General features: G+C 67.3%; 57 protein-coding genes (2 of these 57 only partly in view). 29 read left to right on the forward strand and 28 right to left on the reverse strand.

All coding sequences use genetic code 11. The features are described from left to right. The 5 genes in view from NA11_RS02300 to NA11_RS02320 are tightly spaced (at most 29 nt apart) and all read left to right on the forward strand, a layout consistent with a single transcriptional unit that may run on beyond the window. Positions 1-115, forward strand: the end of a protein-coding gene (locus NA11_RS02300; RefSeq protein ID WP_069160184.1) for an ABC transporter ATP-binding protein. 692 nt of this gene lie to the left of the window's left edge; 115 of the gene's 807 nt are visible here — the last part of the coding sequence; its start codon lies beyond the left edge, outside the window; the stop codon is at positions 113-115. Beyond that, a complete protein-coding gene (locus tag NA11_RS02305) occupies positions 112-2,013 on the forward strand; it encodes an AMP-dependent synthetase/ligase (protein ID WP_069160022.1) in 1,902 nt (633 codons plus the stop codon). Before NA11_RS02300 ends, NA11_RS02305 begins: the two co-directional genes overlap by 4 nt. Next, entirely contained in the window at positions 2,010-2,957 is a 948-nt protein-coding gene (locus NA11_RS02310) for a branched-chain amino acid ABC transporter permease (protein WP_084653964.1), read from the forward strand. Before NA11_RS02305 ends, NA11_RS02310 begins: the two co-directional genes overlap by 4 nt. Next, positions 2,954-4,156, forward strand: a complete 1,203-nt coding sequence (locus tag NA11_RS02315) for a branched-chain amino acid ABC transporter permease (protein WP_084653965.1) — start codon at positions 2,954-2,956, stop codon at positions 4,154-4,156. Before NA11_RS02310 ends, NA11_RS02315 begins: the two co-directional genes overlap by 4 nt. 29 nt (positions 4,157-4,185) lie before the next feature. Next, positions 4,186-5,505 (forward strand): ABC transporter substrate-binding protein, encoded by a 1,320-nt coding sequence (locus NA11_RS02320; RefSeq protein WP_069160023.1) that lies wholly within the window; start codon positions 4,186-4,188, stop codon positions 5,503-5,505. A gap of 27 nt (positions 5,506-5,532) precedes the next feature. Here NA11_RS02320 and hemQ read toward each other — a convergent pair whose 3' ends face one another. From hemQ to NA11_RS02335, 3 genes are read right to left on the reverse strand one after another with little or no spacing between them, the layout of a single operon-like run. Further along, positions 5,533-6,228 (reverse strand): hydrogen peroxide-dependent heme synthase, encoded by a 696-nt coding sequence (hemQ, locus tag NA11_RS02325; protein WP_069160187.1) that lies wholly within the window; start codon positions 6,226-6,228, stop codon positions 5,533-5,535. Continuing rightward, entirely contained in the window at positions 6,180-6,662 is a 483-nt protein-coding gene (locus NA11_RS47140; RefSeq protein WP_369691107.1) for a P-loop nucleotide/nucleoside kinase family protein, read from the reverse strand. Before NA11_RS47140 ends, hemQ begins: the two co-directional genes overlap by 49 nt. A 12-nt stretch (positions 6,663-6,674) precedes the next feature. Then, a complete protein-coding gene (locus tag NA11_RS02335) occupies positions 6,675-8,021 on the reverse strand; it encodes a protoporphyrinogen oxidase (protein ID WP_069160025.1) in 1,347 nt (448 codons plus the stop codon). 485 nt (positions 8,022-8,506) lie between these two features. Here NA11_RS02335 and gyrB point away from each other — a divergent pair, with 485 nt between their 5' ends. After that, positions 8,507-10,501 (forward strand): DNA topoisomerase (ATP-hydrolyzing) subunit B, encoded by a 1,995-nt coding sequence (gene gyrB / locus NA11_RS02340; RefSeq protein WP_069160026.1) that lies wholly within the window; start codon positions 8,507-8,509, stop codon positions 10,499-10,501. 22 nt (positions 10,502-10,523) lie between these two features. Then, on the forward strand, positions 10,524-11,312 hold the full coding sequence (locus tag NA11_RS43695; protein ID WP_084653969.1) for an SMP-30/gluconolactonase/LRE family protein: 789 nt from the start codon (positions 10,524-10,526) through the stop codon (positions 11,310-11,312). Positions 11,313-11,375: 63 nt separating this feature from the next. On the opposite strand, the gene NA11_RS02350 is transcribed toward NA11_RS43695, so the two are convergent. After that, positions 11,376-11,924: a uridine kinase family protein gene (locus NA11_RS02350; RefSeq protein ID WP_069160027.1), complete on the reverse strand. Its 549-nt coding sequence runs from the start codon at positions 11,922-11,924 to the stop codon at positions 11,376-11,378. After that, a complete protein-coding gene (gene hemE, locus NA11_RS02355; RefSeq protein ID WP_069160028.1) occupies positions 11,925-12,980 on the reverse strand; it encodes a uroporphyrinogen decarboxylase in 1,056 nt (351 codons plus the stop codon). A gap of 666 nt (positions 12,981-13,646) precedes the next feature. Here hemE and NA11_RS02360 point away from each other — a divergent pair. Next, positions 13,647-14,285 (forward strand): DUF3000 domain-containing protein, encoded by a 639-nt coding sequence (locus NA11_RS02360; RefSeq protein WP_084653971.1) that lies wholly within the window; start codon positions 13,647-13,649, stop codon positions 14,283-14,285. A gap of 153 nt (positions 14,286-14,438) precedes the next feature. Beyond that, positions 14,439-15,701: an HRDC domain-containing protein gene (locus NA11_RS02365; protein ID WP_069160029.1), complete on the forward strand. Its 1,263-nt coding sequence runs from the start codon at positions 14,439-14,441 to the stop codon at positions 15,699-15,701. Position 15,702: 1 nt separating this feature from the next. Here the strand turns inward: NA11_RS02365 and NA11_RS02370 are convergent, their stop codons facing one another. Then, complete coding sequence (locus tag NA11_RS02370; protein WP_069160030.1) at positions 15,703-16,116, reverse strand: SRPBCC family protein; 414 nt, start codon at positions 16,114-16,116, stop codon at positions 15,703-15,705. Between the two features lie 83 nt (positions 16,117-16,199). On the opposite strand from NA11_RS02370, the gene NA11_RS02375 reads away from it, so the two are divergent. Further along, positions 16,200-16,766 (forward strand): CGNR zinc finger domain-containing protein, encoded by a 567-nt coding sequence (locus tag NA11_RS02375; RefSeq protein ID WP_069160031.1) that lies wholly within the window; start codon positions 16,200-16,202, stop codon positions 16,764-16,766. Positions 16,767-16,806: 40 nt separating this feature from the next. Here the strand turns inward: NA11_RS02375 and NA11_RS02380 are convergent, their stop codons facing one another. Then, positions 16,807-17,262 carry a MerR family transcriptional regulator gene (locus NA11_RS02380; RefSeq protein WP_069160032.1) on the reverse strand — a complete coding sequence of 152 codons (456 nt, stop codon included), beginning with the start codon at positions 17,260-17,262 and terminating at the stop codon, positions 16,807-16,809. Between the two features lie 28 nt (positions 17,263-17,290). Between NA11_RS02380 and NA11_RS02385 the strand changes: the two genes are divergently transcribed. Continuing rightward, positions 17,291-18,040, forward strand: coding sequence for a methyltransferase domain-containing protein (locus NA11_RS02385; RefSeq protein ID WP_141717352.1), 750 nt, complete (start codon positions 17,291-17,293; stop codon positions 18,038-18,040). A 2-nt stretch (positions 18,041-18,042) separates the two neighbouring features. On the opposite strand, the gene dxs is transcribed toward NA11_RS02385, so the two are convergent. Continuing rightward, positions 18,043-19,971 carry a 1-deoxy-D-xylulose-5-phosphate synthase gene (gene dxs / locus NA11_RS02390; RefSeq protein ID WP_069160034.1) on the reverse strand — a complete coding sequence of 643 codons (1,929 nt, stop codon included), beginning with the start codon at positions 19,969-19,971 and terminating at the stop codon, positions 18,043-18,045. Positions 19,972-20,206: 235 nt separating this feature from the next. Between dxs and glsA the strand changes: the two genes are divergently transcribed. Further along, a complete protein-coding gene (gene glsA / locus NA11_RS02395) occupies positions 20,207-22,051 on the forward strand; it encodes a glutaminase A (RefSeq protein WP_069160190.1) in 1,845 nt (614 codons plus the stop codon). A 186-nt stretch (positions 22,052-22,237) separates the two neighbouring features. Further along, positions 22,238-22,909, forward strand: a complete 672-nt coding sequence (locus tag NA11_RS02400; RefSeq protein WP_069160035.1) for an SIMPL domain-containing protein — start codon at positions 22,238-22,240, stop codon at positions 22,907-22,909. 34 nt (positions 22,910-22,943) lie between these two features. Here NA11_RS02400 and NA11_RS02405 read toward each other — a convergent pair whose 3' ends face one another. Then, positions 22,944-23,243 carry a DUF1330 domain-containing protein gene (locus NA11_RS02405; protein ID WP_069160036.1) on the reverse strand — a complete coding sequence of 100 codons (300 nt, stop codon included), beginning with the start codon at positions 23,241-23,243 and terminating at the stop codon, positions 22,944-22,946. Positions 23,244-23,348: 105 nt separating this feature from the next. Here NA11_RS02405 and NA11_RS02410 point away from each other — a divergent pair, with 105 nt between their 5' ends. Further along, complete coding sequence (locus NA11_RS02410) at positions 23,349-24,233, forward strand: CPBP family intramembrane glutamic endopeptidase (RefSeq protein ID WP_069160037.1); 885 nt, start codon at positions 23,349-23,351, stop codon at positions 24,231-24,233. 10 nt (positions 24,234-24,243) lie between these two features. Here the strand turns inward: NA11_RS02410 and NA11_RS02415 are convergent, their stop codons facing one another. The 3 genes from NA11_RS02415 to NA11_RS44590 form a co-directional block, all read right to left on the reverse strand. Continuing rightward, the gene (locus NA11_RS02415) at positions 24,244-24,747 is read right to left on the reverse strand and encodes a hypothetical protein (protein WP_069160038.1); all 504 of its coding nucleotides are present in this window, start codon (positions 24,745-24,747) and stop codon (positions 24,244-24,246) included. A gap of 160 nt (positions 24,748-24,907) precedes the next feature. Then, positions 24,908-25,054, reverse strand: a complete 147-nt coding sequence (locus NA11_RS45440; protein ID WP_167837538.1) for a hypothetical protein — start codon at positions 25,052-25,054, stop codon at positions 24,908-24,910. A gap of 213 nt (positions 25,055-25,267) precedes the next feature. After that, a complete protein-coding gene (locus NA11_RS44590) occupies positions 25,268-25,708 on the reverse strand; it encodes a hypothetical protein (protein ID WP_141717353.1) in 441 nt (146 codons plus the stop codon). 1,916 nt (positions 25,709-27,624) lie between these two features. Between NA11_RS44590 and NA11_RS02425 the strand changes: the two genes are divergently transcribed. Beyond that, the gene (locus NA11_RS02425) at positions 27,625-28,428 is read left to right on the forward strand and encodes an enoyl-CoA hydratase (protein WP_069160040.1); all 804 of its coding nucleotides are present in this window, start codon (positions 27,625-27,627) and stop codon (positions 28,426-28,428) included. Between the two features lie 214 nt (positions 28,429-28,642). On the opposite strand, the gene NA11_RS02430 is transcribed toward NA11_RS02425, so the two are convergent. Together NA11_RS02430 and NA11_RS02440 are read right to left on the reverse strand one after the other, a co-directional pair. Then, complete coding sequence (locus tag NA11_RS02430; protein WP_245745679.1) at positions 28,643-30,307, reverse strand: class I SAM-dependent RNA methyltransferase; 1,665 nt, start codon at positions 30,305-30,307, stop codon at positions 28,643-28,645. Positions 30,308-30,320: 13 nt separating this feature from the next. Continuing rightward, complete coding sequence (locus NA11_RS02440) at positions 30,321-32,309, reverse strand: APC family permease (RefSeq protein ID WP_069160191.1); 1,989 nt, start codon at positions 32,307-32,309, stop codon at positions 30,321-30,323. A 257-nt stretch (positions 32,310-32,566) separates the two neighbouring features. Between NA11_RS02440 and NA11_RS02445 the strand changes: the two genes are divergently transcribed. Together NA11_RS02445 and NA11_RS02450 are read left to right on the forward strand one after the other, a co-directional pair. Next, entirely contained in the window at positions 32,567-33,235 is a 669-nt protein-coding gene (locus NA11_RS02445) for a potassium channel family protein (protein WP_069160041.1), read from the forward strand. A gap of 2 nt (positions 33,236-33,237) precedes the next feature. After that, on the forward strand, positions 33,238-33,909 hold the full coding sequence (locus NA11_RS02450) for a potassium channel family protein (RefSeq protein WP_069160042.1): 672 nt from the start codon (positions 33,238-33,240) through the stop codon (positions 33,907-33,909). Positions 33,910-34,020: 111 nt separating this feature from the next. Here the strand turns inward: NA11_RS02450 and NA11_RS02455 are convergent, their stop codons facing one another. The 3 genes from NA11_RS02455 to NA11_RS02465 all read right to left on the reverse strand — a co-directional run bounded on the left by NA11_RS02455 (position 34,021) and on the right by NA11_RS02465 (position 35,886). Further along, the gene (locus tag NA11_RS02455; protein WP_084653975.1) at positions 34,021-34,647 is read right to left on the reverse strand and encodes a sigma-70 family RNA polymerase sigma factor; all 627 of its coding nucleotides are present in this window, start codon (positions 34,645-34,647) and stop codon (positions 34,021-34,023) included. Between the two features lie 168 nt (positions 34,648-34,815). Beyond that, the gene (locus tag NA11_RS02460) at positions 34,816-35,505 is read right to left on the reverse strand and encodes a DUF3159 domain-containing protein (protein ID WP_084653977.1); all 690 of its coding nucleotides are present in this window, start codon (positions 35,503-35,505) and stop codon (positions 34,816-34,818) included. A gap of 3 nt (positions 35,506-35,508) precedes the next feature. Further along, complete coding sequence (locus NA11_RS02465; protein ID WP_069160043.1) at positions 35,509-35,886, reverse strand: OB-fold nucleic acid binding domain-containing protein; 378 nt, start codon at positions 35,884-35,886, stop codon at positions 35,509-35,511. Between the two features lie 129 nt (positions 35,887-36,015). On the opposite strand from NA11_RS02465, the gene NA11_RS02470 reads away from it, so the two are divergent. Continuing rightward, on the forward strand, positions 36,016-36,729 hold the full coding sequence (locus NA11_RS02470; RefSeq protein WP_245745680.1) for an alpha/beta fold hydrolase: 714 nt from the start codon (positions 36,016-36,018) through the stop codon (positions 36,727-36,729). Here NA11_RS02470 and NA11_RS02475 read toward each other — a convergent pair. Together NA11_RS02475 and dut are read right to left on the reverse strand one after the other, a co-directional pair. Continuing rightward, positions 36,726-37,556 carry a DUF3710 domain-containing protein gene (locus tag NA11_RS02475; protein ID WP_069160194.1) on the reverse strand — a complete coding sequence of 277 codons (831 nt, stop codon included), beginning with the start codon at positions 37,554-37,556 and terminating at the stop codon, positions 36,726-36,728. The genes NA11_RS02470 and NA11_RS02475 overlap by 4 nt on opposite strands. Before the next feature lie 5 nt (positions 37,557-37,561). Then, the gene (gene dut / locus NA11_RS02480; RefSeq protein WP_069160045.1) at positions 37,562-38,065 is read right to left on the reverse strand and encodes a dUTP diphosphatase; all 504 of its coding nucleotides are present in this window, start codon (positions 38,063-38,065) and stop codon (positions 37,562-37,564) included. Between the two features lie 79 nt (positions 38,066-38,144). Here dut and NA11_RS02485 point away from each other — a divergent pair, with 79 nt between their 5' ends. Beyond that, positions 38,145-38,630: a DUF3093 domain-containing protein gene (locus tag NA11_RS02485; RefSeq protein ID WP_069160195.1), complete on the forward strand. Its 486-nt coding sequence runs from the start codon at positions 38,145-38,147 to the stop codon at positions 38,628-38,630. A gap of 99 nt (positions 38,631-38,729) precedes the next feature. Here NA11_RS02485 and NA11_RS02490 read toward each other — a convergent pair whose 3' ends face one another. Then, positions 38,730-39,032, reverse strand: a complete 303-nt coding sequence (locus NA11_RS02490) for a DUF4193 domain-containing protein (protein WP_069160046.1) — start codon at positions 39,030-39,032, stop codon at positions 38,730-38,732. Between the two features lie 417 nt (positions 39,033-39,449). Here NA11_RS02490 and cei point away from each other — a divergent pair, with 417 nt between their 5' ends. Then, a complete protein-coding gene (cei, locus tag NA11_RS02495) occupies positions 39,450-40,127 on the forward strand; it encodes an envelope integrity protein Cei (protein ID WP_069160196.1) in 678 nt (225 codons plus the stop codon). Between the two features lie 144 nt (positions 40,128-40,271). Here the strand turns inward: cei and NA11_RS02500 are convergent, their stop codons facing one another. Next, positions 40,272-41,195, reverse strand: a complete 924-nt coding sequence (locus NA11_RS02500; protein WP_439957036.1) for an inositol monophosphatase family protein — start codon at positions 41,193-41,195, stop codon at positions 40,272-40,274. 173 nt (positions 41,196-41,368) lie between these two features. Between NA11_RS02500 and ppgK the strand changes: the two genes are divergently transcribed. From ppgK to NA11_RS02515, 3 genes are all read left to right on the forward strand, one after another. Next, positions 41,369-42,127 carry a polyphosphate--glucose phosphotransferase gene (gene ppgK, locus NA11_RS02505; RefSeq protein WP_069160048.1) on the forward strand — a complete coding sequence of 253 codons (759 nt, stop codon included), beginning with the start codon at positions 41,369-41,371 and terminating at the stop codon, positions 42,125-42,127. A gap of 256 nt (positions 42,128-42,383) precedes the next feature. Next, positions 42,384-43,757, forward strand: coding sequence for an RNA polymerase sigma factor (locus NA11_RS02510; protein WP_069160049.1), 1,374 nt, complete (start codon positions 42,384-42,386; stop codon positions 43,755-43,757). Between the two features lie 107 nt (positions 43,758-43,864). Then, positions 43,865-44,314 (forward strand): VOC family protein, encoded by a 450-nt coding sequence (locus NA11_RS02515; protein WP_069160050.1) that lies wholly within the window; start codon positions 43,865-43,867, stop codon positions 44,312-44,314. 147 nt (positions 44,315-44,461) lie between these two features. Here NA11_RS02515 and NA11_RS02520 read toward each other — a convergent pair whose 3' ends face one another. Next, a complete protein-coding gene (locus NA11_RS02520) occupies positions 44,462-45,400 on the reverse strand; it encodes an alpha/beta fold hydrolase (RefSeq protein WP_245745681.1) in 939 nt (312 codons plus the stop codon). 480 nt (positions 45,401-45,880) lie between these two features. Between NA11_RS02520 and NA11_RS02525 the strand changes: the two genes are divergently transcribed. Then, on the forward strand, positions 45,881-46,711 hold the full coding sequence (locus NA11_RS02525) for a hypothetical protein (RefSeq protein ID WP_141717354.1): 831 nt from the start codon (positions 45,881-45,883) through the stop codon (positions 46,709-46,711). 43 nt (positions 46,712-46,754) lie between these two features. Then, on the forward strand, positions 46,755-47,192 hold the full coding sequence (locus NA11_RS02530; protein WP_069160052.1) for a hypothetical protein: 438 nt from the start codon (positions 46,755-46,757) through the stop codon (positions 47,190-47,192). 260 nt (positions 47,193-47,452) lie between these two features. Here NA11_RS02530 and NA11_RS02535 read toward each other — a convergent pair whose 3' ends face one another. Continuing rightward, entirely contained in the window at positions 47,453-48,205 is a 753-nt protein-coding gene (locus NA11_RS02535; RefSeq protein ID WP_084653979.1) for a helix-turn-helix domain-containing protein, read from the reverse strand. Positions 48,206-48,411: 206 nt separating this feature from the next. Here NA11_RS02535 and NA11_RS02540 point away from each other — a divergent pair, with 206 nt between their 5' ends. Then, positions 48,412-48,726, forward strand: a complete 315-nt coding sequence (locus tag NA11_RS02540) for a hypothetical protein (RefSeq protein WP_069160054.1) — start codon at positions 48,412-48,414, stop codon at positions 48,724-48,726. A gap of 32 nt (positions 48,727-48,758) precedes the next feature. Here the strand turns inward: NA11_RS02540 and eutC are convergent, their stop codons facing one another. From eutC to eat, 3 genes are read right to left on the reverse strand one after another with little or no spacing between them, the layout of a single operon-like run. Further along, entirely contained in the window at positions 48,759-49,655 is an 897-nt protein-coding gene (eutC, locus tag NA11_RS02545; protein ID WP_084653981.1) for an ethanolamine ammonia-lyase subunit EutC, read from the reverse strand. Beyond that, the gene (locus NA11_RS02550; RefSeq protein WP_069160055.1) at positions 49,652-51,064 is read right to left on the reverse strand and encodes an ethanolamine ammonia-lyase subunit EutB; all 1,413 of its coding nucleotides are present in this window, start codon (positions 51,062-51,064) and stop codon (positions 49,652-49,654) included. The genes eutC and NA11_RS02550 overlap by 4 nt, the downstream gene beginning before the upstream one ends. Beyond that, entirely contained in the window at positions 51,061-52,482 is a 1,422-nt protein-coding gene (gene eat / locus NA11_RS02555) for an ethanolamine permease (protein WP_069160056.1), read from the reverse strand. The genes NA11_RS02550 and eat overlap by 4 nt, the downstream gene beginning before the upstream one ends. A gap of 164 nt (positions 52,483-52,646) precedes the next feature. Here eat and NA11_RS02560 point away from each other — a divergent pair, with 164 nt between their 5' ends. Then, on the forward strand, positions 52,647-53,411 hold the full coding sequence (locus NA11_RS02560) for a rhomboid-like protein (RefSeq protein ID WP_245745682.1): 765 nt from the start codon (positions 52,647-52,649) through the stop codon (positions 53,409-53,411). Here the strand turns inward: NA11_RS02560 and NA11_RS02565 are convergent. Then, a complete protein-coding gene (locus NA11_RS02565) occupies positions 53,401-54,588 on the reverse strand; it encodes a cation:proton antiporter (protein WP_069160058.1) in 1,188 nt (395 codons plus the stop codon). The genes NA11_RS02560 and NA11_RS02565 overlap by 11 nt on opposite strands. 4 nt (positions 54,589-54,592) lie before the next feature. Next, a complete protein-coding gene (locus NA11_RS02570) occupies positions 54,593-55,075 on the reverse strand; it encodes a cation:proton antiporter regulatory subunit (RefSeq protein WP_069160059.1) in 483 nt (160 codons plus the stop codon). A 94-nt stretch (positions 55,076-55,169) separates the two neighbouring features. On the opposite strand from NA11_RS02570, the gene NA11_RS02575 reads away from it, so the two are divergent. After that, the gene (locus NA11_RS02575) at positions 55,170-56,360 is read left to right on the forward strand and encodes a sensor histidine kinase (protein WP_084653982.1); all 1,191 of its coding nucleotides are present in this window, start codon (positions 55,170-55,172) and stop codon (positions 56,358-56,360) included. Then, positions 56,357-56,990: the 5' portion of a response regulator gene (locus NA11_RS02580; protein WP_069160061.1), read on the forward strand. Its footprint extends 14 nt past the window's final position; 634 of the gene's 648 nt are visible here — the first part of the coding sequence; its start codon is at positions 56,357-56,359; the stop codon falls past the right edge of the window. The genes NA11_RS02575 and NA11_RS02580 overlap by 4 nt, the downstream gene beginning before the upstream one ends.

Below are 56,990 nucleotides of genomic sequence, written 5' to 3' on the forward strand. Positions count from 1 at the left end.
ACTCGGCACGCCCGCCGAGGTGCGGGTCGATCCCGCGGTGATCGCCGCCTACCTCGGTGGCGCGGACTCCGAGACCGCGGCGGCCGATCAGGCGACGTTGGAGGCGGCGACATGACCATCCAGCAGGCGGTCGAGACGACGACCGAGCCCGTCACACGTCCGGTCGATCTCGTGCGTCGTCGGGCCGAGCAGACTCCCGACCTGGTCGCCATGCGGTCCAAGAAGCTCGGCGTCTGGCGCAACATCACCTGGTCCGACTACGACGACGAAGCGCAGCTCGCGGCGCATGCCTTTGCTGCACTTGGCATCTCGGCCCACGACCGGGTCGGCGTACTATCGGAGAACCGACCCGAATGGCTGTATGCCGACATGGGCGCGACGGCGCTGCGCGCAATCACCGTCGGCTTCTACCCGACCAGCCCGGCGGCCGAAATCGAGTACCTGATCACCGATTCCGGCGTTCAGGTGATCGTCGCCGAGGATCAGGAACAGGTCGACAAGATCCTCGCCGTGCTCGACAAGTGCCCCTCCGTCGAGCGCATCGTCTACCTCGAACGCCGCGGCGTCGCGGCCTACGCGCATCCGACCTTGCTGTCGTACAACGAGTTCCGTGAGCTGGGCAGGCAGCACCGCACCGAGCATCCAGGCCTGCTGGCACAGGTCCATGCCGACGCGGCAGCGAGTGACGTTGCGACGCTGGTGTATACGTCGGGCACGACCGGTCCGCCGAAGGGTGCGATGCTCACCTGCGGCAACATCGCCTACGCGCTCGACGCGCTGCTCGCCGGTCGCACCTTGTTCTCACCGCCCCCGACGGCCGCCGACGTGTCGGTGTCGTTCCTGCCGCTCTGCCACGTTGCCGAACGCATGTTCACGGTGTGGAACAACGCGGGATCGGGCATTGTCGTCCATTTCGCGGAGTCGATCGAGACGATCGCCGCCGACCTTGCCGAGATTCAGCCGACGCTGCTGTTCGCCGTCCCGCGGATCTGGGAGAAGCTCCAGTCGACGGTCATGATCAAGTCCGCGTCGGCGTCACCGGCCAAGCGGCTGGCGTTCCGCATCGGCATGAAGCTGTCGGAATCCATTGCGGCCGCACGCATTGCCAACGGCGGCGATCACACCACGGCGTCGCGGCTGACCTACGCGGTCGGCTACCCACTGCTCTTCCGGCCGCTGCGGGACAAGCTGGGGCTGCGTAAAACGCGGGCCGCATTGTCCGGTGCCGCACCGATCTCCCCCGACGTGCTGCGCTTCTTCCTCGGCCTCGGCGTTCCCATCTCGGAGGCCTACGGGATGACGGAGAACACGGCGATCGCGACCTGCACCCGCGCACACCGCCTGAAGCTCGGCACCGTCGGCGAGGTCATCGACGGGATCGAACTGCGACTCGACCCGGAGACCGGCGAAGTGCAGACCAGGCATCCCGGAAACTTCGCGGGCTACTGGAATCGGCCGGAGGCAACAGCATCGACGTTCACCGAGGACGGCTGGCTGCGCACCGGCGACGTCGGCGCCTGGGTCGACGGGACGTATCTCGCGATCGTCGACCGCATGAAGGACATCATCATCACTGCGGGCGGCAAGAACATCTCCCCCTCGGAGATCGAGAACCAGCTGAAGGTCTCGCCGTTCGTCAAGGAAGCCGTCGTCATCGGGGATCGTCGGCCGTACCTCACCGCGCTGATCGGCATCGAGTTCGACGCCGTCGCAGACTGGGCCTCGCGCAAAGGGATTCAGTACACGACCTACCGCGATCTGTCGCGCAGGCAGGAAGTGCTCGAGCTGATTCGCGGCGTGATCGTCGCGACGAACGACAAGTTCGCCCGAGTCGAAAACGTCCGCAAGTTCCGCATGTTCGGCAAAGAGCTCGACCATGACGACGGCGAGCTGACCGCAACGCAGAAGGTGAAGCGAGCAGCCCTGACGCAGGGATACCGCGAGTTGATCGAGGACATGTATTCGAACTCGACGACGCATCCCGGCGGCGACCTCCAGGGGGTGCACACGTGATCGAACTGATCGAAACGCTCATCCGCGGAATCGGATTGGCGGGCATGTACGCGCTGATCGCGGTCGGATTCGTGATCATCTACCGGGCCACCGGCGTCTTGAACTTCGCCCAACCGGTGTTCATGATCTTCGGCACCTGGGTCAGCTTCACCCTCGTCGACAGCGCCGGACTGCCGTTCGCGCCCGCGGCCGCCGGAGCCGTGGTCACAGTCGCCGCGCTGGCGATGACCTGTGAGCGAGTGGCGATGCGCCCCATGGTCGGACGCCCACCGTTCTCGGCGGCGCTCGTCACCATCGGACTCTTCGCCGCAGGGCTCGTTGTCACCAACAAGCTGTTCGGACCCGACGTCATCACCTCCGGCGATCCGTGGGGGCTGAAGAACTTCTGTCTCGGCGGCGTGCGGGAACACGGCAGCGGCGTCGAGGGTGTCGCGCCGTGCGTCGGCGGCGTCACGGTCGGCTACACCGACATCTTCAAGGTCGCCGCCGCCGTGGTCGTGATCGCACTGCTCGGGTGGTGGCTGGAGCGATCCCGCTACGGCCTCGCGATGCGTGCCACCGCGATGGACCAGGAAGCCGCGATGGCGCAGGGCATCAAGGCAGGCACGGTGTTCTCGCTCTCCTGGGCGATCGCGGGCGCGCTCGCGGCGATCGGCGGCATCCTGCTCGGCACGGCCGCGGGCGGCGTCGCGTCGGCCGCGGCGCTCGTCGCGCTGAAAGCGCTGCCCGCCATCATCATCGGCGGCTTGGACTCCATCAAGGGCGCGGTGGTCGGCGGGCTCGTGGTCGGCATCGCCGAGGCGCTGACAAAGACCTACCAACCCGACTTCGCACCGTGGCTCGGCGCCAACTTCGACATCGTCGTGCCCTACGTGCTCATGTTCGTGGTCCTGCTGATTCAGCCCTACGGGCTGTACGGCAGCAAGGAGGTACGGCGGGTATGACCACGACGGCAGGACTCGATCTCAGCGGGCAGGCAGAGCCGGGCGACGGCATCGCAGGCAAGGTGACCGTGCCGAAGTCGGTACGACGCGGCAGGCCGAAGGTCTACACGTCCTATGCCAAGGACCAGGCGATCTGGAACACACCGGCGAAGCGCTACTGGACGCTCGGGCTCGTCGTACTCGCCTTCGCCGCACCGTTTCTCGTCGCCAAGGACATCACCAACCTGCTCGCGCTCGCCGCGGTGTACGCGATCGGCGGCATCGGCCTGAACCTGCTGACGGGTTACGCGGGCCAGGTGTCGCTCGGTCACGCGTTCTTCGTCGGCGCCGGTGCGTACACAGCAGCGGTATTCGGCGGCAAGGAAACCAAGTCCGTCATCGGCCTCGGCTGGGATATGGCGTTGTGGCTGCCGCTTTCGGCGATCATCCCCGGGCTGCTCGGGTTGCTCGTCGCGCCACTTGCCGCGCGGGTACGCGGCTTGTATTTGGCGACACTGACACTCGGCCTGCTCATGCTCGGCGAGCATTTCTTCAACGAGTGGACCAAGGTCACCGGAGGTGGTGGTATCGGCCGCGGTCCCGCAGTGCCTGTGCTGTTCGGTGTCGACCTGACCACGCCGTATTACGTGGCAGGACTGCTGGTGAATCAGCAGATCGCGCTGTACCTCGTCAGCCTGGTGCTGCTGATCGTCCTCGCGATCACCGCGCGAAACCTGGCCCGCTCCAAGGTCGGTCGCGCGTTCGCCGCCGTGCGGGATCGAGACATCGCCGCGGAGATGATGGGAGTTCCGCTGCAACGCACCAAGACTCTCGCGTTCGTCATCTCGTCGGCCTACGCCGGTATCGCAGGCGCGCTGCTGTCGGTGGTCGTCGGCCGGATCAGCCCCGACCGCTGGAATCTGTTGCTGTCCATCGACTTCCTGGCGATTGTGCTGATCGGAGGTGTCGCCACGATCTCGGGCTCGATCATCGGCGCGTGCTTCGTCGTGCTGCTCCCCCGGGTGCTCGAAGAGGTGACGCGGGCCTTTCCCGCCATCACCGACGACAGCGGCGAGATCGCCGGGCTCACCCTCGACGAGCTGAAGACGATCCTGTTCGGGCTGCTCATCGCCGGCGTGATCATCCTCGAACCCAGGGGCATATTCGGGCTCTGGCTCCGGATACGCAACTACTTCAAGGCCTGGCCGTTCTCGTATTGATCGCGGCCTGTGGGAAGAAAGGTAAAACCATGAGACACAACAGAGGTCGGCGGCTCCGCCTCCAGCTCGCCGCAGTACCGGCTGTCGTCGGCCTACTCTTGGTCTCGGCATGTTCGAGTGCGAAAGACAGCGGCGGCAGCACGGGCGCGTCCGGGCCCGGCGTCTCGCAGGAGCCGTGCCCACGGGCGATCGACAAGGAGAAGGGCTGCCTCTATCTCGGCGTGCTGTCCGACCTGGAGGGCGGACCGTTCGCGGTGCTCGGCAGGCAGTTCAACGAAGGCCAGCTCGACTTCTGGAAGAAGGCCAACGCGGCAGGCGGCATCGGTGACTACGAAGTCGATTTGGCGCAGAACACCAGGAACACCGCCTACGACCCACAGAAGCATGCCGCCGCGTACCAGCAGGTCGAGCCGAATGTGCTGGCGCTGGCGATGAGTTTGGGCACGGTCAACACCCAGGCCGTGCTCGACCAGATGGACACCGACAACATGGTGGCCGGCGCGGGGACGTTGTGGTCGGGCTGGCAGTTCCCGGACACCGACAAGGGACTGCTGATCGAGACCGGATACTCCTACTGCACCGAGGCCGTCATGGGCCTGGACTGGTTCGCCGACAACCACAAGAAGCCAGCCAAGATCGCGTCCGTGGTCTACAAGGGCGACTACGGCGGCGACTACGCGGAGGGCGCGAAGAGATGGGCGAAGGCCAATGGCGTCGACATCGCCGCCGAAATCCAGACCGGACCGAACGCGGCCGTCGGTAACCAGGACGGACCGGTGGGCCAGATCGTCGCCGCCGCACCGGATGTCGTGGTTCTCGCCACCGGTCCCGCGGAGACAGCCGAGATCGTCGGCAAGGCCGCACAGGCGGGATACAAGGGTCGCTTCCTCGGTGCCGGACCGACGTGGAACGGTGCCCTGCTGAAGACACCGGCCGCGCCCGCGTTGATCGCGCTGTACAACGCGACGTCACCGATCGAAGGCTGGGACGGCTCCAGCGCAGGCATCAAGGCCGCGCACGACGCGATCGGTGACAAGCAGCCCGAAAACTGGGGCTATGTCTACGGATTCGCCATGTCGTATGCGATGAAGGCCTTGCTCGACAAGGCCAACAGCAACAACAAACTGAATCGCGAAGGCCTGCGTGCGGCGATCGACGGCCTGCAGGTCGACTTCGACGGCATCGCCGCGAAGCAGACCTTCGGCGCGAAGCCGGACGTCAAACGGCTCGCGAGCGTGATCATCGCACCGGACCCAGCCGCCCAGCTCGGCACGAGGACCGTCCTGAAGGACTACAAAGGAAGCACCCTGGAGAAGATCAGCTACGACGCGCCCTGCGTAGCGTCATAGGAGACACCCCGGCGGCGTGGCACCCGCTCAGGGGAGTGCGGCGATGAGGTTCTCGAGTTCCACGCGAGGGCCGGTGAAGAACGGGACCTCTTCGCGGACATGCAGGCGGGCCTCGGTGGCGCGCAGGTCACGCATCAGGTCGACGATGCGGTGCAGTTCCGGGGCCTCGAAGGCGAGGATCCACTCGTAGTCGCCGAGGGCGAACGAGCTGACCGTGTTGGCGCGCACATCCGGGTAGCCGCGAGCCGCCTTGCCGTGGTCGGCGAGCATCTTGCGCCGCTCCTCGTCGGGCAGCAGGTACCACTCGTAGGAGCGGACGAACGGGTACACGCAGATGTAGTTACCCGGGTCCTCGCCCGCCAGGAACGCGGGCACGTGACTCTTGTTGAACTCCGCCGGACGATGCAGCGCCACATTGCTCCACACCGGCGCGCTGGCTCGACCCAGTTCGGTGGTGCGCCGGAAATCCGAGTACACGGCCTGCAGATCCTCGACCCGCTCGGCATGCGTCCAGATCATGAAGTCCGCATCGGCCCGCATGCCTGCCACGTCGTACACGCCACGCACCACGACGTCACGATCCGCGAGCCCGTCGAAGAAGGCCCGCGCCTCCTTGATCGCCGCGGCCCGATCCTCCCCGAGCACACCGGGCTGCACCTGGAACACCGAGAACATCAGGTAACGAATGGTCGAGTTGAGAGCCTGATAATCGAGTCGCGCCATACCGCCCATCGTGCCACTCCCCCCACCCCCGACCGCCTCGCGGCCCACCTCCGCCCGGCCCGCGCCCCTGGTGGCGGGGCGCGGCAGTGCCGAACGCCACACGCCAGGACGACCGCGGACCGTATCGCGAGGGGTTCGTCGCTGCCCGATGCCCCGACCTTTTCGATACCGGCCCTGGCGAATTGGATGTCGCGGGGCTTGAACCACCACGAGTCGATGACTACAGAAGTTGAGGTTGCTTGGGCTAAGGCCCACACCGCGTCCATCGCGATACCGCCGAGCGCGGGCACGGTGCTGTCGCCGCAGGAGGCCAGTGCTTCCTTGACCGAGTCCTTCGACAAGAACTGCGCACCAAACGCTTTGGCCAAGGAACGGCCCGATGTCGATTTGCCCGAGGCGGGCAGGCCGTTGATCAGGACGAGGAGTTTGTCCATCGGGCCGACGGCTCAGGTCGAGGTGGCGGCGATGTGGTGGGCGGCGGCGGTGCCGGAGGCCACGCAGGCGGGGACGCCTACGCCGTGGAGGTAGGCGCCGGCCAAGGCTAGGCCGGGGATGGGGGCGATGGCGGATTCGACGGCGGCGATGCGGTCGGTGTGGCCGGGAGCGTATTGGGCCAGGCCGTTGGGCCAGCGTTGGACTGCGGCGGCGAGCGGCTCGATGGGGACGCCGGTGACGGTGGACAGGTCCTCGGCGGCGGCGGTGACGAGGTCGGCGTCGGACCAGGAGAGCGGGGTGGCGTCGCCGAATTTGCCGAAGGAGACTCGGACGGCAGCGGTTTCGCGGTGGGCCAGATGGGTCCATTTGCGGCTGGACAGGGTGAATGCTTTGGCGCGCAAGGGTTCTCCGGTGGCGACGAGGATGCCGGAGTTTTGCGGGAGCGCAGTGTCGCGAGGAAGGGCAAGGGCGACAAGGACGGACGAGGACAGTTCGATGCCGGCGAGTGCGGCGGCGGCGTCCGGTGCGACGGTGCCGAGCAGGCGTGCGGTCACCGGTGCGGGAGTGGCGAGCACGACCGAGTCGACCGCACCGATGGGGTCGACGACCCAGCCGCGCTGCCCACGAGCGAGCCGGGTGGCCGGTTCCGCGGTGATGAACTTTGCGCCCGAGCGGGCGGCCAGTGCCTCCAACAGCACCTGGTAGCCGTCGCGGATACCGCCGAAGACCGGGGCATCCGAGGGCGGCGGGAGCGCGACAGCGACCGCGTGTGTGAGGCTGGGTGCGCCGTCGTCGAGGGCAGCGGCCAAAGTCGGCAGGGCGGCTCGCACTCCGATCGAGCGAGAGCTTCCGGCGTACACACCACCCAGTAGCGGGTCAACGCTGCGCTCGGCGACCTGAGCACCGAATCGGTCGGCGACCAAACGGTATACGTCGATGTCGGCTCCCGGCTCCCAGGCGAGCGGGCGCCGCGGTTCCGTCGCGATCCGCTCGAGTGTCGCCGCATCGACCAGGCCGCGCATCGACTCCGCGGTCGACGGCACCCCCATCAACGTTCGCTCCGGTAGCGGGTGCGCTACCCCGTCGGACCACACCAGCGGCCGCAGTCCCGCCGGGGTCACCAACTGCGTCTCGAGCCCTACCTCCCGTAGCAACTGCGGCACCTCGGGTCGTCGGCCGACAAACGCCTCCGCCCCCAAATCCAAAGGCTCCCCGGCTAGTTCGGCGGTGTACAGGATCCCGCCGACCCGCTCGGCCCGGTCGAGCACCAGGATGTCGGCCGCCGCCCCCAGCAGCATCCGCAACCGATACGCGGCAACCAACCCACTGATCCCACCGCCGATTACCGCGATCCTCATGCCCCCGACGCTATCCCTCGCCCAGACCACGCGACCCACCGGTCCGAGAAGCACGAGTGGCACATGGCTGCGGCAAAACGCGAGTGCACCTCTCCACCATGTGCCACTCGTCGAGCCGGGCGAGGTGAGGTGTACTGATTGTCCGTTTTTGGAGGGTTGGCGAGACTGAGGGCCAGTCGCCACACAGGGCGGTTTGATGGTCGTTTACATAGGGGGGGTTGCAATTGTTGATTTGAGCGGAGTAATGGCGTGTCTAGACAGTTCTAAATGGCCTTCGAAACTTGTTGAGCCAGTTCTCCGATTGACCTGGCGGTATGATGGAGAGGACAAGATTTTCTGGGCGCTTCCGGTGGGGCGCTGTGCGCAGTCCGCAGACAGGTCTGTGATCCCCGATCGACTCGTCATGCCGTAGCGGCATGTTGGGGGGACCTCTGCGCGCTGTGGGCGGCCTGCCGGATACGGCACGTGAGGAGAGTTACCGACTCGTGGCTATCAACAACACCACCCCGTCCGTCGACACCACATCGGACAAGACGGCGTACGGCGCAGCCAACGTCGTTGTCCTCGAAGGGCTCGACGCGGTGCGCAGGCGGCCCGGCATGTACATCGGTTCCACCGGCGAGATCGGCCTGCACCACATGATCAAAGAGATCGTCGACAACTCTGTCGACGAGGCGATGGCGGGATACGGGGATCGGATCGATGTCACGCTGCTCCCCGACGGCGGTGTCCAGGTAGCCGACAGCGGCCGTGCCATCCCGGTCGAGATGCACGCGCTCGGCGTCCCGACCGTCGAGGTGGTGATGACGCAACTACACGCGGGCGGCAAATTCGACTCGGACACCTACGAGTTCTCGGGCGGTCTGCACGGCGTCGGCCTGTCCGTGGTCAATGCGCTGTGTGCCAGAGTCGAATTGGAGATCGACCGCGACGGATACCACTGGACCCAGACCTATCTCTACGCCAAACCCGACGAGCTCGTTCGCGGCGAGCCGACCGAGCGGACCGGCACCACCACCCGATTCTGGGCCGATCCCACCATCTTCGAGACCACCACCTACACCTTCGAGACGGTCGCGCGGCGGCTGCAAGAGACGGCGTACCTGAACAAAGGACTCACCGTCACCCTCACCGACGAGCGCGGCGGCGACGGAACCGCCACCGCGCCAACGGTTACCGGCGACGAGTCGAGGTCGCTCAGCTTCTGCTACCCGGCGGGCCTGGCGGACTTCGTGCACCACATCAACCGCACCAGACAACCGCTCCACAACTCCGTCATCTTGTTCTCCGGCACCGGTATCGGGACCGCAGTCGAGGTCGCGATGCAGTGGAACTCCGGTTACGCCGAGTCGGTGCACACCTTCGCCAACACCATCATCACCCCGCACGGTGGCACGCACGAGGAAGGCTTCCGTTCGGCGCTGACCACGGTGGTCAACAAGTACGCCAAGGACAAGAAACTGTTGAAAGAGATGGACGGCAGCCTCACCGGCGACGACATCCGGGAAGGTCTCGCCGCCGTCGTCAGCGTGAAGGTCGCCGAGCCGCAGTTCGAGAGCCAGATGAAGGGCAAGCTGACCAACACCGAGACCAGGTCGTTCGTGCAGAAGGTGTGCAACGAGCACCTCACGCACTGGTTCGAGGCCAACCCGGCCGACGCCAAAACCATTGTGACCAAGGCGGTGTCCTCGGCCCAGGCTCGGACCGCGGCGCGTAAGGCGCGAGAGTTGGTGCGCCGCAAGTCCGCATCCGATCTGGGCGGCCTGCCTGGCAAGCTGGCGGACTGCCGCTCGAAGGACCCCGGCCGCTCGGAGATCTACATCGTCGAGGGCGACTCCGCCGGTGGCTCAGCCAAATCCGGGCGCGACTCGATGTACCAGGCGATCCTGCCGCTGCGCGGAAAGATCATCAACGTCGAGCGGACCCGCATCGATCGGGTGTTGAAGAACAACGAGGTGCAGTCGATCATCACCGCGTTCGGCACCGGCATCCACGACGAGTTCGACATCGCCAAGCTGCGGTATCACAAGATCGTGCTGATGGCCGACGCCGACGTCGACGGCCAGCACATCACCACCTTGCTGCTCACCCTGCTGTTCCGGTACATGCGCCCGCTCATCGAGGAAGGGCACGTGTATCTCGCGCAGCCGCCGCTGTACAAGCTCAAGTGGCAGCGGTCGGATCCGGAGTTCGCCTACTCCGACCGGGAACGCGACACCCTCCTCGAGGCGGGTATCGCGGCGGGCAAAAAGATCAACAAGGATGACGGTGTGCAGCGCTACAAGGGTCTTGGTGAGATGAACGCCAAGGAACTGTGGGAGACCACCATGGACCCACAGACCCGGATCCTGCGCCGCGTCACCCTCGCCGATGCCGCCACCGCCGACGAGCTGTTCGCCATCCTGATGGGCGAGGATGTGGAGGCCCGCCGCACCTTCATCACTCGCAATGCGAAAGACGTTCGCTTCCTAGACCTTTGAGCCTCGCCATCAGGAGACCAGCATGCCGACAGAGCTGTACTCGACCACCGGCCTCCTCGAAGCGCCACTGGTGCAACCCGATGGCGGCGTGCTGTTCTCGAATGTCACCGGCGGCGGGGTCTTTCGGCACCACGGCGGTGAAACCACGACCGTGGTCGACCGGCGGCGCGGTATCGGCGGGCTGGCGCAGCACGCGGACGGCGGCCTGATCGTGACGGGTCGCGACCTGGCCTACGCCGACGCCGATGGCCTCCACACCGTGCTCACGGTCGACGGCGCCACCGGATTCAACGATGTGGCTGTAGGACCCGACGGTTCGTTCTACGTCGGCGTCCTACACCATCGACCGCAACAGGGTGAGTCCGCCGGTCCCAGTGCGGTGCTGCGGCTCGACCCCACGGGCGCGGTGACCACGGCCGCGGCGGACATCCGCTGGCCGAACGGGATCGGCTTCTCGCCTGATCACCGAACCCTCTACGTCTGCGAATACGCCGAAAGCCGAGTCCTGGCGGTGCACGACGGGCACACCAGGGTGTTCGCCACCGCCCCGACCGGCGAATGCGACGGTCTCGCAGTGGATGCCGAGGGCGGAGTCTGGGTCGCCCTCGGCAGCGGCAGTGCCGTCGCTCGCTTCACCGCAGCAGGCACACTGTACAAAACCATCACCCTCCCAGACGGTTTCGTATCCTCGGTCGCCCTGCACGACACCACCCTGTACATCACCACCAGCGGGCGGCTCCTGAGCGAGAACGTCGACATTCCGGGACTCCCTGTCCCGTCGACTCGCATCCCGCACGACATCGCCGCGTGACCTAGCCACCGGACGGGTATTGCGGACACGACCATCGCTGGTCCGCCACGGCGCGTTGTCCGGCTAACGCGAGTGTGTCGGGTCGGTGCCGTCGACGATGATGTCGACGTTGGCGCGGGTGTCGTCGGCGGCGAAGTGGTTGTCTTCGTCGGCCATCCAGCGATCCCACAGGGGCAGAGCGGCGGATCCGTCACGGTCGAGGCCGCGGGTCAACCGCGTTGCTCGCGGCGTCTCGACCCAGATGGCGAGTGACAGGCGGGACCGCACGACCGCGCGGGCGGACGAGACGCCTTCCAGGACAACCACTCCCCCTGGAGCGACCTCATGCCATTCGGCCAGCGCACGTGCATCCCAGTCGTACCGCTGATAACGGCCTGGCACGTCGCGCGACAGTGGTTCGAGCACCTGGCTTTCCAGTCTCGGCCACCAGTTCAGCGTGTTGTCCCAGGACGCGAAACTGTCGGTCTGCACGACGGTCGCGGCGCACTCTCGCGCCAGTTGTGCGGCGAGCGTTGACTTTCCGGCACCACCAGGACCATCGATGGCGACCACTCTCGTCGAGCCGAGGCGCGGAGTGCTCGCGGCGATGCGGTCGACGATCTCGGCGAGCATCTACAGTTCGTGCACCAGGTCGACCAGGGCGGTCAGGATGCCGGGGTCGGTGTCGGGGAGGACGCCGTGCCCGAGGTTGAAGATGTGGCCCTTGGCGCCCAAGGTGATTGCCTCGTCGGCTTCGGCGGCGATGCGCCGGGCTTCGATGTCGACGGCGGCCGCGCCCGCGAACAGGACGGCGGGATCGAGGTTGCCCTGCAACGCTTTTCCGGGGCCGACCCGGCGCACGGCCTCGGTGAGCGGCACCCGCCAGTCGACGCCGACCACATCGGCGCCCGCCTCGCCCATGGCGCCGAGCAGTTCGCCGGTGCCGACGCCGAAGTGGATGCGTGGCACGCCGGCGTCCGCGACCTCCGCAAAGACCCGTTCGGAGTGCGGCAGCACGAAGCGGCGGTAGTCGGCGAGGGACAGCGCACCGGCCCACGAGTCGAACAGCTGAACGGCGTCGACACCCGCCGTCAGCTGCGCCTGCAGGAACGCGATGGTGATGTCGGTGAGGGCGCCGAGCAGCGCGTGCCAGGTCTCCGGATCGGCATACATCATCGCCTTGGTGCGCTCGTGGTTCTTGCTCGGTCCACCCTCGACCAGGTAGGACGCGAGGGTGAACGGCGCACCGGCGAACCCGATCAGCGGGGTCTCGCCGAGCGCATCGACGAGCAACCGCACGCCGTCGGCGACCGCACCCACTTCCTCCGGCCGCAGCCGCGGCAGCGCCCGCACGTCCGCGACGGTCCGCACCGGCGACGCGATGACCGGCCCGACCCCGGGCACGATGTCGAGATCGATACCGGCGGCCTTCAGCGGAACAACGATGTCGGAGAACAGAATCGCCGCATCGACGCCGTGCCGCCGGATCGGCTGCATGGTGATCTCGCACACCAGCTCCGGGTCGAAGCAGGACTCGAGCATCCCCACCCCCGCACGCAGCGCGCGATATTCGGGCAGCGACCGTCCGGCTTGCCGCATGAACCACACCGGCCGCCTGCTCGGCGTCGCACCGGTAGCGGCGGCCAGGAACGGGGCATCGGTCAGGCGGCGGCGGGTGTAAGTGCTCATCACGGCCCATCGTAAAGGGCACCTGTTCACCCCCCGTCGCCCCGGGCACACCCCACCACCGAACAACTCAGGCACCGCCAGCCCCACCCATGTCACACCGGGCAGTCTCACTAACTCCGAACGGGACATGAGCGTGCCGACACGCAGCAATCCCCTCGCCCATGTCCCGCACGGTGAACCACCGCGCCCCGAACGGGACACGAACGCGCCGACGCCCTACATTCTCTCGGCCACGTCCCGCACGGTGCACCACCAACTTCCGAACCGGGGCATCAGCGCGTCGGTGCGCACCCCTCGGCCGCGTCCCGCTGGGCGGCCTCGCTATCCACGAACGGGACATGAGCGCGCCGACACGCAGCAACCCCTCGCCCACGTCCCGCTCGGTGAGCCCCGCCTCCCGGGTGGGACATAGATGCGCCCACTCAGGACCCAATCGCAGCACGGTTCATACCTCGCGTACCGGGATCCGGACCAAGCGACCATCTCGAGTCCACTTCCGCCCGGCACCAGCTCCCGACGGACTCGCTCACGACGCACACGACCCCCGCCCACCCGACACGCCCGAGTGCGGCGACGCGCGCAAGCACGGAAGGGCCTGCGGACGCCGCATCAATACAGCGGCGCGCCTCCGACTGTGCCGGGTGCACAAGGTCTACCGTCCCCTTCGTGACACCGCTCGACTTCCGCGACGGCGCCGCACCGACCGAGGGACCTCATGGCGAGCCAGCTCAATTTCGCACCGCGGTCGAGGCGATGGGCACCGCAACCGTGCACCCTCGGATCGAGCTGGCGCCGATTCGGCCACCGCAACGTCTGGCTCCCTACTCCTACGCACTCGGTGCCGAGGTCAAACATCCGGAAACCGGTGTCGTGCCGGTCGATTCGGAAGGCGACGCGTTCGGCAGACTGATCCTGCTGCACGACCCCGACGGTGACGACGCCTGGCACGGCACGCTGCGGCTGGTTGCTTACATCCAGGCCGACATCGACGCCGCGCTGGCCACCGACCCGCTGCTGCCCGAGGTGGCGTGGAGCTGGCTGGTCGATGCGCTGGAGTCTCGCTCGGAACCGTTCACCGCGCTCGGCGGCACCGTCACCTCGACCAGCTCGGTGCGCTACGGCGATATCGCGGGCCCGCCGCGAGCCCACCAGCTGGAGTTGCGCGCCTCATGGACCGCGATGACCACCGACATGCGTCCGCATGTGGAGGGCTTCTGCGAGGTGCTCGCCTACGCGGCCGGGCTACCACCGGCGGGCGTCACCGAGCTGCAGCTGCGGCCCGAGCTCTCCGGCGACCAGTTGTAGCGGCACTTCGCCGCAATCAGGAAGACCAGCGGCCGTCCCTGCGTTGTATTCCACGACCGCGTCCATCGGATTCCGCTTTCCGTTGGCCCTCCCGACACACGGAAGCCCGATAGGACGACGACCGCTACCGCTCTGCCCGTAAAGTTCAACAACATGTCCGTACCCGACGAATCCGAACCCACTGGCGCGCCTCCCCTGCTTGCGCCCGTGGATGGCGTGCCTCCGGTACTGGACACCGCCGCTGAAATCGCTGCGGCCGCTGCTCGTCTCGCCGCGGGCTCCGGCCCGCTCGCTGTCGACGCCGAACGTGCTTCGGGTTTCCGCTATTCGGCGCGCGCCTACCTGATTCAGCTCCGCCGCAACGGGGCAGGCACCTTCCTGATCGATCCGATTCCGGTTGCCGACGCGATCGGCCCACTCGCCGAGGCCATCAACGATCTCGAATGGGTGCTGCATTCGGCCGATCAGGACCTACCGGGCCTCGCCGAACTCGGCCTGCGCCCGAAACGACTGTTCGACACCGAATTGGGTGGTCGGCTGGCCGGTTTCGAGCGGGTCGGGCTCGCCGCGATGGTCGAGAACCTGCTCGGCCACGCACTCAAGAAGGGGCACGGCGCCGCGGACTGGTCGACGCGCCCGCTGCCCGACGAATGGCTCAATTACGCTGCGCTGGATGTCGAATTGCTCTTGGAGCTGCGCGACGCGGTAGCGGCCGTGCTCGAGGAGCAGGGCAAGACCGATTGGGCCGCACAGGAATTCGAGCATGTCCGGACCTCGGAACCGCCTGCGCCGAAGGCGGACCGCTGGCGCCGTACCTCCGGCATCCACACGCTGCGCCGGGCCAGGCAACTGGCGATGGTGCGCGAGCTGTGGACCACCAGGGACGCACTGGCTCGCGCCCGCGATGTCGCGCCTGCCCGGATTCTGCCGGACGCCGCCATCATCGCGGCCACGACCGCCGACCCGAAGACCATCGCCCAATTGCGTGCGTTGCCGGTGTTCGGCGGCCCACGCCAGCGCCGCTATTCCAGGGAGTGGCTGGCCGCCGTCGACCGTGGCCGCACCATGCCGGACGCGGAACTACCCCCACTGACGCAGCCATTCGACGGCCCGCCGCCGGTGAACCGCTGGGAACGCCGCGATCCCGCGGCCGCCGCCCGGCTCGCCCGCGCCCGCACCGCGATGGGCGCGCTGTCCACCGAGCACGCGATTCCGGTGGAGAACCTGCTCTCCCCCGATCTGGTCCGCAGGCTGTGCTGGGACGGACTGCCGGACTACGACCGGGTGCCCGATTCGCCTGACGATCTCGCTGCCGCCATCGACGGCTTCCTGAAATCGGGGGGCGCGAGGCCGTGGCAGCGCGAGCTGGCGGTGCCGCACCTGACCGCCGCGCTGACACCCAAGCCCGCCGACTGACTCAGGACGGGGTCGGCGCTTTCCGCGTCTGTTCGAAGGCGCGCAGCCCCGCGTCCATGCCTGCGGCCAAGGGTGCCGCGAGCTCGTCGGGCAGCACATCGTGGATCCAGACGAAGCGGCTCTGCCCGTCACCGTGCGGGAAGACCTGCATCGACGCGTTGTTGTGCGCGGGTGTGACGCTGCCGCCGACGATCGAGTAGACGAATCGGCGCGCGTCGTCATCGATGGTGACGAGCCGTTCCCGCGCCACCGCCCCACCTGCGAAGTCGACCACGCGGATGTCCGGCCCGTCGAGCTTGCTGTCGACGGCGTAGCCGGGTGCCATCCGGACCGGGCCTGCGGCGAAATCACGAATGATCGCCCAGATGTCCTCGCTCGATGCGTCGAGGACGAGTTCTTTCTTGACCGATGCCATAGCGAATCTCCTTGTGCTAACTGGCGATAGGTGAACGATAGTTAGCTAACTAGCCATCGTCAATAGAGAGTTAGTATGGAGCGGTGTCTTCGGAAACCAGCCACCCGCCGTTGCAGCGCCTCGTCGAGTTCGTGAATACGCGACGCGCGGACGGCGACCAGATCGACACCGCCGAGACGTTGTCGATCTGGTTGCGGGCCAACGATTTGCTGTCCGCCGACGAGACCGTGCACGACCACCACCGCGCTCGCACCTTGCGGGAAGGCTTGCGTGCGTTGCTCGCCGCGAACAACGCAGATCCGGTCACCAGCCCACGCCCGGACGGCCTCGACCCGTCCGCGCACACCCAACTTGCGGCGCTCACCGCCACGCTTCCCCTGACCCTCGACGTGACCAGCACCCCGCCCCGCCTGGTGCCACACTCCCCCGACCCGCTGGATCGCGCGCTGACCACCCTGCTCGCCGACGTCGCGACGGCCGTCGCGGCCGGCTCATGGCCGCGTCTCAAGGCCTGTCGAGAACCGAGCTGCCGGTGGGCCTTCTACGACAACTCCCGCAATCACGCGCGCACCTGGTGCTCGATGGACGTGTGCGGAAACCGCGTGAAAGTCCGTGCCGCACAACGTCGTCAGACGAGAGTTCGCGCCTAGCCCGGCCGCTGCTTTTCCTATAGCGGCCGAACACGCGAGTTCATCCAGCGTCGCTGCCCGGCTGCACAGCAGGTCCGGCAGACCAGCTGACCGCGTTCCCTCTTCGCTCCAGCAGCTCCGACACCGACGCTCGGAATTTCGGACAGGTCATGAAATCGCCGTGGTCACAGGCCAACCCGCGTTCGATGATCGCCAATGCGGCCTGCGCCTCGGCGATGCGCGCGCGGAGCTCACGGCGATGACGCTGCAGCACGGTCGTGCGTTCGCCGGTGGTGAACATGGCGTGGATGTCGTCGAGACCGAGCCCGGCTTCCTTGGCCCGCAGGATCATCGCGATTCGGAAGACATCGTCGTCGTCATAGCGTCGGCGCCCGGCCGCATCCCGCTCCGGGGTCAGCAGACCCACCGATTCCCAATGCCGCAGCACGTGCGTGGCCAGACCGAAGTGGGCGGCGACGTCGCCGATGCTGGTCGCAGGCCGCGTGCTTGACTTCATGTTGACATTAAGTCGCACCATAACGGACATGTCCACCCCCATCCCGCTGTTGATCCAGCTGCTCGACGCCTTCGATACCGCCCAGAGTGCCGTGGAACTCCGCGCCCACTCCTACGAGCTACTTCGCCTGCGGCCGGGCGCGGCAGTCGTCGATGTCGGCTGCGGCTCGGGCCGTGCCGTCGCCGAACTGGCCGACCTCGGCGCCGCCGCTATGGGCGTCGATCCGAACGAGCAGATGCTCGATGTCGCGCGAAACCGTTGGCCCGCCTCTGATTTCCAGGCGGGCACCGCGGAAGCGCTCCCGCTGCCCGACGCGTCGGTGTCCGGTTACCGCGCGGACAAGGTCTTCCACGTCCTGCCTGATCCGGCGGCCGCATTGGCCGAGGCCGAGCGCGTTCTGGTACCCGGCGGTCGCATCGTCCTGATGAGTCAGGACTGGGCGGCGTACCTCATCGATTCCACCGATGACGACACCACACGTGCCCTCGTACACGCTCGCGCGAACAAAGTCACCAACCCCACGGTGGCCCGCGCCTACCGGAACCTGCTGCTCGACAGTGGCTTCCGCGACGTCACGATGGAAGTCAGGACACCGGTCTTCACCGACGAACTGATGATCCCGATGCTCACCGAACTGGTCTCCTCGGCGCTCGACACCGACGCAGTGCCACGCGAGCGAGCCGAAGCGTGGCTCGCGGAACAGACCGCACGAGCGGCCGCGAACCGTCTGATGGTGGCGCTACCGCTGTTCATCGCGGCGGCGACGCGAGCCGACTGAGCTCACCGCGAGGCGAGCCACCCACCGATCCGGCGCGCGATGTCCGGCGCCGTCAGACCCAGCTCCGTGTGCACCTCGCCCCGCGAGGCGTGATCCAGGAACTGTTGCGGCACACCGAGATCGCGCGTCGGAATGTCGAGGCCGGAGTTGCGCAGCCGAGCCGAAACGGTGGAACCGATGCCGCCGTGCAGGCCGCCGTCCTCCACCGTCACCACGAGCCGGTAGTTCTCGGCAAGCTTCACCAACGTGTCGGACACCGGAAGCACCCAGCGCGGATCGATCACGGTGACCGAAACCCCTTCGGCCTCCAGCAGATCCGCGGCACCGAGGGCGGTCTCGGCGAACGAGCCGACAGCGACCAGCAGCACGTCGCCGCGCACCGCCTGGACCGAACCGCCTGCCTCGAGCGCCGGATCGGCGCTGCCCGGCTCACCGTTCGCCAGCCGGAGCACGTCCACGCCGTCGAGCCGCTCGACAGCCGAAATATCGTTGGCGACACTGCCTTTCGGGAACCGGATGGCGGTCGGCCCGTCATTGACGGCGAGCGCCTCGGCCAGCTCCTCACGCAGCGTCGCCGCGTCACGCGGCGCGGCCACCCGGATACCGGGAATGATGCCGAGCACGGACAGATCCCACATGCCGTTGTGGCTCGCGCCGTCGGGCCCGGTGATACCGGAACGGTCGAGCACCACGGTCACCGGCTGCTTCAACAGCGCGACATCCATCAGCAACTGATCGAACGCGCGATTGAGGAACGTCGAATAGATCGCGACTACGGGATGCATGCCGCCGAGCGCGAGCCCGGCCGCCGAGGCCATCGCGTGCTGTTCGGCGATGCCGACATCGAACATCCGCTCCGGAAACCGGTCGCCGAACGCCGCGAGCCCGGTCGGGCCCGGCATGGCCGCAGTGATCGCGACGATGTCGTCCCGCTGCTCGGCCTGGGCGATGAGCTCCTCGGAGAACACCGACGTCCAGCCGCGCGCCTTCGGGCCGCCGACCGGAACGCCGGTGAGCGGGTCGATCGGGTCGCAGGCATGCATCTGGTCCGCGATGTGGTTCTCGGCGGGCGCGTAACCGTGGCCCTTCTGGGTCACCGCGTGCACCACGACCGGACCACCGAAGTCCTTGGCCCGGCGCAGCGCCGCCTCCAAGGCGACGATGTCGTGCCCGTCCACCGGGCCGACATATTTCATGCCGAGGTCGCTGAACAGCTCCTGCGGGCTCACCGCGTCCTTTATCCCGGCCTTCACCGCGTGCATCATCGAGTACGCGGACTCGCCGACCCGGGGAATGCTCTTCAGAATCCGCTTCCCGGTGTCGAGCGCGTGCTCGTAGGCGGGCTGGGTGCGCAGCGCGGTCAACCGGTCGGCCAGGCCGCCGATGGTCGGCGCATAGGAGCGGCCGTTGTCGTTGACGACGATCACCACCGGCCGGTCCGGCGCGCCCGCGATGTTGTTGAGCGCCTCCCAGCACATCCCGCCGGTCAGCGCGCCGTCGCCGACGACAGCAACCACATGCCGGTTCTGACCGCTGAGCGCGAACGCCTTGGCCAGGCCGTCCGCATACGACAGCGACGCGGAGGCATGCGAAGACTCCACCCAGTCGTGCGCGCTCTCGGACCGGCTCGGGTAGCCGGACAGGCCGCCGCGCTTGCGCAGGCTGTCGAACTCGTCCTTGCGGCCGGTCAGGATCTTGTGCACGTAGGCCTGATGACCGGTGTCGAAGATCAATGGGTCGGCAGGCGAGTCGAAGATCCGGTGCAGGGCGATGGTCAGTTCGACCACCCCGAGATTCGGGCCGAGGTGCCCGCCGGTCGCGGCGACCTTCCGCACCAGGAACTCACGAATCTCGTCTGCCAACTCGCGCAATTGCGGCGTCGTCAGCGGACGCAGATCTTCGGGCGTATCGACCCGGGAAAGCACTCCCACCTGAACTCGCTCCCTCCGGATAGCGCATCTGATCCGATCAGTCTACGGAGCGGCCGATCGTGCCCTCGAACGAGAACCGAACTGGCACACCTCGCAAACGACCACCACTACTGACATCATGGGCCACCACCAGCGCAGCGCGGGCCGAGATGTGAGCCTCGGCATACGGTACTCGGCTTAGAGTGGGCGTGTGGCACAGCCCGAGCACAAGGTTTCGCCGACAATCGAACCCAGCATCTCGCGGACAGTCGATCCCGGCGTCGTCGCCAGGATCGTCGCTGACGTCTATCAGCTGTGCCTGCCGGATAATTCCGGCACACTGGCCGATTACATTCCGGAACTGGCTGCGGTGCAACCGGATTCGTTCGCGCTCTGCCTGGCGACCGCGGACGGGCAGGTGTACGGCACCGGCGACCTCGACACCGAGTTCACCATCCAGTCGATCTCCAAGCCGTTCACCTACGCGCTGGCCCTCGCCGACCGCGGCACCGCGACCGTCGACGCACGCATCGATGTCGAGCCCTCCGGTGAGGCGTTCAACGAGATCAGTTTGGATCCGGTGACCGAGCGACCGCGCAACCCGATGATCAACGCGGGCGCCATCACCGCGGCGGCACTGATCACCGGCCACGATCCGGAGGAGCGATTCGAGCGCATCCGGCGCTGCTATTCGCGCTTCGCGGGCCGCGAACTGCGCATGAACGAGGCGGTGTACGCGTCCGAGGCGCGCACCGGTTTCCGTAATCGCGCGATCGGCTACATGTTGCGCTCGTTCGGCATCATCGACTCCGATCCGGACGAGGCGGTCGACCGCTACTTCCGGCAATGCTCCATCGACGTGACCTGCCACGATCTGGCGCTGATGGCGGCGACGCTGGCCAACAACGGGCGCAATCCGGTGACCAGAGAACGCGCACTGACCACGGACCTGACCGAGCGGGTGCTCAGCGTGATGACCACCTGCGGCATGTACAACGCGGCAGGCGATTGGGTGACGACCGTCGGGATGCCCGCGAAGAGCGGGGTCGGCGGCGGGATCGTCGCGGTGCTGCCCGGCCAGATCGGGATCGCGGTGTACTCCCCGCGACTGGACGCGCACGGCAACAGCGTGCGCGGCGTCGCGGCCTGCCGGGAACTGTCCCGGCGATTGGAATTGCACTTTCTGCACGTCACGCGGGCCGCGCGGACCGCGATCCGGGCGCGGTACTCGGTGGCCGAGGTGCCGTCGCGGCTGCGCAGGACGACCGAGGAGATCGCGCTGCTCACCGAACACGGGCATCGGGCCCGGGTCTTCGAACTGCACGGTGACCTGCTGTTCGCCGGCGCGGAAAGCGCGGTGCGCAGCATCGAGGAGCAGGCCGGTGAGTTGGCGGCGCTGGTGGTCGATCTGCGCCGAGTCGGCGAGGTGAGCGCGATCGCGGTGCAGATGATCGATGCGCTGGAATCGGAACTGGCGGCAGTCGGGGTGCGGGTGGCGCTGGTCGATCCCGACGCCAAGCTCGGGCACACAGCGTCGAGTCTGGATCCGGACGATCCGCAGGGGCGAGTGTTCATCGATCGCGACACGGCCACCGAATGGTGCGAGGACATCGTGCTCGAGCGATACCGGCCCGCCGATGAGCAGGTGTGCACATCGATCACGATCGAAGATCATCCGGCGCTCGCGGCGCTGGAACCGGATGATCGATCGCAGTTGGCCAAGGAGTTCGAGGTGCGCACCTTCGCGCGCGGCGAGGTGATCGCGCGGCGCGGGAGTGCGCGGTCCGGGCTGTATCTGCTGCTGGAAGGGCGGGTGCGGATCACCTTCGAGGGCAGCGACGGGCGGACACATCGGCTGGTCAGTGTGTCCGCCGGGATGTCGTTCGGGGAGATCCCGATGCTGGTCGGCACCCCGTTCGTGAACGAGGCGCGGGCCGAGACGCCGGTGCGGGTCGCGGTGTTGAGTCCGGCACGGTTCGACGAACTCACCGCGAAGGCGCCGCAGTTGAAGTTGGCATTGCTCGAGCGGCTCGCGGCAGGCGCGTACGCGCAGATGGATGCGGCGGTGCGGTCCATCGCGGTGCGGGGCGGAGATTATTGAGAATCGACCGGTGTGCAGGGTCGATGGGCGCAGCGGGGACGATTCCGCGGTGTCCGCCGTTGAGCAGATCGGAGCCGGTGGAGTACGCCGCCCGCTCCACAGCGAATCGCCGTTTGAGCGCACCGCCCGTTCACAGCGCATCACCCGTTGACCACATCGCCAGCGACAACCATCGAGGAGCATGCCGTGAGTAAGAAGTCCGAGTCCGCCACCGTGACCGTTTTCGGTGCGGGCACCGTGCGCGCCACGCCCGATCTGATGCGCGTCACGATCTCCATCGAGTGCCGGGCGAGCAAGGTCGCGCTCGCCTACAGCAAGGCCGGTGAGCGAGTCGGCGCCGTCACGCAGTCGTTGCGCTCCGACGGTGTCGCGGGCAGCGACATCGCCACCAGCGGGTTGTCGGTGCACACCGAAACCGTGTGGACCGAGGGCGAAGGCAATCGGATCACCGGTTACCTCGCCAGTACCTCGCTGACCGTCGCATTGCGCGATATCGGCGACGACGCCGATCCCGGACCCGCGACCGTCATCGCCAACTGTGTCGACGCGGGCGGTGACGATGTCCGTCTCGGCGGCCTCAATCTGACCTTCGCCGACCAGGATTCGCTGCTCGTCGAGGCACGGGACGCGGCGTGGGCGAACGCGGTCGCCAAAGCCGAGCAATACGCCGAACGTTCGGGTCGTGCGCTCGGCGCCGTGCTGGAGATCACCGAAAACGCTTCCTCCGCACCGCCGTCCGGGCCGCGGCTGATGGCGATGTCCAAGTCCATGGACGCCTACGGTGCGGCCCCGGTGCCGGTCGAGCTCGGCGAAAGCGAGATCTCGGCGGCGATTCGGGTGACCTGGCAGCTCAGCTGAGGCAGAAACCGCTGCGGCGCACGGTCAGCCGTGTCTAGGAGCGGTGACCAAGCCCCTTGACCAGCAGCGTCACCGTGTCGGCGCCCGCGTGCCTGTCCTTCGAAATCTCCAGGTACTCGGGCGATTCCGCCCAGGCACGGAACGCGATCGCGTCGGGGAACGACATCAGCACCACCTTCTCCCGATCGGTGGCGCCCTCGTAGACCTGCGGCGACTCGTCGGCGGCGAGCAGGGTGCCGGAGTAGCGCGCGAACACATCGATGAACGCGGCCTGATACCGGTTGTAGGCAGCGCGATCGGTGAACTTCAGCTGGGCGATGACATACACGGTCATGGCTGTGACTCTAGATCTCGCGCCCGATATCCGAGATCGATGGAACCGAGCGGGCCCGCGTTGCGTCCGAGTAGGTAAGGCAGACCGCCGTTCTAAGGATGTCGGATGATTGCTCGGCGCAACGATTTCGTGCTCTTCCTACTCGTCACGGTCGGTGTGGCGTGGGCGGTGGCGTCCGGGCCGTGGCTCGACGGCGACGGTCTGCGGTCCGGCCTGTGGCTGCACACGGGAGCGGCGCTGATGATGCTCGCCCCGGTACTCGGTCTGCTTGCGGTGTGGCGATACCGGCGCCTGAGCTGGCCGGAACTGGTGGTGCAGAACGGATTACCGCTCGGGCCGCGACCGCGGCGCACCGGCGCGCTGATCGTGCTCGCCTGGCTCGGGACCCCGCTGTTGCTGTGGACGACATTCGGGCTCTGCACCGTGTACGGCCTGTACGTCTTCGACTTCCGCGGGCCCGAGATCGCGATCGCCGCCATCATCCAGGCGATCGCCGTGACCACGCTCAGCACACTGCCGTTCGCGCTCGGCGAGGAACTCGGCTGGCGCGGTTGGCTGCTGCCCCAGCTCAACCGACGCTTCGGCCTGAGCGCGGGAATTCTTGCCACCGGCCTGATCTGGGCGCTGTGGCATGCGCCGCTGACGCTGCTCGGCTACACCTACCCGAACCTCGGCGCGTGGGCCGCGGTCGCCTTCCTCGGCTTCTGCGTGCCCTTCGGCGCCATCCTCGGCTGGCTGCGCATGCGCACCGGAAGCATCTGGCCTGGCGCCGTCGCGCACGCCGCCTTCAACGCCAACGCCGTGGTGTTCAGCACGCTCGACTCCCCGACGCGCGAAACCAATCCCCTGCTCACCGGATACGGCTTCGTCGGCTGGGGCGTCCTCACCGTCACCGCGGCCATCCTGTTCACCTGGTTCCCGGTCCGCTCACCCACCGGGCGGTCCGGATTCTTTGCCACACCCCCACATTCCCAGCCCTCGCTGGGTTGACCGAGCCCAGTCAGGCAACCAACGCGTCGGCAGCGACCAGTTGATGAACGAAGGCGTCGTTGAACCCCGCCTCGGTGTAATGACCGTTCAGCAGCGGGACGAGGGTGCCGTAAACGGGCAGGCGCAGCGTTCGCGAGAGCATGCGCAGGGTGCGGCAGCCCGCGTCGGTGGTGGCGGTGTCGCAACCGAGCAGGCGGACCGCGACGATATTGCGTTGCGGCAGTAGGTCGTCGGCGGCGAGCGCATGAAAGAACGCGGCTACCGGCGGGTCGAGCATGTCGATGGGGGTCCTGCCCAGGCGCAGCAGGCGATGGCCGGTCGTGGAATGGCCGAGTAGATCCAGGTATTGCGGAACCCCATTGCTAGCGGGAAGGTTTCGACGCAGCGCCGCATCGAGTTGCGGCAATGAACCGGCGCGGCGGCGATCGACACAGCGGGCGATCGGTTGATCGAGCACCGCATCGAGGTCGGGAGAAGCGACGGTGAACGAACCCACCGCCGTACCGGTCTGCATCTAATCCCCCGTATACGGTGGCAGTTTGGGATTCAATGCGGCCGATGTCAAAACGGTCATCGGCAACGCGAGACGATGCAACGCGATCGACAAGACGGAAGAGGCATTGACCGAATTCGGTGCCTGGATCGCCGAATCGGCCGGCAAACGGCACATTTCGCTAATCCCCGCTTCCTGGTGGCATTTTGGGATTGAGCGCGACCGTCGCCAATGTCGTCACGAGCGCCGAGAAGTACGGCGTCATGGACGTCAGGACGGCAGCCCTGCGGACCAATGTCGGTCGTAGTTGCGTGGGATTCGATTTCATTATCTTTCCTTGGTTTCGAGAACGCCGAGAGTACGGCGTGACTATTTCCGCTAATCCCGTGCGCCCGGTGGCAATTTGGGATTCAACGCGGCGGCTGTCAGCGACGTCGTCGGCAGCGACGGATACTGAACGCCGCCTGACATCTGCCTGGTGGTATCGGGCGCGGCATGGTCACCGCTGCCGGACAACCGCGTTGGGGCTGGACCGGACATCTCATCTCCTGTGAAGGGCGGCAGTTTGGGGTTCAGTGCGCTCATCGCCAACGTTGTCGCCGGACGCGCGAGGGGCGGAGTCGGCAAGGTTACGCTGTTCCGCGGTAAAGGCCGCGTGGTCGCCGGGATCTGGTCGGACGTCGTATTCATTACTGTCCCTTCGGGTTATCGGATTGGGATAGAGCTGGCCGCTGATCAAGAACAGCACGCCGGAGAGCATTCCGTCTGGATGGATGGAGGTGAGACTGCCTGGACCGGCATCGCACTGGTCGGCCGCATCGAGATCGAGCCACATCGTCACTGGCGGCGTGCCGGGTTCCTCGGATCGGCCGGGCGGCCAGACCGCGACCCGCGCCAGACTGCCACGATGATCGATGATTTCGGCGTGGTGTCCGGCGTAGCGCCGACCCGCCCGCGGATCATCGAGATCCGGCCGGTACACCGCAGTAAGACACTCGTACGCTCGCCCCGCTACCCCGACCGGCGGGCACGCGGGCCGCACGCCTACAGGCAGCGACTCGACGAACCCGATATCGAGGCAAACCACACCGGCCCAGCGCAATTCCGGCCAACCAGGTCCGATCGTCGTCCCTGACACCACCCCGTTAGGCCCGGCGAAACAATCATCCACCTGCACCTGATCCCAACCGATCACCCCGGCCGCCGCCGCTGCCGGCGTACACCCCAGATCGATCTCGATCAGCTTCCCCGGATCGAACCCGTGCCCCTGCGGATCCTCGGTCCACACCGCGCACCGCATCGGCCCATCGACCCGACCAAGAAACCCCGGAGTCCCCACAAACACACACCTCATAGCTCACTCACCTCAATCGATCGGGACCCCGCGACCACGACATCCCGCGGCGGCGGTGGACAACTAACCGAATCCGTACAGTGCGCCCCACCCGCAATCACCGACAGCTCCGGCACCAAAGGCGGTGGCGGACAACTAGTCCCGCCTTCCGGGTCACCGAGTACACAGGGTGTGGCGGTAAACCCCGACCCAGCCGCCAGAGGTGGTGGCGGGCAACTAATTCCGCCGCCCTCCGGTCGAATACAACCCGGGCCGTATGCCGCCCAATTCACCGCAGCGGCCGCTGGTGGTGGCGGGCAGCTGAGCGGGTCGGTGCAGCCTGAGCCGATCGCTGGCGCGATCACCGTCGGCGGCGGGCACACAGGTCCCGACGGCGGCTCGACAACACAGGCAGCCAGTACAGCTTTTGGCGCGACAGGGGCAGGAGGCGGCGGGCAACTCGTTGGGTCAGTGCACGGCAGGCCCGAGAGAGGCGGCGGTGGGCAAGCGAGCGGATCGACACAATCACGATCGGGTGCCGCTGCCAGCCAAACCGCAGTCAAAGGTGTTGGTGGACAGGATGTTCCACCTGGGCCACCGACGCATGTCGGTTCATCCGGAGCCTCGGTGAGCGCACCCGGCGGCGGACAGATGCCGCCACCTTGCGCACAGTCGGGTGGGCGATCACCCTGCGGGGCAGCGGCGGCTGGCGGAGGCGGGCAGCTGGTGGGATCGGAGCAGTTCGGTCCAGCGGAGATCGCCGACAGGTCCGGGGCCACCGGTGGTGGTGGGCATAGGCCTGTGCCCGGCCCAGTGACCGCACAGGATGGGCCGACTGCTGATGCGGTCAGCTCGGGCACCGTCGCGGGAGGTGGGCAGATGCCGCCGCCTTGCATGCATTCCGGTGGGTCGTCGACGGTATGGCCTGGTCGAGTGACTGTGGGTGGTGGCGGGCAGACATCGAACAGGCAGTTCGGGCCGCTCGGCACGGATGCCACGGCATGGGATGGCGCGCTCAATCCGACGAGTGCACCTGCGGCTATCAGCAGCAAGACGCCGGGTAGGGCGAGTCTGGTCCAGCGGGGTCTGACCCGATTCCATCGGTGATGATCGACCGGCCGCAGGAGCGTGAACTGTCCACCCATTTCCTGACCTTCCTCGGTGAAATCCGAGCACAGGCCTAGTTCTACCGGGCATTGCGAGCGGCCCGCGTCCCCCGATCCGGCCATCCGTGCCACTGGCCCGATCCGGGTATTGCGAGCGATGACCCATACCGTGCGCACGATGTCCGATGGGGCTGCTCGCGGCGATTCGGAGCATCCGACCGCAGGTCAGCGACGCCGCGACCGCTTTGCTGGTCGACGCGGTCACCAGCTCGTCGTTCGCCGATCTCGGGGAACGGGCGACGTGCCCGGGCAATCGCGGACCGGCGCCTCCCGTGGACAGACCACGCGATTCCGATCCAGGCGAAACTGCTCGCTCCGGATTTCACCGCCATAGCGACGTGGCCGTGCCTATATTGAGCGCAGACCTATTTCTAGAACCTGTGTCAGTTAGGGGATCGGATGTCGTTCGTGCTCATCGACAAGCCGCGACCGCACATAGCCCTGGTCACGCTCAACCGGCCTGAGCGGATGAACGCTATGGCGTTCGACGTGATGATCCCGCTGCGCGAGGCGCTCGAGGAAGTCAGCGCCGACAACGACATTCGGGTCGTGGTGCTCACCGGCGCGGGCGACGGCTTCTGCTCCGGCGCCGACCTGCAAAGCGCGGGGAAGGTCCCGAACATCGAGGGGCTCACGGTGACCAGCGTCGCGCGCCGCTCGATGGACCTGCTCAACGACGTCATGCTCACGTTGCGCCGCATGCACCAGCCGGTGATCGGTGCGATCAACGGTGCGGCGATCGGCGGCGGCTTCTGCCTCAGCGTCGCCACCGACATCCGAATCGCCGCCGAGGAAGCCTACTTTCGTGCCGCGGGCATCAACAACGGCCTCACCGCAACGGAACTCGGCATCAGCTACCTGCTGCCGCGCGCCATCGGCGCCTCCCGTGCCTTCGAGATCATGCTGTCCGGCCGCGACGTCGACGCCGCCGAAGCCGAACGCATCGGCCTCGTCTCTCGCACCGTCGCCGCCGCGAAGCTCCTCGACACCTGCTACGACCTGGCCGACCGCATCATCAGCTTCAGCCGGGTCGGCACCGAACTCACCAAACGCATGTTGTGGAGCGGCATGGAAGCAGGCAGCTTCGAATCCCACATGCAACACGAAGGCACCGCCCAACTCTATGTTCGCCTGACCACCGCCAACTTCGACGAAGCCATCCGCGCCCGAAAAGACCGCCGCCCACCCATTTACAAGGACTGACCCGCCTATCGCCGCCACCGTGTCCCGCTCGAAGTACGAACCAACCACGAGTGGCACACCACGGAGCGCTCAGCGGCGTGCCCCCTCCACCGTGTCCCGCTCGAAGCACGAACCAACCACGAGTGGCACATCACGGAGCCGCTCAGCGGCGTGTCGCCTCAACCATGTCCCACTCGTCATCCGACTACCACGCGCCTTCGAAGGCGGTGTCAGGTCACGGCGCGGGCTGGCGGTCGAGGAGGGCGATGCATTCGACGTGGTGAGTTGCGGGGAAGGCGTCGAAGGCGCGCAGGTCTGCCAGTTGATAGCCAGCGGCCTGGTAGAGGCCTAGGTCGCGGGCGAAAGCGGCTGGGTCACAACCGATGTGGATGATTCGGAGCGGCCCGGTAGCCGCGAGAGCGGCGATGACTTCCTTCCCTGCCCCTGCTCGGGGTGGGTCGAGCACGACGACGTCGGGTGCTGCACCGCCGACACGCTCAGCGACCCAGCGTTCGACGCGCTGCGCGTGCTGGTCGAGCCAGGTCAGATCGCGCAGGGCGGCCGTGCCGTCGGCGACCGCAGAGCGCGCAGACTCGACCGCGAGCACGGCACCGGTCTGCCCGACCTGGTCGGCCAGGCGAGCGGCGAAAACGCCTGCCCCGCTGTACAGATCCCAGGCCAGTCCACCGGGCCGCAGCCCGGACCATTCCGCCACAAGATCCGAATAGCATTGCGCGGCACGGTGATGCGCCTGCCAGAAACCGGTCGCGGACACCTCCCACCGGCGGTCCGCGACGTACTCGACCGCCCGCCCGGTCCCCGAGATCACCCACTCGTCCCGCGCCGCATGCGTGGCCGCCCGCCGCGCCGACGCACTCCGTCGCTCCCCCGCCTGCGGCGTCTCCGGACTTCCGTCCGCGGCATAACGCTGCCTGTCGCCATCGTGACCGTCGCGGTCCGACTGCTCACCATCGCTACGCCGATCGGCACCCGCACGACCAGCGTCACCACGACGGAGATGGTTGGTACGGCGCACCCCACCGACCTCGCCGGGCCGACGCGGGCGGCCGCGTTCGACACCACCGGGTTCTTCGGGGCTCTGCGGCCGGCCAGGAGCGTCGTCGGCACGCCATTCGCTCCCCGACTTGATTCCCGGGCGCCGACGATTGCCTCGTTCGTCACCGCTGCCTCCGGCACCGGCACGACCGCGCCGGTCACGACCACGCTGATCACTCCGCCGTCCGTCGGACTCGACGCGCTGCGCGCCACGGGCACCGCGACGGTCCCCTTCGGCGGCAGGCGCCAGTTCGATGATGTGGCGCACGCCGTCACCGTCGACGGCGACCACCAAATCCGCTCCTGGCGTCCACAAACGATCGGCGACCCCGTCGAGTGCGCCCGAAACCGGTTGGGGGCAGCGCAGATCCGTGATCACCTCGGTGCTGCGGTAGCCGTGCACACCGGCCCGGCCCTGCGTATCGACGGCCAACCGGATGCGGGTGCGCCACCCACCGGTGGCGTCGCCTGCGCCGGTGATCGGTTCGACGACGACCTCGCGTTCGATGCCTGCAAGCCTGCGCAGTTGCTCGGCGACCACCGAAGCCTTCAGTGCCCGTTGCGCTTCCGGCGTCGCATAGGAGAAGTCGCAGCATCCTGCCCCGCCGGGGCCGGAGACCGGGCAGGTCGCGGGAATCCGGTCCGGCGACGGCTCGAGGATCTCGATCGCGTCCGCGCGGCAGAACGATCCACCACGATCCTCGGTGACCCGCACCAGCACCAGCTCATCGGGCAACCCGTGCCGCACGAACACCACACGTCCCTCGTGCCTGCCCACACAGAACCCACCGTGCCCTGGCGGCCCGAGCCGTACCTCGAAAGTCGTACCGCGCCAGTCAGTCATGCCTGAGCCTCACTCATGAGCGGTCTTCATAACCACGCCGCACGGCACCGGGGGCGTTCACCACGCCCGGGGTCCTTGCCCGCGTGGACGAACTCAACTGCCACGGCACGCTCGTCACCATCACTCCTGGTTCGAAAAGCAGACGCCCCTTGAGACGCAGCGCACTCTGGTTGTGCAGGACCTGCTCCCACCAGTGGCCGACCACGTATTCGGGGATGAAAACGGTGACGACATCACGCGGCGAATCCTTGCGCACGCGGTGCACATAATCGAGCACGGGCTTGGTGATTTCCCGGTACGGCGATTCGATCACCTTGAGCGGCACGGTGATATCGCTCTGTTCCCATTGCCGCACGAGCGCCCTGGTGTCCGCCTCGTCGACGTTCACCGTGATCGCCTCGAGCGTGTCGGGCCGCGTGGCACGGGCGTAGGCGAGGGCACGGCGGGTCGGCAGATGCAACTTGGAGACCAGCACGATCGAGTGCGAGCGGCTGGGCAGCACGCCGTCCCACTCCTGGGACTCCAGCTCGCGCGACACCGAATCGTAGTGCTTGTGAATCATTTTCATCACGATGAAGATCGCGACCATGGTGCAGATGGCGATGTAGGCACCCGCGAAGAACTTCGTGATGAGCACGATGATCAGCACCGTGCCCGTCGCGCTCAATCCGATCGCGTTGATCACCCGCGACCGCTTCATCCGCGCCCGCTGGCTCGGATCGGTTTCGGTGCGCAACAGTCGAGTCCAATGCCGCAGCATGCCGGTCTGACTGAGCACGAACGACACGAACACACCGACGATGTAGAGCTGGATGAGCTTGGTCACCTCGGCGCCGAACAGCACGACGAACGCGATCGCCGCGCCGGACAGGAACAGGATGCCGTTGCTGAACGCCAGCCGGTCGCCGCGGGTGTGCAGCTGCCTCGGCAGGTAGCGGTCCTGCGCCAGAATCGATCCGAGCACGGGGAACCCGTTGAACGCGGTGTTCGCGGCGAGCACGAGGATGAGCGCGGTCACCGTCGTGATGAAGAAGAACCCGATCGGGAACCCGTGGAACACCGTCTCGGCGAGCTGCGCGATCAACGTCTTCTGGTGGTATCCCGGGGGCGCGCCGATCAGGTCGGCTTCGTTGTGCGCGTACACGATCCCGATCTTCTGCGCCAGGATGATGATGCCCATCAACAGCACGATCGCGATGGTGCCGAGCATCAGCAGCGTGGTTGCGGCGTTGCGCGACTTCGGCTTCCGGAACGCGGGCACTCCGTTGCTGATCGCCTCGACACCGGTGAGCGCGGCACATCCGGAGGAGAACGAACGCGCGATCAAGAAGGCGAAGGCGAGTCCGTAGAGGTGCTCGTCCTCCGCCTTCAAGCTGAACCCGGCCGATTCCGCTTGTAGGTCGTCGCCGAGCACGAAGATCCGGAACAGTCCCCAGCCGAGCATGCCGAACATGCCGACGATGAACGCGTAGGTCGGGATCGCGAAGGTGGTGCCCGACTCGCGAATACCGCGCAGGTTGATCGCGGTGAGTACGGCGATGGCGACAACGGCGAACAGCACCTTGTGCGTGGCGACGAACGGGATCGCCGAGCCGATGTTGGACGCGGCCGAGGAGATCGAGACGGCCACGGTGAGCACATAGTCGACCAGCAGAGCGCTGCCGACCGTCAGGCCGGCATTGGGCCCGAGGTTCGTCGTAGCAACTTCGTAGTCACCGCCACCGGACGGGTACGCGTGCACGTTCTGCCGGTAGCTGGCCACCACGACGGCCATCACGAAGGCGACGGCGAGGCCGACCCATGGCGCGTAGATATATGCCGAGATCCCGGCGGCCGAGAGCACGAGGAAGATTTCTTCCGGCGCGTAGGCGACCGATGACATGGCATCGGAGGCGAACACCGGGAGGGCGATGCGCTTCGGCAGCAGGGTATGGCCAAGCGAATCACTACGGAAAGGCCTGCCCAGCAGCATTCGTTTCGCTGCCGTCGTCAACTTGGACACTGGAGCGAGCATAGGCGTACGCCCGGTCGGTCGCGCGCGTGGCACGGCGTTCGTGGGAATTGGCTGTTGTCTGTTTCACTTTTGCTGACAAGGGGCGAGCGGAAGCCCGGGATTTCGACGGATGAGCGGCCGAGCAAACCCCGTAGGTTTGGCGCGAAGGTGAAGAGGGAACGTGGCCCGTGTAATCATTCGGCGGGTACCGTTCGACGAACAAAGAAGCAGACCGAACGCCATGGTTCCAGGAACGAGGTTGCACGGTGTACGTAGTGGTCATGGGGTGTGGTCGCGTCGGCTCGGCGCTGGCCCATGCCCTGATCCGGGTCGGCCACGAGGTCACGGTGATCGACCGTGATCCCGCTGCCTTCCGCCGCCTCGGACCGGATTTCCCAGGCGAGCGCGTGACGGGTGTCGGCTTCGATCGAGATGTCTTGGTGCGTGCGGGAATCGAGCGCGCCGACGCGTTCGCCGCCGTCTCCTCCGGTGATAATTCCAACATTATTTCGGCGCGGGTGGCCCGCGAGATGTTCGGTGTCGAGCGCGTGGTCGCCCGGATTTATGACGAGAAACGCGCCGCGGTGTATGAGCGTCTCGGCATTCCGACGATCGCAACGGTGCCGTGGACCACCGACCGGTTCCTGCGCACGCTGATCGGCGACGGCAGCACCAAAACCACGTGGCGCGACCCGACGGGGACAGTGGCCGTCACGCAGCTCACACTGCACGAGGAGTGGTACGGCCGCACCGTTCGCGATCTGGAGACCACGATCGGCGCCAGGGTCGCCTTCATCATCCGATTCGGTCAGGGCTTACTGCCCGACAGCAAGACCATCGTGCAGGCCGACGACCTGGTGTATGCCGCGGCGACCTCCGGCTCGGTCGGCGAGGCGGTCGCGCTGGCAGGCAAGCCCCCCGTGAGCGAGGACTGAACATGAAAGTGGCCATCGCCGGAGCGGGCGCCGTCGGCCGATCCATCGCCAGGGAACTCCTGCGCGGCGGACACAGCGTGATGCTGCTGGAGCGCCAGCTCGATCACATCGACCCGGACGCGATCCCGGACGCGGTGTGGGTGCACGCCGACGCTTGTGAGCTCGCGTTGCTCGAGGCCGCGGACCTGGAGACCTACGAGGTGGTCATCGCGGCCACCGGCGACGACAAGGCGAACCTGGTGCACAGCCTGCTCGCCAAGACCGAGTTCGGCGTGCGCCGGGTGGTTGCGCGGGTCAACGACCCACGCAACGAATGGCTTTTCGACGCCTCATGGGGTGTCGATGTCGCGGTGTCGACGCCGCGACTGCTCGCCTCGCTCGTCGAGGAAGCCGTCACGGTCGGCGATCTGGTGCGGCTGATGACGCTGCGGCAGGGTCAGGCCAACCTGGTCGAGATCACCCTGCCCGGCGACACCGCCCTCGCCGGAAAGCCGGTGCGCGCACTCACCCTGCCGCGCGACGCCGCCCTGGTGACGATCCTGCGCGGCGGCCGGGTGATCGTGCCGCAGCCGGACGATCCGTTCGAGGGCGACGACGAACTGCTGTTCGTGACCTCGGTGGAGGCCGAAGAGGACCTGCGGGTCGAGCTCGCCACCCACGGCATCAAGCCATAACTCCCCGATACGGGTTGCTGCATGGTGGCGGAAAATTCAGTGCCTATGGAGGGCTTCCCTGCGCCTGCGTGGTGACGCTGCGCTACCTCCTCCGGCGCTGACGCTCAGCCCTCAGGACGCCATCTTCAATTCCGCGCGCAGCTTGTTCAGCGCCCGGTGCTGCATCACCCGGACCACGCCGGGGCTGGTGCCGATCGCCTCGGCGGTCTGCGCGGCCGACCAGCCGAGCACGATGCGCATGACCAGCACCTCGCGGTGCGCGGGAGCCAGGATCTTCATGAGTTCCCTGGTGGCAGCGCGCCGTTCGGAGGCGAGCGCCCACTCCTCGGGACCTGCGGACGTGCAGGGCGCGTCCGGCATCTCCGCCATCGGGTAGGTGGGGTGCTGCTGGGAACGACGGAACGCGTCGGCCACCTTGTTGGCCGCGATGCCGTAGACGAAGGCGAGGAACGACTTGCCCTGATCGCGGTAGCGCGGGATCGCGTTGACGGTGGCGATCAGGATCTCCTGAACCACGTCGTCGGCGGTCACCTGCAGATGCGCCGTATTGCCAAGGCGCGCACCGCAATACCGGCGGACCAGCGGGTGCACGATGCGGACGATCTCGGTGACGGCGGCGCGATCGCCCGCGGCGGCCGGACCGATCAGCTTGTCCAGCTCGGCCGCAACGCGGCGGCTCTCCGACAGGGCCGGATTGAGGTTTTTCGGCAGTGCCGCGGTGTTGTGCTCGGTACCCACGTTCCGAGTCCTTTCGAACGATCGTGCGTTGCTTTTCGGTACACAACGATCGTCTGCTGAACTCGGCCCACCGGCCAGGCACCCCAGGGTGGGTAACGACCCACCTCTGCGGTGAGAGTTGCCCCACCCCTTCAGGTTTTCGCAGGACGGGCCCGCGGAGTTAACGCCTCAGGCAGGTTTGGGCGCAGTGCGGGTCGGCAGGTGGCCTGCCCTGCGCACGGCCCAGATCGTCACCACCAACGCGACCGCGGTCAGCGGCCAGCCCATGGCGATGCGAGCGAAGGCGAGCCAGCCGGTGCGGTCGGCGTCGTACAGCTGCGACTGCACCAGATAGCGGGCAGCGAACACCACCACCCAGGTGGTGGTCGCGATGTAGTAGAGGCGAAGCACGCGCCGGTCGGCGCGCCAGGCGGAGCCGTGGCCGTTCAACACACCCCAGATGACGCCGACCAGCGGCCAGCGCACCAGCATCGAGACGAGGAAGACGCCCGCGTACACCAGGCTCGTGTAGATGCCGAACAGGAAGAAGCCCTTGGCCTCCCCCATCCGGTACGCGATGAACGCGCAGATGCCGACACCGAGGAAACCGGAGACGGCGGGCTGGATCGGGCTGCGCTGGACGAGGCGCCACACCAGGATCAGCGTGGCCGCACCGAGAGCGGCCCAGATCGCCGCGGTCAACCCGGCGAAACTGTTCACGGGAACGAACACGACAACGGGAACTGTCGAAGAGATCAGGCCACTGAAACCGCCGAGTTGCTCGAGCAGCGTCTGCTCGGCAGCTTCCTCGTCACGGTCGAGAGCCGCGGCGGGCTCGGTCTGTTCGCCCGAGGGGGCGTTGTCGTTGCTCGATGGCATACGTCAGCTGTTCCCGCGCAATTCGTAGTAGGGGTTGTAGATCACCTTGCGGCCGTCTCGATCACCGACGCGGCCGCGAACCAAGATACGCCGTCCCGGCTCGATCCCGGGAATGCGCCTGCGCCCGATCCACACCAGGGTGATGGCATCGGTGCCGTCGAAGAACTCCGCCTGCACGGCCGCGCCCGCGGACTTCGGGCACGCTTCGACGCTGCGAAGCCTACCGAGCATGGTGGCCTCGTCGCCGCGGCGACACTCCGAGGCGCGACGCGCGCCGGAGGCCTCCGATTTCTCGGCAAGTTCTTCGGCGTCCAACTGGTCGATATCTTCGGTCAGTCTGCGGCCCAGACGTCGAAAATACCCTGAGGCTGCGGATGACATTTTCGCACGCTCTCCTGCATAGAGCTGACGGTGTGGGTCACACACCATCGTGATTTCCCGACACGACCGGCTGTGGCCGCACACCCGCCACTGTAGATGCACCAGGGCACCCCCGCTACGCTCGGCACGGTGTTCGACTCCCCACACCCCGTGTCGGCCGTCGGCGTCGTCGTCGCCTTGCCCGGCACCGGATCCGACGCGGATTTCGCGAGGCGCGCTTTCGAACCGGCGTGTACCGCGCGGCATCTCGACGTTGTCGCGGTCCAACCCGATCCGCGGGCCGTTGTCGCGAGTTACCGGGCCGCGCTCGACGCCGCCGCCGCGACGGGTCCCGTTCTTGTGGCCGGGATCTCGTTGGGCGCCGCCGTCGCGATCGAGTGGGCGGCCGAGCATCCGGAGCTGACCGCCGGAGTGGTCGCGGCGCTGCCCGGCTGGACCGGACCCGACACCGCCGCCTGCCCTGCCGCATTGAGCGCACGAGCGACCGCCGCACAGCTGCGGGTCGACGGCATCGACGCGGTGATCGACCGGATGCGCGCGAGCAGCCCGCGCTGGCTGGCCGACGCGCTCACCCAGTCGTGGCGCGCGCAGTGGCCCGATTTACCCGAGGCGCTCGACGAGGCCGCCGACTACAAATGGCCTGGCCCAGAACGGCTCGGCACGCTGGCGGCGCCGGTGGCGGTCGTGACGGCCGTCGATGATCCGGTGCATCCGTTCGCGATCGCCGAGGAGTGGGCCGCGCTGATCCCGCGCTCCACGATCCACCGGATCACCCTCGCCGAACTCGGCGCCGATCCGGCGATCCTCGGAAACACGGGATTCGCCGGGCTGACTCGCCGCTAGTTGAGGCCGAGCTGCTGCATGGCCGAGCCGTCGACGCCACGGCGCGGGCCGTCCGGCATCCGAGGCGGCAACCCGCCAGGGCCCATTTGCGGGGCCGCGGCCTGCGCCGCCACCTGCTGTTGCTGCGCGTCGACCTGTGCCTGATGGGCCGCGGCCAGCTGTTCGGACAGCTCCTGCGGTAACACCACCGGCAGTGGCTCGCGCACCGGCAGCGGGTCGTCGCCGCGGCGAATCACGGTCTCGCGCAGGATCGCTCGCGCCGCAGCCACCAGCGGGCTGCCGTCGTTCGAGGCACCCGACGGGCCTGCCGCGACCAGCCGGACCATCCAGCGCGGCCCGTCGACACCGATGAAGCGCAGATCGGCGCCCTCGGTGACGGCGAGCAGCTCACGACCCCACGGGCCGGTTTCCACCGCGACCCTGGCGCCGTCGTTGCGCAGCGAATCCGCGAGATCGGCGGCGACAGTGCGCCATTGGCCCGCCGACTTCGGCGCCGCGTAGGCGGCGACGGTGATCCGGCCGTGCTCGGTCGCCAGGTGCACCGCCTGCGGCGTGCCGTCCGGCGTCATCTCGACCTGCAGCTGACCACCCTGCGGCACCGGCAGAATCACCGAGCCTAGGTCGAGGCGCTGCTCGGCGACCTGTTCGAGCAGATCCGCCACATCGGCGAAGTCGTACGGACCCGAGCGCGGCGCGCCCGCCTCGCGGTAATCCGCTGCGGCGTAAGCGTTGTCGTCGTAGTCGTCGTCCTCGTCGTAGCCGTACTCGTCGTCGTAGTCGTCGGCCGGGTAGCGGTCGTCCGAGGAACCCTTGCGCTTGCCGAACAATCCCATCACGCCTCCTTACCGGTGGTCCGACCTGCCGCGTCGGCACCAACCGCCGTCAGGCTCGCGTGCCCGCCGCTCGAGCCGTGCCCGCCGGAACCTCGGGTGGTCTCGTCGAGCGAGTCGACCTCCAGGAAATCGACCAACTCCACCCGCTGCACGAGCAGCTGAGCGATCCGGTCGCCGCGACGCAGCTCGATGGCCGTGCGCGGGTCGTGATTGATCAGGCACACCTTGATTTCGCCGCGATATCCGGCATCGACCGTGCCAGGGGTGTTGACCACCGACAGGCCGGTCTTGGCCGCCAGGCCCGAGCGTGGGTGAATCAGGCCGACCGTGCCGACCGGAAGTGCTACCGCGACACCGGTGCCGACCAGCACCCGCTCGCCGGGTTCCAGGATGACGTCCTCCGTGGTACAGAGGTCGACGCCGGCGTCGCCGTGGTGAGCGCGCGCGGGCATCGGGATGCCGGGATCCAACCGCAGCAAAGGGATAGGCGAAAGTGCTGTCACGTTGATCGAGCCTACGCGTAGCGCTGCGCCAGTCGTGACTTAGTGTTGACTCGTGTCGGACCAGCCCAACCCCGTGACCATGGACAAGAAGCAACAGAGCACGCAGGTGTACCGCGAGCGCCTCTGGGTGCCACTGTGGTGGTGGCCGGTGGCCTTCGCCATCACCGGGTTGCTCGCCGCCGAAATCCACATGGGCGCACCGGGTCTTCGGGCATGGCTGCCCTACGTTCTGCTGTTCCCGGTACCGGTCTGGGTGCTGGTGTGGCTCAGCCGCCATCGGATCGAGGTGGCGCCGGACGCGTCGGGCACGCTGGAACTCCGCGCCGACCGTGCGCACCTTCCGGTGAACTTCGTGGCCCGTGCGGCCGTCGTTGCCCACACGGCCAAGAGCGCGGCGCTGGGTCGCCAGCTGGACCCCGCCGCCTATGTGCAGCATCGGCCGTGGATCGGACCGATGGTGGTGCTCGTGCTCGACGACCCGGACGACCCGACGCCGTACTGGTTGATCAGCACGCGACGGCCCGAACAGGTCCTGGCCGCGCTGGGCCTACCCAGCGCGGGCTGAACCCCCTGAGCGAAGCGATGGACCCGCTGGATGAGCTCAGAACGAAGCGGCGATGACGCTTCGCGATGACAGAGCCGAACACTCGGCGCCGTCACGAGCTCAGGCGGCGCAGTCCATGCAGATCAGCTGACCGCCCTTCTCACTGGCCAGTCTGCTTCGGTGGTGCACGAGGAAACAGCTGGAGCAGGTGAACTCGTCGGCCTGCTTCGGGATCACCCGAACCGTCAGCACTTCCTCGGACAGGTCCGCGCCGGGAAGCTCGAACGACTCCGCGGTATCGGATTCGTCGATATCCACGACGGCGGACTGTGCCTCGTTACGACGAGCCTTCAGCTCCTCCAGCGAATCTTCCGACACATCGTCGGTTTCGGTACGCCTCGGTGCGTCATAGTCGGTTGCCATGTCGTCTTCCCCTCGTCCTTACTTCGTATATCCCGGACCGGCCCGGTCACACCGATTCCGTTCGGAATCGCCGTACTCGCACCGTCCCGCCGGTGGTGCACGTCACACGCACACCGGTCACCTATCAGCGCGGATCGGGCTGATCCACTCCGGATAGCGCTCGGTAAACGCAGGACGTGCCCTACTTGTTCCCGCGACCGACCACCAATTTCATCGCCGGCGATTCGATCTGGGCCGCCAGACAATAGCGGACCCTGCGGCAAAAGTCGCAATCAAAACACAGACGAGTCGAAACTGACGGGTAACCGACATCATCCAGGTAACTAGCCGAGACCTTGCGCGCCGTATTCCCGCACGTCGCCGAACTACGTCGGCCCGCCGTCCCCCGACCCGGTCACATTTTCGTAGAGTGTGCTGGTGGTTTCACTGATCACCGAAGGCCGCCCCGTGGATGCCCAGGGCAGGCCCTTCCTCCGACGCCGTCCGCAGCCCTGGCTCATCATGCTCGGCGTTGTCGCCCTGATCTGCACAATCGTGTGGGTCAAGGCCTTGACGACGACCGAGCACGACACCAGCGCGATGGCATGCAACTCACCGAGCCCGGCCACCGATCCCGGTGCGGGACAACCCGTTGCGCTAGGTCAGCGAGTCGGCGCAGGCCGGCTCGAGGATGTGGAACCCGCTCCCCTCGCGGCGAGCAAGGTGCGCGTGCTCAACGCGAACAACCAGCGCGGCCAGGCCGCGCACGTGGCGGCGCAGTTCGGCGACCTCGGGTTCGCCAGCGCGCCGGGAACGCAGTACGGCAACGATTCGGTCTACGTCAACGGCGACCTCGAATGCACCGGCCAGATCCGGTTCGGCGTGAACGGCCGCCCGGCCGCCGCCTCGGTGCAGTTGGTCGTCCCGTGCGCGGAGTTGATCGAGGATCAGCGCGCCGACGAGACCGTCGACATGGTGCTCGGCTCGCTGTTCCGGGACATCCGCCCGAGCAACGACGCCGAAGAGGTGCTGCGGTCGCTGAAGAACCCGGCACCAGGCGGAGCCCCCTCGATCGACGTCAAGCTCCTCGACGCCGCCAGACAGGCCCGCTGCTAGCTCCCCCGCCTCTCCAGGATTTTGTCGGTCGTGACTGCTGCGGCCGGCGGGTCGGCGTCTAGCTGGGTTTTGGGCGTACCCGACGAGTTACCCCATGTGCCTCCGAGATCAGTCGATCCGTGGGCACATGGGGCTCGCTGGAGGTCAGTGATCCGGGATGGGCGCTGTGGCGCCGACACGGTCTAGCAAGGCGGTCAGTTCGTCGGCGATGCCTGGGGCGGCAGCGAGCACCAGGTCGCCCGCCTCGCCAGGGGCGGCGGCTGGTGGCAACGTGAGGCGTGCGCCTGCCTCGGCGGCGATCAGCGCGCCCGCGCCCCAGTCCCATGCGTTGAGGCCGTGTTCGAAGTAGGCGTCCACCCGGCCCGCGGCGACGTGGCACAGGTCGAGCGCGGCGGCGCCCAATCGGCGGATGTCACGCACCTGCGGCAGGATCTCGGCGATCAGTTGCGCCTGCCGGGTGCGTCGGTGCTTGCCGTAGGCAAATCCGGTGGCCACCAACGACATCGAGACCGTCTCGACCGGCGTGCACCGCAGATGCTCCACCACGCCCTCGGCGTCGACACGGATCGACCCGAGCCCGAGCCCGGCGCTGTAGGTGGCCCGCCGCGCGACATCGACGACCGCGCCTGCCACCGGACGACCGCCGCGCATGGCCGCCACCGACACCGCGTAGCCGGGGATGTCGTAGAGGAAGTTGACGGTGCCGTCGATCGGGTCGACCACCCAGTGCACGACATCAGCGGCCGAGTCGGCGAGGGTGCCGCCGCCCTCCTCACCGAGGATGGGATCGCCGGGCCGCTGCTCGGCTAGCAGTCCGCGGATCAATTCCTCGGTCTCGGTGTCCACGATGGTGACCGGGTCGGTCGGATAGGCCTTGGCCTGCACCGCGCCGTCGACGGGCCCGCCGACCTGCCCGAAGACCTCTGGCCTTCGCGCGCGGACATGCGCGGCGGCGGTCTCGGCGAGGTCGACCGCGACTCTGCGCAGCTCGGCCTCGTCGCCACGGGCGACGATGATCTCGGAGGTGTAGTCGGACACTGACGATGAGGTTTCCGGCACGCCCTCCATCGCATCACAGATCCTCGCTCAACGCCCAGCGCCGGGTTCCCATTACTCTTGTCGTGCACGACACAACGCCGTCGTCGAGCACACCACCGCAACGCGCTCCCCGCAGCGTGGTGGGGCCGAGGTGCTGCGGTGTTGTGCTCCACCACCGGCCACACAGGAACGAGGGGTTAGTCATGTCCGCTCGGGGGCACGCCTTCGGCATCGATATCGGCGGCAGCGGCGTCAAGGGCGCCGCAGTAGATCTGGCGACCGGTGAGTTGCTCCACGAACGGATCAAGATCGCGACACCGCATCCGTCCACCCCGCAGGCCGTCGCCGACGCGGTGGCAAAGCTGGTCGCGCAAGCCGATTGGGACGGTCCGGTCGGCATCACCCTGCCCTCGGTGGTGCTCGACGGCGTCGCACGCACCGCGGCCAACATCGACAAGTCATGGGTCGGCACCGACGCGCGCACGCTGTTCTCCCAAGCCCTGGACGGGCGCGCCGTCACCGTGCTCAACGACGCGGACGCGGCGGGCCTCGCCGAGGATCGATACGGCGCGGCAAAGGATTTCGACGGGCTGGTGCTGTTGCTGACCTTCGGCACCGGCATCGGCTCGGCCCTGCTGTACCAGGGCACGCTGGTGGCCAACAGCGAACTCGGACATCTCGAGGTCGGTGGCATGGAGACCGAGCATCGCGCCGCCGCGTCCATCAAGGACCGCGACGGGCTGACATTCCCGGAGTGGGCAGCGGCTGTGAGCACTGTGCTGATCGGCCTGGAGAACCTGTTCTGGCCGAAGGTGTTCGTCGCGGGCGGCGGCATCAGCCGCGACGCCGAACAATGGATTCCGTTGCTCACCAACCGAACTCCGGTCATTCCGGCGCATTTGAAGAACACAGCGGGCATAGTCGGGGCAGCGATGGCGATCGACGCGGGCATCGCACCGTGACAGCAATCTAAGAACATCCCGCGCCACAAGGGGCAACGTGGGCAAAGGTACGCTGGTTAGATCGTTACAATGGAACGTGCTCGGCTCGTTCACTAGCGAAGCGAGTGAACCACAGCCACAGTGCCCTCGGCTCACGACGACAGTCGTGAGCCGGTGAAACCCCCGACCGGCCCTCCGCCGGTGAAACCCGACAGACCGCTCCGCCGGAAGACCACTCTGGCGTGACGCCGCACGAGACCGTCACGAAAGGGCGTACGTGGTAGCCACGAATACCCGTCAGACCGCCGAATCGGCCGATGCCGACTCCGCAGATGTAACCGAAGCACGGCCGGTCCGTAAGGCGGCTGCCGCGAAGAAGGCTCCGGCGAAGAAGGCCGCCGCTGCCAAGAAGGCGCCCGCGAAGAAGGCCGCTGCGAAGGCGACCAAGGCGCCTGCCAAGAAGGCTGCCACCAAGAAGGTGGCAGGCGACGGCGAACCCGGCACCGACGAGGTGATCGACGAGGAGTCGCTCGATATCGAGGACCTCGGCGATCTCGAGGTGTCCGAGGACGACCTCACCGAAGAAGCCGAGGATCTGGCTGTCGAGGACGTCGCCGAGCCCGCCGAGGAGGCCGAGCCGACCGCCGCCGACAAGGCGTCCGGCGATTTCGTCTGGGACGAAGAGGAATCCGAGGCGCTGCGGCAGGCCCGCAAGGACGCGGAGCTGACCGCGTCGGCCGACTCCGTCCGTGCCTACCTCAAGCAGATCGGCAAGGTCGCGCTGCTCAACGCCGAAGAGGAGGTCGAACTCGCCAAGCGCATCGAGGCGGGCCTCTACGCGGCGGAGAAGGTGCGCGAGTTCGCCGAGCAGGGCGAGAAGCTGCCGGTCGCGATGCGTCGCGACTACAACTGGATCGTTCGCGACGGCAACCGCGCCAAGAACCACCTGCTGGAAGCCAACCTGCGCCTGGTCGTCTCGCTCGCCAAGCGCTACACCGGCCGCGGCATGGCGTTCCTCGACCTGATCCAGGAGGGCAACCTGGGTCTGATCCGCGCCGTCGAGAAGTTCGACTACACCAAGGGCTACAAGTTCTCCACGTACGCCACCTGGTGGATCCGGCAGGCCATCACCCGCGCCATGGCCGACCAGGCCCGCACCATCCGTATCCCGGTGCACATGGTCGAGGTCATCAACAAGCTCGGTCGCATCCAGCGCGAGCTGCTCCAGGATCTGGGCCGTGAGCCCACCCCGGAGGAGCTGGCCAAGGAAATGGACATCACGCCCGAAAAGGTGCTGGAGATCCAGCAGTACGCGCGTGAGCCCATCTCGCTGGACCAGACCATCGGCGACGAGGGCGACAGCCAGCTCGGCGACTTCATCGAGGACTCCGAAGCCGTTGTCGCCGTGGACGCGGTGAGCTTCACCCTGCTGCAGGATCAGCTGCAGTCGGTGCTGGAGACGCTGTCCGAGCGCGAGGCGGGCGTGGTCCGACTGCGCTTCGGCCTCACCGACGGCCAGCCGCGCACCCTCGACGAGATCGGCCAGGTTTACGGGGTCACCCGCGAACGCATCCGCCAGATCGAGTCGAAGACGATGAGCAAGCTGCGGCACCCGAGCCGCTCCCAGGTCCTGCGCGACTACTTGGACTAGCGCACTCGCGCACAAAGCCCGCATTCGTTGCGCCGCTGGAAGTTTCGGCGGTGTCCGGATGTGGGCTTTGTCGTTTGTGGGCGACGTTCTCGAGGTAGAAACATCCCATGAGTAGCCGCTACCACATCGTCATCGACACGCCCGATCCCAACGAGCTGGCCCGGTTCTGGGCCGAGGTGCTCGATTACCTCATCGAAGACCACACACCGCTGCTGCGTCAGCTGATCGACAGCGGCGAGATCGCCGCCGATCGCGTGCGCGAGGAGGGTGAGCGGCTGGTTTGGTTGGATTGGGCGGCGCTGCGCGAACCCGACGCACCGACCAAAGGCGACACCGGCATCGGCAGCGGCGATCGCCTGATCTTCCAGCGCGTCGCCGAGCCGAAGATCAGCAAGAACCGCCTGCACCTCGACGTGAACGTCGGCCAGAAACGTCGCGAAGCCGAGGTGGCCCGGTTGGAGGCGCTCGGTGCTGAGCGCCTCTACGACGGCAAGCTCGGCGGCGAGGTCTGGACCACCATGGCCGATCCGCACGGGAACGAATTCTGCGTGCTGTGAACGCCCCTCGGCCGAAGCAAGTCGGTCGTCACCGCGGAGCACGCTCGCGTTGATCCGCACCCTTTCTGTGGATCCGCACCCGTTCTGGGCTGTAGGAGGGGTGCGAATCCCCCGAAGGGGTGCGGATTTCAGGCTTGGGCGCGGACGCTAGCGCGGCACCGAGGACAGGTGGTCGAGCAGTCGCGCCGAGGTCTCCGCGGCGGCGCGTTCGGGGATCGTGTGCCCAGCCCCGGCGAGCACGTCCAGCCGGTATGGGCCGGTGACCCAGGCGGCGGTTGCCTGGATACCCGACATGGCCACCATGGGATCGTCGGTGGCGGCCAGGAACAGCGTCGGCACAGCCACCGGCCGCTCGTAGCCGTGGAAGTCGTTGGCGCGGTACCAATTCAGCGCCGCGGTAAGCGCCCCCGGTTCGGCAAGTCGTCTGTAGTACTCGGCGCTGCGCGCTGCCGGCACGCCGGCGAGTTCAGGTGGCCCGTCCGCGAGGATCTTGTTCTCCGGGATCGGCGCAGGCTGCCGGAAGAAATCCATGTACTTCGACGCACCCTGCTGCGCGGGGTCGGTGCGCAGCGCGGCAGCGAACGCCGCGGGATGCGGCACGGAAACAGCCGTCAACGACCGCACCCGCTCCGGGTGCTCGGCGGCGGCAATCCAGGCGACCACGGCACCCCAGTCGTGCCCGACCAGATCGAACCGCTTCCACCCCAACGCATCTGCGATCGCGAGCACGTCGGCGACGGGATAGTCGAGCTGATACTCCTCGACCCGGCCCGGCCGGACGCCCGCCGAGTAGCCGCGCTGATCCGGAGCGACCGCACGGTATCCGGCAGCCGCCAATGCCAGCAGCTGGTGCTCCCATTCGATGCCCAACTCCGGAAATCCGTGCAGCAGCAAGACTTCTCGACCATCCACCGGCCCGGCGGCCACCGCATCGAAAACACCGGCCGCCGTGGGGATCCGCACGGCGGTCACCTCGAATGCCGCTGGCCCGTCCGCCGCCGCGACACCGGCCGACGCCAGCACCACCCCGGCCAGCACGGCGAATCGACGCCTGCTCACCATCACTTTTCGCGCCGCAATAGACATACCGGCGACGATAGGCAGCACCGCCACCACGACGCGTCATACCGAGGACTGAGTCGGTAGTGCCACCGCAGGGTTAGCACGGGCGCGGCGACACGCTGGCAACCCCACTTAATTTCACGGATTCCATTGCTCTAAATCCGGCGGGCTGCCAAGATGTTCTCCACACGGCGTACTCGACCAGCCCCGGAGAGCGTCGCCGCCAGAGCGCGAATCAGATTGTGTCATACACTTTTTCAGGAACACTCGTGATTTCTCAGCAACAGTTACCTGCCGCATCCACGTGTCTTCGTGGCCGACTATCGCGAGTCCTGTCTTCGCTCTGACGCTCGCCGCCCTCGGACGGCCGATACCGACGCAGGCTCCGTAACCCCTTCGCGGGTATCGAACTGCGGTCGTCGCTGCCGTCGTGCCGCATTCCGGTTGCGCTGCTGCCCTTTTCGACTAATCCCACGCCAAAGCAATAGCGATATCAGGTGCATCGTGACTACGCCCGCCCGTCTCACTGTCCGGCAACGGCTGCCCATGCTCGGACACAAACCCATCAGGCAGGTGGCCACGGAGCTGACCGGCCTCACCACACACACCCGCACCGGGATCCTGCATGTGGCAGGCGATCCCGGCGGCGACTTCCAAGTGGCCTGCGGCCGAGTCGTCGCCGTCCTCTCCCCTGGCGCACCCGGAGTCGCCGACCTGCTCGCCAGGCCGGGATGCGCGAGCATGGGCGACGCCGAACTCCGCGCACTCGCGGCAATGGCGGCGATCGATGGAACCTTCGCGATCGCCGCAGGCTGGATCGACGGGTGCTATTGGAACGAGATACCGCACGACCCACCGGCCGAGTTCGCCACCGGCACCGGCGTCGAACCCGATTGGCTGCTCGTCCAAACCGAGCGGCGATTGCGCGCACTGGCCAACGGGCGAGTGTCGCCGCATCGAAACAGGTTGTCGCTCACCGGACTCGGCACGAGCGAGCTCGGCCGCCGCGCAACCGGTTTGCACCACGAGATCCTGCGCAAAGTGAACGGGCGGCGCACCTGCCGCGATATCGCGTTCCTGCTGGGCAGGAGCCTGTACCCCGTCACAGCGGCGGCCGCCCGGCTGCTGGCCGAAGACCTCCTGATGGTCCCGCCGCCCTACCTCGACGACCGAACATCGACCACGGTGTCGGCAGACGATCCGGCCGCGCTACCACGCCGCAGACGCGGTGCCAGCGGCATCAACGACGCGCTGCCGCCGCGTTCCCCGCAGGCGGTGCTCCGCAGTTCCGCCCCAAGGGAACGCCCCGCATCACCGGACCAGGACGCACCGTGACTGTCCCCCCAGACCGCCGCTGAGCGGAACCAGAAAGGACGCAATGAATTCCATCACTGGCCAAGGCCAGGAAACGATGACCGAGCGCATCGAGCGGCTGGTGCGGTTACTACGCGAGGAAGTACCGGAGTGCCTTGCCTCCGGGGCAATCGACATGTCCACGGGCATGCTCTTGGCGGTCGAGACGATCGACACCCATCCGCCGGAGGTCTTGGACCTACTCGCCGCCGCGACCCTAGACCTATTCCAGGGCCGCAATGTAGTGATGATCGAGGACATCTGGAAGGAACGCCGCGGTGTCGCGACCGAACGCCACTACTTCCAGGAGATCCTGGTCAACAGCGACAACCTGACGCACCTATTCATCCGCACCGAGAGCCGTGACGATGTGGTCATCGTGGTGGTCTGCCGCAAGTCGGTGAACGTCGGCATGCAGTTCGCCCAGGCGAGGCGTGTCGTAAAGGACATCGGTCAACTATGACCGGGCGCTCCCCCGCCTCTCCGGGTCTTTAGTCGAGACTCAGGTGCCGCAGCACTGACATCGGTGGCCGGCAGTCAGTTCCGAGCCTGGTCAGTCCGTACTCGACGGGTTACCCACGTACGTACGAAATCAGTGCTCAGTCCGCACCAGCGCGGGGCGTCGCAGCGCCCCGCGCTGGTGCCGATTCAACCGAGCTCGGTTGTGGGAGAAACGGTTTCGGGTCAGCCCCCGTAGCCCCTGTCTTCAATCGGGAAGTGGTGTCAGCCGAGCGGCGGTACATGATCGAAGTCGGGTGGGTGATCGTATGCCTCGATCGTGGCCTTGCTGGTGGAAGCATCTTGTAGCACGAATTCCCAAGGCCCCGAGTTGATGTCGAAGTTCTTGCCGTAACCGATCCACTTGCCGACCAGGCGATGACCGGTTGGCTCGATCAACAGCTGGATGGCACCGCTGTACCGCGTGCCTCGGTAGTAGCCGTTCGGGTTTGTGTCCTCGGTCCATGTGCCGGTCGCTACTCCACCGTCAACATCCAGCTCCATCGCCACCGTCGACGGCGCGGAGCCGGGCAAGCTCCGCACTGTGAGGTGGTCACCGTGCTGAAGAATCACGACGTAGTGCCCCGTGCTGAAGGTCTCCTGTCGCCCCGAGGAGTAGTACTCGTAATGCGATAACCAGATGCCTGAGTAGTTCCCAGGGTTGGGGCGTGGTCGTGACGCCGTGGCTGCGCTCCGGACCTGAGCCGACTGCGGCAACTGCACATCGTGGCCGCCTCGGCCGTCGTCGGCAACATGCGCCATAACGAACCCGAGATGCTCGATCGGCATCCCCAGAACCCGCTGGAGAGCACTCGCATGCGACGGGTGCGGCGTACGGGTGATGCCGGACTCCCAGCGCTGCACCAGTCGTTTGTTTGCGCTGGTGCAGCCGATCTCTCGTAACGCGCGGGCTAGGTCGTCCTGACTCATCAATCGCCCCATTCGCGCGGCGCGTAGCGCTGTATTCGGTGCGGCCATAGCCGCCACGATAGTCCTCAACCCACGGAAATGACACCCAAATGTCACCCCGCTCGGCACCGATCGGACACCCGATGTGACGTCGCAGGGCCGCAGCGTGTCCGGACACGCTAGAAATGGCTCCGCCGTCGGGACGACCAACTCCCCGTTCGGCCCCGGCGGCGGGTGCTCACCAACCGAACATCGAACACGGCAGGGGTGACGCGATGGGGTTCAACTGGTGGCGAGAAGCCGGGCCGGACGGCACATCCGCGCAAGAAATCGTCGACCGCGTCCAAGCCGAATGGAGAGCCGAGCGGCGACGCAACCGGGCCAAGGGTGACCACCCCGCCGACACGAGCATGTGGCCACAGGGCTGGCCGCACGAAGCCCCGGACTACGACCTCGGCGTTCTCGAAGCCCACAAGATCATGCAGCAGCATCGCGACTGCCGCGCCGACACGTGCCCCCGCAAGGCCACCGCACGACGAGCACTGATCGCCGCCGGGCGGATGAAGCCCGACACCTCACGGGAGTACTGAGCGGCCGCCGCAGCGCCCGGCGCGGGGCTAATTCAACCGAGCTCGGTTGTGGAAGAGAGGGTTTCGCCGGGGTCGAGGGCGTCGGCGCGGGAGGTGTCTTTGAGGTCGACGCCGGAGCGGCCGAGGCGGCGGGCGCCGGATATCAAGCCTGACACCACTTTTGCGGCTTGGGTGTAGCCGAGGCCTTCTGGTGGGTGGATGTTGGAGACGCAGTTGCGGTCGGCGTCGGTGCGGCCGGGGTAGGGCAGGTGGGTGAGGTAGAGGCCGAGGCTGTCGGCGACCGAGAGGCCTGGTCGTTCGCCGATCAGCACCACGACCGTCTGCACGCCCATCGCCTCGGCGATGTGGTCGGCGAGGGCCACCCGGGATTGGGTGGCGATGACGGGCGCGGCGATCGTGTAGTGCGCGGACAGTTCATCGATCAGCGCCGCGAGCATCGCGGGACCGTGGTCGGTGAGCGCACGCGGCGAAAGTCCGTCCGCCAGCACGAATCCGATGTCGCCGCCGCTGTGCGGCACTGCGGTCAGCGCACCCGCTGCCGGCAGTCTGCCCAGATCAGGTCGGCGCAGATACTCGGCTCGCCCCTGTGCTCGGCTCGGCACGGTGGTCGCGGCGCCGATGCCGAGCACGTCGAGCCGGGCGGTCAGGTCCTCGACATCCAGCGGGAGGTGCACTGCGTCGCGCGCCGCCGAGTGCGCCGCGCGAAACTCCAGGACCTGCGCTGTCGGCAAGGCGTCACCGGTGCGGCCGAGCCCGATCCTGGCCTGGGTGCTCCGGCGCAACTCCTGCCAGAACAACTGCTCCGCACCACTTTTCGACGAGTGCCGACCGGCCCGCGGCTCGGCGCGACGAGCGCCGATCTCAGCAGTGTCCTGCTCCCCCACCGGCGCAACAACTTCCAGCTTGGGGCGTCCGTAGGCGTTGCTCATCGCGCACCACCCAGCGCACGCAGCGGCGACGACAACGGCTCGACCGGGAGCACCCGGCCCGCACCGTCGATCATGCCGAGCCCGGCCAGCCACGACTCGAATTCCGGTGCGGGGCGCAGGTTCAGGACACGACGGGCGTAGAGCGCGTCGTGGAAGCTGAGGCTCTGGTAGCCGAGCATGACGTCGTCGGCGCCGGGGACGGCGATCACGAAGGCGCAGCCTGCGGCACCGAGCAACGTCAGCAGGGTGTCCATATCGTCTTGGTCGGCCTCGGCGTGGTTGGTGTAGCAGACGTCGACGCCCATCGGCAGGCCCAAAAGCTTGCCGCAGAAATGGTCTTCGAGCCCGGCACGGATGATCTGCTTGCCGTCGTAGAGGTATTCGGGTCCGATGAACCCGACAACGGTGTTGACCAACAGCGGATCCAGATCCCTGGCCACCGCGTACGCCCGCGTCTCGAGGGTCTGCTGGTCGACCGGTTTGCCGCCGGTACCGAGGTGCGCACCTGCCGACAGCGCCGACCCCTGCCCGGTCTCCAGATACATCACGTTGTCGCCGACCGTGCCACGCCGCAGCGACCTGCCTGCCTCGTTGCCTTCGCGCAGCAGCGAAATGTTCACGCCGAAACCGGCATTCGCGCCTTCGGTGCCCGCGATCGACTGGAAGACGAGGTCGACCGGAGCACCCGCCTCGATCAGCCCGATGGTCGTGGTGACATGCGAGAGCACACACGACTGGGTGGGGATGTCGAACCGCAACCGCACCTCGTCGAGCAGGGTGAGCAGCTCGGCCGTCGCCTGCGGCGAATCCGTCGCCGGGTTGATGCCGATCACCGCGTCGCCGCAGCCGAGCAGCAGCCCGTCCAATGTGGCGGCGGCGATGCCACGCGGATCGTCGGTGGGATGGTTCGGTTGCAGCCGCGTGGCCAGAGTGCCTGGCAGGCCGACGGTGGTGCGGAAGGCCGCGGTCACGGTGGCGGCGCGCGCGACGGCGATCAGATCCTGATTCCGCATGATCTTGCTGACCGCCGCCACCATCTCCGGCGTGAGCCCGGGCGACACCGCACGCAGCACCGCGGCGGCGTCCGGCTCCGCCGCGACGGCGAGCAACCAGTCCCGCAGCCCGCCCACGGTGAGATGCGAAATCTGTTGGAACGCGCCACGATCGTGCGTGTCGATGATGAGCCTGGTGACCTCGTCGGTCTCGTACGGCACCACCGGCTCGTCGAGGAACACCGTCAGCGGCACGTCGGCGAGTGCCCACTGAGCGGCGGCCCGCTCGGCATCGGAGCTTGCCGCACATCCGGCAAGCTCGTCCCCGCTGCGCAACGGCGTCGCCTTCGCCAGCAAATCCACCAGCCCGTCGAACACATAGGTGGTGCCACGCAATTGCTGGACGTAAGAGCTCATTCGAGATCTCCCGCCGCACGAGCCAGCACCGCGAACTCCTCGTCGGGCGAGTTCGCCACGAGCCGATGCCTGCTGTACAGGCCGAAATACGCCATAAAGGCACAGAACGCGGCCAGCGCCCATCCTGCGGCCACCGGGTCGACCAGGAAGGTGGCGATCACTGCGGCACACGCGATCACCAGGGCGAACGCGGTGGTGACCACACCGCCCGGCGTCCGGTACGGCCGCGGCATGTGCGGTTCGCGCACCCGCAACACGATGTGACTGACCATCATCAGCACATAGCTGAGCGCCGCACCGAACACGGCCATGTTCAGCAGCATCGCCCCCTTGCCGGTCAGCGACAGCGCGAAGCCGACGACACCGGGCACGATCAGCGCGAGCACGGGCGCTTTGCGGGCGTTGGTCACCGACAGCCTGGTCGGCAGGTAACCGGCCCGCGACAGCGCGAACGTCTGCCGCGAGTACGCGTAGACGATGGAGAAGAAGCTCGCCACCAGCCCGGCAAGGCCGATGTAGTTGACCATCTTGGCGGCCGATCCGTCGCCGAGCGCCTCGACCAGCGGGTTGCCCGAGACCGAGATCGCTTGCGCGCCAAGGGCTCCGGTCGCCAAGAACAGCACGGCCGCACCGGTGACGAGCAGCACGAGCATGCTGATGATGATGCCCTTCGGCACATTCTTCTCCGGCTCCCTCGCCTCCTCGGCGGCCAACGGCACCCCTTCGACGGCGAGGAAGAACCAGATCGCGAACGGGATGGCGGCCCAGATGCCGAAGTAGCCGAACGGCAGCAACGCCGAGCTGCCCACGGCGTCCGGGTCGGCCGGAATGTCGGTCAGGTTCCCGGTTTCGAACAGCCCCCACGCCGAGACGGCGAACACCACGAGACCGGCCAACGCGATCGCGGTGATCACGAACATCGCCTTGAGCGCCTCGCCCGCGCCGGTCAGATGCACACCGATGAACAGGGCGTAGACGGCCAGGTACACCCACCAGCCGTCGGTGATGCCGAACAGATTCAGCGACTCGACATACGCCCCGATGAAAGTGGCGATAGCCGCGGGCGCGATCGCGTACTCGAGGAGAACCGCTGTGCCGGTAGCGAATCCACCCCACGGGCCGAGCGCCCTGCGCGCGAACGTGTACCCACCGCCCGCCGCGGGCAGCGCCGAGGACAGCTCCGCCATGCCGAGGACCATCGCCAGATACATCGCCGCGATCACCACGAACGCGATCAGCAGCCCGCCGAACCCGCCCTCGGCAATGCCGAAATTCCAGCCGGAGTAGTCACCGGAGATCACATAGCTGATGCCGAGCCCGGCCAGCAACACCCATCCGGCCGTACCCGAGCGCAACGTTCGCTTGGCCAGATAGTCCGCGCCGGCAGTGCCGGTCACCTTCACGTCCTCGATCGTCATAGACGCAACGCACTCCTCACCCGTTTGGTTGGTCGACCAAGTTTCGAGCGCGAATGTTGCTCATGTGTGAAACGACGTTACGGGCGATGTCGGCGCCGGTGAGACATCGCACACGCGGGCGGGTCACGCAGCGACCTCACAGGATGACACGGCACACTTGGCAGGTGGTTGCCTCTCCGGTCGGGTTTCGGTCGCCCTGGACTCAGACCATCGATCTGCGGACCGAAGTGCGCGTCGCCTGGCGCTGGCTACGCCGCCCCGGGCTGGCCCGACGCGCCCTGCCCGCGATCCGGGCCCATCTCGGCGCGGCCCCGGCCAGCACCGCCTACGCCTTCACGCTGTTCGTCACCTGGTGGACGCTGCGCGGCGTCGGCGACTCGGTGGAGAAGAAGCTGATCTTCTCCGCCTCCACCAACCTGTTCAACATGCGGCACAACCCGGTGCAGGTGCTGGTGGCGTCCGCGTTCTGGACCGACGGCGGCTTCCCGTGGTCGATCATCATCAGCTTCTTGATCGTGATGGCGTACGCGGAACGCTGGCTCGGCACCACGCGCTGGATCTTCCTGTTCGCCACCGGGCACATCGGCGCGACGCTGCTCACCGTCACCGGCATCTCGCATGCCATCGATCGCGGCGTCATCCCGGTGAAGCTGACCTACGCCGCGGATGTCGGTACCAGCTACGGCTTTTCGGCGGTGCTCGCCGCCATGGCGTTCCGATTCCGGGGCACGGTCCGACTGGTGTGGGCGGCGACGCTGACCCTGCTGCTGCTCGCGGCACTGTGGATCGGGCCGACCTTCACCGACTACGGCCACCTGTGCGCCGCCGGGATCGGGTTCCTGGTCGGCGCGCTCGCCAGCGCGGGCGGACACTTCCTCGAGCGCAAGGCCGCGGCGAAACACGAACGGGTGGAAGCGCTTACGGAGTGACCACGGCCGGCTTGTGCACCCGGCGCTGCACCAGCCCGACGACCGGTTCGACGACGCGCGCCACGATCGGGCCGAGCACCGCCATCAACAGCACGTAGGCCGAGGCGAGCGCGGCAAGCTGGCCGTCGACGCCGCCCATGGTGACCGCCAATCCTGCGATGACGATGGAGAATTCGCCGCGCGCGACCAGCGCCGCGCCCGCTCGCGCGCGCCCCATCCTGCGGATGCCCTGCCTGCTCGCCGCCCACCAGCCGGTGCCGATCTTGGTCAGCGTGGTGACGACCGCGAGCGCGATCGCCCAGCCGAGCACCGGCGGAATCGCCGTCGGATCGGTGGTGAGCCCGAAGGCGACGAAGAAGATCGCCGCGAACAGATCACGCAGCGGCTCCAGCAGTTTCGCGGCCTCGTGCGCGGTTGAGCCGGAGATCGCGATGCCGAGCAGGAACGCCCCGACCGCCGCGGACACGTTCAGCGCCGAGGCGACGCCTGCCACCAGCAGCGCCGCGCCGAGCAGCTTCAACAGGAACACTTCGCGATCGGCGCTGTCGACGATGGCGGACACGTACCGGCCGTAGCGCAGCGCCACCACCAACACCACCGTGATCGCCGCCAGCGCGACCGCGAGCGACTTCAGACCGCTGGCGAAACTGAGCCCGGCCAGCACCGTCGTGAGCACCGGCAGGTACACCGCCATCGCCAGATCCTCGAACACCAGAATCGACAGGATCACCGGCGTTTCGCGGTTACCGAGCCGACCGAGATCATCGAGCACCTTCGCGACGATGCCCGAGGACGAGATATAGGTGACCCCGCCCATGGTGATCGCGCCGACCGGGCCCCAGCCGAGAAACAACGCCACCAGCACGCCCGGCGTCGCATTTGCCACGATATCCAGCAACCCCGCCGCCCAGGACCGGCGCAGTCCGGTCACCAATTCCGGGGCCGTGTACTCCAGGCCGAGCAGCAGCAACAGCAGCACCACGCCGATTTCGCCTGCCACATGGCCGAATTCGTTGGCGGCGCTGAGTTCGATGATGCCGCCTTGGCCGAAGGCAAGGCCGCCGATCAGATATAAGGGAATCGGGGACATCCCGAAGCGACCAGCCAACCGCCCGAAAATACCGAGGGCAAACAAAATCGCTCCGAGCTCGATCAGGGCGAGCGCGGTTTCGGTCACAGGTTCAGCCGTGCGTCAGAAGCTTCGCGGCGGCGTCCAGGCCGTCCGGGGTACCGACCACCACGAGCACGTCGCCCGCGGTGAAGGTGAAGTCCGGGCCTGGTGAGGGGTGCAGCTGTCCGGCGCGCATGAGCGCGACGATGGACACCTTCGTGCGGGTGCGCATCGCGGTGTCGCCGAGAGTGCGTCCCTCGTAAGGAGATCCGTTGGTGACGTGCAGTTGCCTGGTGGTGATGCCAGGCATGTCACTGTGCTCGTCGTTCAGCTTCGCGACCAGCTGGGGCGCGCCGAGCAGGTTCGCGAGCACGGCCGCCTCGTCGGTGCTCAGCGGAATCTGCGCCGCGCAGGCGTCGGGATCGTCGAGTTTGGAGACGATGAGGTCGATGTCGCCGTCGCGATGCGCGACCACGCCGATCCGGCGGCCGGACCGCACCTCGAAGTCTTTCCTGACTCCAATTCCGGGTAGCGCAGTGACGTCGACATTCACACACTCCAGCCTAACCCGATGACCGAATTACGCGACGGGCGGTCATCACTTCGGGTGATGGCTCCAGGTCCGCGGGCTGTGCTGTGATGGAGGCGTGCGGCGATGGTCCGATCTTCCCGAGGTGGCGCGCGACGTGGTCGGCGCGTTGTTCGCCTTCGTGGGCGGGACGGCGCTGTATGTCACCGGCCTGTACTTCCTGCACGAACCGGACACCCCGGTGTCGATCCCGGTCCGGCTCGCCATCTATCTCCCGTTGTGTCTGCTGACCATGGGGCGGCGGCGAATGCCGTTACCCGCCATGGCGATCGGGCTGGTGCCGCTGCTGGTCGACATCTGGATCGGCCCTTCGGTGCCGGTCTGGCTGGTCTACGGGGACCTGATCTACGCGGCCGTGCTGTACAGCGGGCGGCGCGCGTCACGGATCGTGACCGTGCTCTGGTCGGTGTTCTCGATCTTCCTCGTGGTGCTGGTGTTGACCCTGACCGTCGATCTGCGGTCGGTCTCGCTCGCCTTCATCGTCGTGTTCGCCTTCATCGCCACCCCGCTGTGGTGGGCCAATTCGGTGCGAACGCACAAGGAGATCGCCGGCGCCGAGCGGGCGCGTGCACAGGCGTTGACGCTGGTCGCCGAGCTGGATCGGCGTGCGGCCATCGCCGACGAACGCACCACCATGGCGCGCGACCTGCACGACGTGATCGCCGGGCACCTCTCCGCCATCGCGATCCAATCCGAGGCGGCGCTCGGGGTGCTGACCCGGCAGGAGGGCGACAGCCCCGTCACCGGAATCATGCGGTCGATCCGATCCAACAGCGTGAGCGCGCTGCAAGAGATGCGCACCATGATCGGCTTGCTGCGCAGCGGCGACGCGGACGAGGTCGCCGCGCCGCGCCGGCTCGCGCAACTGTCCATCCTCGTCGACGCGGCCCTTGCGGCAGGCATCGCGGTGCAGGTGACCGAAACCCTCGACGACACCGAACTGCCGAGCGCGGTCGATCAGGCCGCGTACCGCATCATCCAGGAGGCATTGACCAACGCCATGAAACACGCACCGGGACAAGAGGTCGCCATCGAGGTGGGCGCGCGGGACGGGAAGCTCGCGCTCGCGGTGCACAATCGGCTGCCTGCGGTCGAACTGAAGCACCGCGACAACGGTGACCCGCACCGCGGCCTGATCAACATGCGCGAGCGGGCCGCCGCGCTCGGCGGACACTTCACCGCGGGACCGGAATCCGGCCGCTGGGCCGTGCACGCCGAACTGCCGCTGAGCACGGCGGGCGCGTCATGACGATCCGGGTGCTGATCGCCGACGACCATGCCGCCATCCGCGCGGGGCTGCGGATGATCCTGGACGCCGAGGACGATATCGAGGTGGTCGGCGAGGCCGCCGACGGCGACGTCGCGGTCGCTCAGGCCAGAGCGCTGCACCCGCACGTGGTGCTGATGGATGTGCGCATGCCCGGTGTGGACGGGATCACCGCGACCGAGCGGGTCACCGCCGACGGGCTGGCCAAGGTGTTGATCCTGACGACGTTCGATCTCGACGAATACGTTTTCCGGACATTGCGGGCAGGCGCGTCGGGGTTCGTGCTGAAGTCCGCGTCCGGGCAGTCGCTGATCGACGCGGTGCGCACGGTCGCGGCGGGCGACGGTGTGCTCGCCCCCGAGGTGACGCGGGCGGTGATCACCGCGTTCGCGTCGACCAATACCGATGCGGCGGAACCGGAACCGACCGGGCTGGCCGACCTCACCGAGCGGGAGCGGGAGGTGCTGGACTGCCTCGGCGACGGGCTGTCCAACGCGCAGATCGCCAGGCAGCTGTTCATCGGCGAGACGACGGTGAAGACGCACGTGTCGCGGGTGCTGACGAAACTCGGTGTGCGGTCCCGGGTTCAGGCCGCGATCGTCGCGCGGGAGG

The sequence above is a fragment of the Nocardia altamirensis NBRC 108246 genome (assembly GCF_001612685.1).
Taxonomy (GTDB): domain Bacteria; phylum Actinomycetota; class Actinomycetes; order Mycobacteriales; family Mycobacteriaceae; genus Nocardia; species Nocardia altamirensis.

Coding starts and splice junctions, on each gene's coding strand:
- NA11_RS02305 (WP_069160022.1), top strand. CDS start 112: ATGACCATCCAGCAGGCGGTCGAGACGACGACCGAGCCCGTCACACGT.
- NA11_RS02315 (WP_084653965.1), top strand. CDS start 2,954: ATGACCACGACGGCAGGACTCGATCTCAGCGGGCAGGCAGAGCCGGGC.
- NA11_RS02320 (WP_069160023.1), top strand. CDS start 4,186: ATGAGACACAACAGAGGTCGGCGGCTCCGCCTCCAGCTCGCCGCAGTA.
- hemQ (WP_069160187.1), bottom strand. CDS start 6,228: ATGGCGCGACTCGATTATCAGGCTCTCAACTCGACCATTCGTTACCTG.
- NA11_RS47140 (WP_369691107.1), bottom strand. CDS start 6,662: ATGGACAAACTCCTCGTCCTGATCAACGGCCTGCCCGCCTCGGGCAAA.
- NA11_RS02335 (WP_069160025.1), bottom strand. CDS start 8,021: ATGAGGATCGCGGTAATCGGCGGTGGGATCAGTGGGTTGGTTGCCGCG.
- NA11_RS43695 (WP_084653969.1), top strand. CDS start 10,524: ATGCCGACAGAGCTGTACTCGACCACCGGCCTCCTCGAAGCGCCACTG.
- NA11_RS02350 (WP_069160027.1), bottom strand. CDS start 11,924: ATGCTCGCCGAGATCGTCGACCGCATCGCCGCGAGCACTCCGCGCCTC.
- hemE (WP_069160028.1), bottom strand. CDS start 12,980: ATGAGCACTTACACCCGCCGCCGCCTGACCGATGCCCCGTTCCTGGCC.
- NA11_RS02365 (WP_069160029.1), top strand. CDS start 14,439: ATGTCCGTACCCGACGAATCCGAACCCACTGGCGCGCCTCCCCTGCTT.
- NA11_RS02370 (WP_069160030.1), bottom strand. CDS start 16,116: ATGGCATCGGTCAAGAAAGAACTCGTCCTCGACGCATCGAGCGAGGAC.
- NA11_RS02380 (WP_069160032.1), bottom strand. CDS start 17,262: ATGAAGTCAAGCACGCGGCCTGCGACCAGCATCGGCGACGTCGCCGCC.
- NA11_RS02385 (WP_141717352.1), top strand. CDS start 17,291: ATGTCCACCCCCATCCCGCTGTTGATCCAGCTGCTCGACGCCTTCGAT.
- NA11_RS02405 (WP_069160036.1), bottom strand. CDS start 23,243: ATGACCGTGTATGTCATCGCCCAGCTGAAGTTCACCGATCGCGCTGCC.
- NA11_RS02410 (WP_069160037.1), top strand. CDS start 23,349: ATGATTGCTCGGCGCAACGATTTCGTGCTCTTCCTACTCGTCACGGTC.
- NA11_RS02415 (WP_069160038.1), bottom strand. CDS start 24,747: ATGCAGACCGGTACGGCGGTGGGTTCGTTCACCGTCGCTTCTCCCGAC.
- NA11_RS45440 (WP_167837538.1), bottom strand. CDS start 25,054: ATGAAATCGAATCCCACGCAACTACGACCGACATTGGTCCGCAGGGCT.
- NA11_RS02425 (WP_069160040.1), top strand. CDS start 27,625: ATGTCGTTCGTGCTCATCGACAAGCCGCGACCGCACATAGCCCTGGTC.
- NA11_RS02430 (WP_245745679.1), bottom strand. CDS start 30,307: ATGACTGACTGGCGCGGTACGACTTTCGAGGTACGGCTCGGGCCGCCA.
- NA11_RS02450 (WP_069160042.1), top strand. CDS start 33,238: ATGAAAGTGGCCATCGCCGGAGCGGGCGCCGTCGGCCGATCCATCGCC.
- NA11_RS02460 (WP_084653977.1), bottom strand. CDS start 35,505: ATGCCATCGAGCAACGACAACGCCCCCTCGGGCGAACAGACCGAGCCC.
- NA11_RS02465 (WP_069160043.1), bottom strand. CDS start 35,886: ATGTCATCCGCAGCCTCAGGGTATTTTCGACGTCTGGGCCGCAGACTG.
- NA11_RS02485 (WP_069160195.1), top strand. CDS start 38,145: ATGGACAAGAAGCAACAGAGCACGCAGGTGTACCGCGAGCGCCTCTGG.
- NA11_RS02490 (WP_069160046.1), bottom strand. CDS start 39,032: ATGGCAACCGACTATGACGCACCGAGGCGTACCGAAACCGACGATGTG.
- NA11_RS02500 (WP_439957036.1), bottom strand. CDS start 41,195: ATGGAGGGCGTGCCGGAAACCTCATCGTCAGTGTCCGACTACACCTCC.
- ppgK (WP_069160048.1), top strand. CDS start 41,369: ATGTCCGCTCGGGGGCACGCCTTCGGCATCGATATCGGCGGCAGCGGC.
- NA11_RS02515 (WP_069160050.1), top strand. CDS start 43,865: ATGAGTAGCCGCTACCACATCGTCATCGACACGCCCGATCCCAACGAG.
- NA11_RS02520 (WP_245745681.1), bottom strand. CDS start 45,400: ATGTCTATTGCGGCGCGAAAAGTGATGGTGAGCAGGCGTCGATTCGCC.
- NA11_RS02530 (WP_069160052.1), top strand. CDS start 46,755: ATGAATTCCATCACTGGCCAAGGCCAGGAAACGATGACCGAGCGCATC.
- NA11_RS02535 (WP_084653979.1), bottom strand. CDS start 48,205: ATGGCCGCACCGAATACAGCGCTACGCGCCGCGCGAATGGGGCGATTG.
- NA11_RS02540 (WP_069160054.1), top strand. CDS start 48,412: ATGGGGTTCAACTGGTGGCGAGAAGCCGGGCCGGACGGCACATCCGCG.
- eutC (WP_084653981.1), bottom strand. CDS start 49,655: ATGAGCAACGCCTACGGACGCCCCAAGCTGGAAGTTGTTGCGCCGGTG.
- NA11_RS02550 (WP_069160055.1), bottom strand. CDS start 51,064: ATGAGCTCTTACGTCCAGCAATTGCGTGGCACCACCTATGTGTTCGAC.
- eat (WP_069160056.1), bottom strand. CDS start 52,482: ATGACGATCGAGGACGTGAAGGTGACCGGCACTGCCGGCGCGGACTAT.